General features: G+C 62.8%; 50 protein-coding genes. 24 read left to right on the top strand and 26 right to left on the bottom strand.

What is annotated here, in order from left to right; all coding sequences use genetic code 11:
* Window positions 1–211 precede the first annotated feature (211 nt).
* Window positions 212–1462 carry an MFS transporter gene (locus Tam10B_RS04060; protein ID WP_158214128.1) on the bottom strand — a complete coding sequence of 417 codons (1251 nt, stop codon included), beginning with the start codon at window positions 1460–1462 and terminating at the stop codon, window positions 212–214.
* Between the two features lie 375 nt (window positions 1463–1837).
* On the opposite strand from Tam10B_RS04060, the gene Tam10B_RS04065 reads away from it, so the two are divergent.
* The 6 genes from Tam10B_RS04065 to Tam10B_RS04090 all read left to right on the top strand — a co-directional run bounded on the left by Tam10B_RS04065 (window position 1838) and on the right by Tam10B_RS04090 (window position 10085).
* Entirely contained in the window at window positions 1838–2635 is a 798-nt protein-coding gene (locus tag Tam10B_RS04065) for a 3-ketoacyl-ACP reductase (RefSeq protein ID WP_093959987.1), read from the top strand.
* 67 nt (window positions 2636–2702) lie between these two features.
* The gene (locus tag Tam10B_RS04070) at window positions 2703–4763 is read left to right on the top strand and encodes an FAD-dependent oxidoreductase (protein WP_093959988.1); all 2061 of its coding nucleotides are present in this window, start codon (window positions 2703–2705) and stop codon (window positions 4761–4763) included.
* 136 nt (window positions 4764–4899) lie between these two features.
* On the top strand, window positions 4900–6054 hold the full coding sequence (locus Tam10B_RS04075; protein WP_093959989.1) for a Gfo/Idh/MocA family protein: 1155 nt from the start codon (window positions 4900–4902) through the stop codon (window positions 6052–6054).
* Between the two features lie 50 nt (window positions 6055–6104).
* Window positions 6105–6947, top strand: a complete 843-nt coding sequence (locus tag Tam10B_RS04080; RefSeq protein ID WP_198947520.1) for a sugar phosphate isomerase/epimerase family protein — start codon at window positions 6105–6107, stop codon at window positions 6945–6947.
* A 291-nt stretch (window positions 6948–7238) separates the two neighbouring features.
* The gene (locus Tam10B_RS04085; protein WP_093959991.1) at window positions 7239–7682 is read left to right on the top strand and encodes a Fur family transcriptional regulator; all 444 of its coding nucleotides are present in this window, start codon (window positions 7239–7241) and stop codon (window positions 7680–7682) included.
* A 1470-nt stretch (window positions 7683–9152) separates the two neighbouring features.
* The gene (locus Tam10B_RS04090; RefSeq protein WP_408606627.1) at window positions 9153–10085 is read left to right on the top strand and encodes a metal ABC transporter solute-binding protein, Zn/Mn family; all 933 of its coding nucleotides are present in this window, start codon (window positions 9153–9155) and stop codon (window positions 10083–10085) included.
* A gap of 438 nt (window positions 10086–10523) precedes the next feature.
* Here the strand turns inward: Tam10B_RS04090 and Tam10B_RS04095 are convergent, their stop codons facing one another.
* From Tam10B_RS04095 to Tam10B_RS04120, 4 genes are all read right to left on the bottom strand, one after another.
* The gene (locus Tam10B_RS04095; protein ID WP_093959992.1) at window positions 10524–11666 is read right to left on the bottom strand and encodes a toxic anion resistance protein; all 1143 of its coding nucleotides are present in this window, start codon (window positions 11664–11666) and stop codon (window positions 10524–10526) included.
* Window positions 11667–11825: 159 nt separating this feature from the next.
* Complete coding sequence (locus Tam10B_RS13490; protein WP_233133576.1) at window positions 11826–12926, bottom strand: hypothetical protein; 1101 nt, start codon at window positions 12924–12926, stop codon at window positions 11826–11828.
* Window positions 12923–13651 carry a 5-bromo-4-chloroindolyl phosphate hydrolysis family protein gene (locus Tam10B_RS12885; RefSeq protein WP_143248534.1) on the bottom strand — a complete coding sequence of 243 codons (729 nt, stop codon included), beginning with the start codon at window positions 13649–13651 and terminating at the stop codon, window positions 12923–12925. The genes Tam10B_RS13490 and Tam10B_RS12885 overlap by 4 nt, the downstream gene beginning before the upstream one ends.
* Entirely contained in the window at window positions 13651–15357 is a 1707-nt protein-coding gene (locus Tam10B_RS04120) for a vWA domain-containing protein (protein ID WP_233133577.1), read from the bottom strand. Before Tam10B_RS04120 ends, Tam10B_RS12885 begins: the two co-directional genes overlap by 1 nt.
* A 253-nt stretch (window positions 15358–15610) precedes the next feature.
* Between Tam10B_RS04120 and Tam10B_RS04125 the strand changes: the two genes are divergently transcribed.
* The 3 genes from Tam10B_RS04125 to Tam10B_RS04135 all read left to right on the top strand — a co-directional run bounded on the left by Tam10B_RS04125 (window position 15611) and on the right by Tam10B_RS04135 (window position 18427).
* Complete coding sequence (locus tag Tam10B_RS04125) at window positions 15611–16969, top strand: MATE family efflux transporter (RefSeq protein WP_093959994.1); 1359 nt, start codon at window positions 15611–15613, stop codon at window positions 16967–16969.
* Window positions 16970–17162: 193 nt separating this feature from the next.
* On the top strand, window positions 17163–17645 hold the full coding sequence (locus Tam10B_RS04130; protein WP_093959995.1) for a MerR family transcriptional regulator: 483 nt from the start codon (window positions 17163–17165) through the stop codon (window positions 17643–17645).
* 293 nt (window positions 17646–17938) lie between these two features.
* Window positions 17939–18427, top strand: coding sequence for a flavodoxin (locus tag Tam10B_RS04135; protein ID WP_093959996.1), 489 nt, complete (start codon window positions 17939–17941; stop codon window positions 18425–18427).
* Window positions 18428–18617: 190 nt separating this feature from the next.
* Here the strand turns inward: Tam10B_RS04135 and Tam10B_RS13495 are convergent, their stop codons facing one another.
* Entirely contained in the window at window positions 18618–19331 is a 714-nt protein-coding gene (locus Tam10B_RS13495; protein ID WP_143248535.1) for an NADPH-dependent F420 reductase, read from the bottom strand.
* Window positions 19332–19429: 98 nt separating this feature from the next.
* On the opposite strand from Tam10B_RS13495, the gene Tam10B_RS04145 reads away from it, so the two are divergent.
* On the top strand, window positions 19430–19969 hold the full coding sequence (locus Tam10B_RS04145; protein WP_093959998.1) for a PadR family transcriptional regulator: 540 nt from the start codon (window positions 19430–19432) through the stop codon (window positions 19967–19969).
* A gap of 88 nt (window positions 19970–20057) precedes the next feature.
* On the opposite strand, the gene Tam10B_RS04150 is transcribed toward Tam10B_RS04145, so the two are convergent.
* Window positions 20058–20696, bottom strand: coding sequence for an NAD(P)-dependent oxidoreductase (locus tag Tam10B_RS04150; RefSeq protein WP_093959999.1), 639 nt, complete (start codon window positions 20694–20696; stop codon window positions 20058–20060).
* 159 nt (window positions 20697–20855) lie between these two features.
* Here Tam10B_RS04150 and Tam10B_RS04155 point away from each other — a divergent pair, with 159 nt between their 5' ends.
* Window positions 20856–21194 (top strand): winged helix-turn-helix transcriptional regulator, encoded by a 339-nt coding sequence (locus tag Tam10B_RS04155; protein WP_332881255.1) that lies wholly within the window; start codon window positions 20856–20858, stop codon window positions 21192–21194.
* 45 nt (window positions 21195–21239) lie between these two features.
* Here the strand turns inward: Tam10B_RS04155 and Tam10B_RS04160 are convergent, their stop codons facing one another.
* Window positions 21240–22145 (bottom strand): LysR family transcriptional regulator, encoded by a 906-nt coding sequence (locus Tam10B_RS04160; protein ID WP_093960000.1) that lies wholly within the window; start codon window positions 22143–22145, stop codon window positions 21240–21242.
* Window positions 22146–22383: 238 nt separating this feature from the next.
* Between Tam10B_RS04160 and Tam10B_RS04165 the strand changes: the two genes are divergently transcribed.
* Together Tam10B_RS04165 and Tam10B_RS04170 are read left to right on the top strand one after the other, a co-directional pair.
* Window positions 22384–23814 carry an MFS transporter gene (locus tag Tam10B_RS04165; protein ID WP_233133578.1) on the top strand — a complete coding sequence of 477 codons (1431 nt, stop codon included), beginning with the start codon at window positions 22384–22386 and terminating at the stop codon, window positions 23812–23814.
* Window positions 23815–23869: 55 nt separating this feature from the next.
* On the top strand, window positions 23870–24673 hold the full coding sequence (locus Tam10B_RS04170) for a methyltransferase domain-containing protein (RefSeq protein WP_093960001.1): 804 nt from the start codon (window positions 23870–23872) through the stop codon (window positions 24671–24673).
* Between the two features lie 68 nt (window positions 24674–24741).
* Here the strand turns inward: Tam10B_RS04170 and Tam10B_RS04175 are convergent, their stop codons facing one another.
* The gene (locus tag Tam10B_RS04175; RefSeq protein WP_093960002.1) at window positions 24742–25392 is read right to left on the bottom strand and encodes a TetR/AcrR family transcriptional regulator; all 651 of its coding nucleotides are present in this window, start codon (window positions 25390–25392) and stop codon (window positions 24742–24744) included.
* Between the two features lie 121 nt (window positions 25393–25513).
* On the opposite strand from Tam10B_RS04175, the gene Tam10B_RS04180 reads away from it, so the two are divergent.
* Window positions 25514–26446 carry an SDR family NAD(P)-dependent oxidoreductase gene (locus tag Tam10B_RS04180; RefSeq protein ID WP_093960003.1) on the top strand — a complete coding sequence of 311 codons (933 nt, stop codon included), beginning with the start codon at window positions 25514–25516 and terminating at the stop codon, window positions 26444–26446.
* A gap of 484 nt (window positions 26447–26930) precedes the next feature.
* Here Tam10B_RS04180 and Tam10B_RS04185 read toward each other — a convergent pair whose 3' ends face one another.
* The 4 genes from Tam10B_RS04185 to Tam10B_RS04200 all read right to left on the bottom strand — a co-directional run bounded on the left by Tam10B_RS04185 (window position 26931) and on the right by Tam10B_RS04200 (window position 29287).
* On the bottom strand, window positions 26931–27452 hold the full coding sequence (locus tag Tam10B_RS04185; protein WP_093960004.1) for an NAD(P)H-dependent oxidoreductase: 522 nt from the start codon (window positions 27450–27452) through the stop codon (window positions 26931–26933).
* A 34-nt stretch (window positions 27453–27486) separates the two neighbouring features.
* Complete coding sequence (locus Tam10B_RS04190) at window positions 27487–27909, bottom strand: pyridoxamine 5'-phosphate oxidase family protein (RefSeq protein ID WP_093960005.1); 423 nt, start codon at window positions 27907–27909, stop codon at window positions 27487–27489.
* 91 nt (window positions 27910–28000) lie between these two features.
* Window positions 28001–28720 (bottom strand): SDR family NAD(P)-dependent oxidoreductase, encoded by a 720-nt coding sequence (locus tag Tam10B_RS04195; RefSeq protein ID WP_198947521.1) that lies wholly within the window; start codon window positions 28718–28720, stop codon window positions 28001–28003.
* 51 nt (window positions 28721–28771) lie between these two features.
* Entirely contained in the window at window positions 28772–29287 is a 516-nt protein-coding gene (locus Tam10B_RS04200; protein WP_158214129.1) for a flavodoxin family protein, read from the bottom strand.
* 157 nt (window positions 29288–29444) lie between these two features.
* Here Tam10B_RS04200 and Tam10B_RS04205 point away from each other — a divergent pair, with 157 nt between their 5' ends.
* Window positions 29445–29807, top strand: a complete 363-nt coding sequence (locus tag Tam10B_RS04205; RefSeq protein ID WP_093960008.1) for a winged helix-turn-helix transcriptional regulator — start codon at window positions 29445–29447, stop codon at window positions 29805–29807.
* Between the two features lie 75 nt (window positions 29808–29882).
* On the opposite strand, the gene Tam10B_RS04210 is transcribed toward Tam10B_RS04205, so the two are convergent.
* Entirely contained in the window at window positions 29883–30416 is a 534-nt protein-coding gene (locus Tam10B_RS04210) for a DUF3592 domain-containing protein (protein WP_093960009.1), read from the bottom strand.
* A gap of 52 nt (window positions 30417–30468) precedes the next feature.
* Window positions 30469–31140, bottom strand: a complete 672-nt coding sequence (locus Tam10B_RS04215; protein WP_158214130.1) for a TetR/AcrR family transcriptional regulator — start codon at window positions 31138–31140, stop codon at window positions 30469–30471.
* Window positions 31141–31314: 174 nt separating this feature from the next.
* On the opposite strand from Tam10B_RS04215, the gene Tam10B_RS04220 reads away from it, so the two are divergent.
* From Tam10B_RS04220 to Tam10B_RS04235, 4 genes are all read left to right on the top strand, one after another.
* Window positions 31315–32616, top strand: a complete 1302-nt coding sequence (locus tag Tam10B_RS04220) for an ABC transporter permease (RefSeq protein WP_093960011.1) — start codon at window positions 31315–31317, stop codon at window positions 32614–32616.
* Between the two features lie 541 nt (window positions 32617–33157).
* Entirely contained in the window at window positions 33158–33859 is a 702-nt protein-coding gene (locus tag Tam10B_RS04225; protein ID WP_093960012.1) for an ABC transporter ATP-binding protein, read from the top strand.
* A gap of 13 nt (window positions 33860–33872) precedes the next feature.
* Complete coding sequence (locus Tam10B_RS04230) at window positions 33873–36668, top strand: ABC transporter permease (protein ID WP_093960013.1); 2796 nt, start codon at window positions 33873–33875, stop codon at window positions 36666–36668.
* 39 nt (window positions 36669–36707) lie between these two features.
* Window positions 36708–37067 (top strand): hypothetical protein, encoded by a 360-nt coding sequence (locus Tam10B_RS04235; RefSeq protein WP_093960014.1) that lies wholly within the window; start codon window positions 36708–36710, stop codon window positions 37065–37067.
* A gap of 59 nt (window positions 37068–37126) precedes the next feature.
* On the opposite strand, the gene Tam10B_RS04240 is transcribed toward Tam10B_RS04235, so the two are convergent.
* Window positions 37127–37582, bottom strand: coding sequence for a GNAT family N-acetyltransferase (locus Tam10B_RS04240; protein WP_198947522.1), 456 nt, complete (start codon window positions 37580–37582; stop codon window positions 37127–37129).
* A 63-nt stretch (window positions 37583–37645) separates the two neighbouring features.
* Between Tam10B_RS04240 and Tam10B_RS04245 the strand changes: the two genes are divergently transcribed.
* A complete protein-coding gene (locus Tam10B_RS04245) occupies window positions 37646–38311 on the top strand; it encodes a DedA family protein (RefSeq protein ID WP_093960015.1) in 666 nt (221 codons plus the stop codon).
* 15 nt (window positions 38312–38326) lie between these two features.
* Here the strand turns inward: Tam10B_RS04245 and Tam10B_RS04250 are convergent, their stop codons facing one another.
* Together Tam10B_RS04250 and Tam10B_RS04255 are read right to left on the bottom strand one after the other, a co-directional pair.
* Window positions 38327–39730 carry an MFS transporter gene (locus Tam10B_RS04250; RefSeq protein WP_093960016.1) on the bottom strand — a complete coding sequence of 468 codons (1404 nt, stop codon included), beginning with the start codon at window positions 39728–39730 and terminating at the stop codon, window positions 38327–38329.
* A gap of 70 nt (window positions 39731–39800) precedes the next feature.
* Complete coding sequence (locus tag Tam10B_RS04255) at window positions 39801–41222, bottom strand: MDR family MFS transporter (RefSeq protein WP_093960017.1); 1422 nt, start codon at window positions 41220–41222, stop codon at window positions 39801–39803.
* 621 nt (window positions 41223–41843) lie between these two features.
* Here Tam10B_RS04255 and Tam10B_RS04260 point away from each other — a divergent pair.
* A complete protein-coding gene (locus Tam10B_RS04260) occupies window positions 41844–42962 on the top strand; it encodes an aldose 1-epimerase family protein (protein WP_233133579.1) in 1119 nt (372 codons plus the stop codon).
* Between the two features lie 15 nt (window positions 42963–42977).
* Here Tam10B_RS04260 and Tam10B_RS04265 read toward each other — a convergent pair whose 3' ends face one another.
* The 6 genes from Tam10B_RS04265 to purF form a co-directional block, all read right to left on the bottom strand.
* Window positions 42978–43586: an NAD(P)H-dependent oxidoreductase gene (locus Tam10B_RS04265; RefSeq protein WP_233133580.1), complete on the bottom strand. Its 609-nt coding sequence runs from the start codon at window positions 43584–43586 to the stop codon at window positions 42978–42980.
* Between the two features lie 62 nt (window positions 43587–43648).
* Window positions 43649–44287, bottom strand: a complete 639-nt coding sequence (locus Tam10B_RS04270) for a sugar O-acetyltransferase (RefSeq protein WP_093960019.1) — start codon at window positions 44285–44287, stop codon at window positions 43649–43651.
* A 154-nt stretch (window positions 44288–44441) separates the two neighbouring features.
* The gene (locus Tam10B_RS04275; RefSeq protein WP_093960020.1) at window positions 44442–45305 is read right to left on the bottom strand and encodes a LysR family transcriptional regulator; all 864 of its coding nucleotides are present in this window, start codon (window positions 45303–45305) and stop codon (window positions 44442–44444) included.
* Window positions 45306–45794: 489 nt separating this feature from the next.
* Complete coding sequence (gene purD / locus Tam10B_RS04280; protein ID WP_093960021.1) at window positions 45795–47060, bottom strand: phosphoribosylamine--glycine ligase; 1266 nt, start codon at window positions 47058–47060, stop codon at window positions 45795–45797.
* A gap of 99 nt (window positions 47061–47159) precedes the next feature.
* On the bottom strand, window positions 47160–48194 hold the full coding sequence (purM, locus tag Tam10B_RS04285; RefSeq protein WP_093960022.1) for a phosphoribosylformylglycinamidine cyclo-ligase: 1035 nt from the start codon (window positions 48192–48194) through the stop codon (window positions 47160–47162).
* 205 nt (window positions 48195–48399) lie between these two features.
* A complete protein-coding gene (gene purF / locus Tam10B_RS04290; RefSeq protein WP_093960023.1) occupies window positions 48400–49941 on the bottom strand; it encodes an amidophosphoribosyltransferase in 1542 nt (513 codons plus the stop codon).
* A gap of 279 nt (window positions 49942–50220) precedes the next feature.
* On the opposite strand from purF, the gene Tam10B_RS04295 reads away from it, so the two are divergent.
* From Tam10B_RS04295 to Tam10B_RS04305, 3 genes are all read left to right on the top strand, one after another.
* Window positions 50221–51828: a Y-family DNA polymerase gene (locus tag Tam10B_RS04295; protein ID WP_093960024.1), complete on the top strand. Its 1608-nt coding sequence runs from the start codon at window positions 50221–50223 to the stop codon at window positions 51826–51828.
* Window positions 51829–51858: 30 nt separating this feature from the next.
* On the top strand, window positions 51859–52041 hold the full coding sequence (locus Tam10B_RS04300; protein WP_093960025.1) for a hypothetical protein: 183 nt from the start codon (window positions 51859–51861) through the stop codon (window positions 52039–52041).
* A gap of 275 nt (window positions 52042–52316) precedes the next feature.
* Window positions 52317–53561, top strand: a complete 1245-nt coding sequence (locus Tam10B_RS04305; protein ID WP_093960026.1) for a pyridoxal phosphate-dependent aminotransferase — start codon at window positions 52317–52319, stop codon at window positions 53559–53561.
* Window positions 53562–53927: 366 nt separating this feature from the next.
* Here the strand turns inward: Tam10B_RS04305 and Tam10B_RS04310 are convergent, their stop codons facing one another.
* Window positions 53928–54905 carry an aldo/keto reductase family protein gene (locus tag Tam10B_RS04310; protein WP_093960027.1) on the bottom strand — a complete coding sequence of 326 codons (978 nt, stop codon included), beginning with the start codon at window positions 54903–54905 and terminating at the stop codon, window positions 53928–53930.
* A gap of 972 nt (window positions 54906–55877) precedes the next feature.
* A complete protein-coding gene (locus Tam10B_RS04315) occupies window positions 55878–57140 on the bottom strand; it encodes a serpin family protein (RefSeq protein WP_093960028.1) in 1263 nt (420 codons plus the stop codon).
* Window positions 57141–57671: the final 531 nt, after the last annotated feature.

Raw genomic sequence — 57671 nt, forward strand, 5'->3', positions numbered from 1 at the left:
CGGAATGGCGGTTCACAAATACGAGATACCCGATTCGACGTACGGGTTTTCAACGGTGCTTCCCGGGTATCGCGCATTTGTGAACCGCTTCCCGGAAGAGTTCGCACGAGGTGCGAGGATATAGCGGTCGGATCGGAGAAAGAGAGGTGACCGATCCGACCGGTTAGGGGAGGGGAGTTAGTCCTCCCAGTCCGGTGAATGCCGGACGGATTTACTTGACGCCCTTGATGCCGAAGACGGACACCGCGGCGATGGACAGCACGATGAAGCCCATCGGGAACAGGCCCATGTAGCCGAAGATGCCGATCACGGCCGCCGCCAGAAGCGGGGCGAGCATCTGGCCGATGGTGCCGGCCACGTTGAGGAAGGCCAGATCCTTGGCCGCGGTCTTCGGGTTGGGCAGCACGGAGGTCATCAGCGCCTGGTCGAGGGCCACGAAGATGCCGCCGCCGAGGCCGGAGAGCGCCACGTAGATCGTGTACATGAGCGGCGTGGGCACGAAGAACGGCAGCCAGCAGGGCACGCCCACCAGGAACACGGCGATGGCAACCGGCACCTTGATGGTCTTCATCTTGTCGGCCAGCGGGCCGGAGATCACGGCGGCGACGATGGCCATGACCAGGCTCAGCGCGGCCATGAGGCTCATCCACTTGGCGGCCGCCTCGGCCGGGGTGTGCATGTAGTCGGTGAGCGTGTACAGACGGTAGGTGCCGATGCCGCCGGGCATCATGTACATGAGTCGGGCGAGCGCGGCGAACCAGTAGTCGCGACCGGCGTGTGCCGGCGGAAGGAAGCTTTCCTTGGCGGCGGCCAGCGAGAACTTCTCGCGCGGCATGTCCTTGTTGGACTTCTCCTGGCAGATCACGACGGCGAGGATCAGGGCGATATCGGCCACGATGAGCAGGATGAACACACCGGTCGACACGTTGGTGATGTACAGGGAGGCAAGCGACTGCGCGCCGTTGAGGCCGATCTGGGTGGCCACGCCGAACATGGAGCTGGCGGTGCCGCGGTGCTTCGGGGCGATCAGGTCGGGCATCCACGCCATGCCGGCGGCCATGACGGCGTTGTACCACACCACATACACGTACCATGCGCCGAGCGCGACGGTGGCGTTGGACGAAGTGGCGAAGATGATCAGGCAGATCGTGGCGAGAATGCCGCCGCCGACGATCCACGGGGTACGGCGACCGAAGCGGGAACGGGTCATATCGCACAGCGCGCCGCAGATGAATCCGGCGAACACGGAGATGAGCAGCGTGATGCTGGTGGCGCTCGCCACCATGGAGACCTTTTGGTCGGGGGCGATCATCTCGATCTTGGCGGGCAGCAGCACGGCGCTGATGCCGAAGAACGGGGCGTAGAAGCCGATGGTCGCGAAGAACTGGGCGATCGACGGGCGCCAGGGGAAGTTGGGCTGTTGCGCGTCGGTGACTGCCGCGTTGTTGACATTGATGTTCATCGTGCTCCTTTGCAGGGGATTGAGTATGAGAAGAAACGTACCAATGGAGATGACATGGTTGCCTGACACCTGAGTCAGGTAACTAGTTACATCGCTGGAAAATACGATAACACGCAATGAAATGAACATGGTTCGGCACTCGATCGGCACGGATCGGCAGTTCGGCGTGTCGCGTTCCGGGGCGAACCGAAGGCAAACCGTTGCAACAACTGGGAAGGCGGGTGGTACGCGCGGTCGTTTGGGGGACTGCCGAGTAGTGTCCGAACGACGGTTTTCGCCGGCGTGTCGCGAGTGATTTTTGAGGTCGATTTGAAACCGGTTTCAAAATGGTGTATGGTTCAAAACGACAGCAAGAAAACCGTTAAGGAGATTGCGATGACGCACAAAGTTGCTCTTGTTACTGGTGGTAAGCAGGGAATCGGTTTCGGAATTGCCAAGCGCCTGATTGCCGACGGCTTCGCCGTGTCCATCCTCGATGTCTCGGACGAGCCCGTCGACGCGCTCGCCGAACTGCGCGCCGAGGCCGGCGACGACTCCCTAGTCCGTTACGTGAAGGGTTCCGTCGACAACCTCGACGACCACAAGCGCTACCTCGACGACGCCGTGAACGCGTGGGGCCGTCTGGACGTGCTCGTCAACAACGCCGGCGTGGCCCCCCGCGAGCGCAAGGACCTGCTCGAGGCTACCCCCGAAAGCTTCGACCGCGTGCTGAACATCAACCTGCGCGGACCCTACTTCCTCACCCAGGCCTTCGCCAACCGCGTCATCGAACTGCGCGGACCGCTCGACAAGCTGCCCGAGCCCCCGGAGCAGCCGGTGGCCACCATCATCAACATGGCCTCCACCTCCGCCGAGACCGTCTCGCTCAACCGCGGCGAGTACTGCATCTCCAAAGCCGGCGTGCACATGGCCACCTCGCTGTGGGCCGTGCGTCTCGCCCCCGAAGGCATCGTGGTCTACGAGGTCCGCCCGGGCATCATCGCCACGAGCATGACCTCCACCGTGCACGACAAGTACAACACGTTCTTCGCCAACGGCGGCGCCCCGATCGGCCGCTGGGGCAAGCCCGCCGACGTGGCCGGCGCCGTGGCGATCCTCGCCTCCGGCAACACCCCGTACTCCACCGGCGACATCATCAACGTTGACGGCGGTATGCACATTCCGGTGCTCTGATCGGCAACCCCGCGCATATCTATCAATACCCATCTCGCAAACGACAATCGTAAATAAAGGCGACATCATGAACGAAACCACACTGGTGATCGGAGGACACAAAGTCCCCGTCGTCACCCGTCAGGCCATCGTGGTCGGCACCGGCTCGGCCGGATACTGCGCCGCCGAACGCCTGTACGACCTCGGCGTCAAGGACGTGGCGCTCGTGGCCGACCACATCAACGGCGGCACCTCGCGCAACGCGGGCTCCGACAAGCAGACCTACTACAAGCTGACCCTGTCGGGAGGCGACCCCGATTCCGTGCGCGAGATGGCGCAGACCCTGTTCGAAGGCGGCGCCGTCGACGGCGACACCGCGCTCGTGGAGGCCGCCGTCTCCGCCCAGGGCTTCCTGCACCTGTGCGAGCTCGGCGTGCCGTTCCCGCGCAACAAGTATGGCGAGTACATCGGCTACAAGACCGATCACGACCCCCGCCGCCGTGCCACCTCCGTGGGTCCGTACACGTCCAAGGCCATGGTCGAGCACCTGCAGGCCTCGGTCGAATCCAAGGGCATTCCGACGTACGACCGCTGCCGTGTGGTCGACATCCTCACCGCCGAGAAGGACGGCGAGCGCCGCGTGATCGGCCTGCTCGTCCTGCGCACCGACGTGGAGGAGGGCTCCGACGAGTCCCGCTTCCTCGTGTTCCGCACTCCGAACATCGTGTACGCGACCGGCGGCCCTGCCGGCATCTATGGCAACCGCGTGTACCCGAACGGCCAGTGGGGTGCCTCCGGCGCCGCCTACCGTGCGGGTGTGGATGGCAAGAACCTCACCGAATGGCAGTTCGGTCTGGCCTCCACCAACCCGAAGTGGAACGTGTCCGGCACCTACATGCAGGTACTGCCGCGCTTCGTTTCCACCGCCCAGGACGGCTCCGGCGAGCGCGAGTTCCTCACCGAAGCGATCCCGGACTACGGCCGTCAGCTCTCCCTGATCTTCCTCAAGGGCTACCAGTGGCCGTTCGACATCCGCAAGGCGCGCGACGGCAGCTCGCTCATCGACCTGCTCGTCTACCGCGAGACCGTGCTGCGCGGCCGCAAGGTGTACCTGGACTTCCGCTCCAACCCCATGCAGCCCGAGCTCGACGCATCCAAGCTCGACAAGGAGGCGTACGACTACCTTGAGCAGGCCGGCGCCCTCACCGGCACGCCGATCGAGCGTCTGTGCCACATGAACGAGCCCGCCTACCAGTTCTACCTGGAGAAGAACCCCGGCGTGGACCTGGAGAAGGAGATGCTGCGCATCGACCTGTGCGCCCAGCACAACAACGGCGGTCTGGTCATCGACCCGTGGTGGCGTTCCAACGTGGAAGGCCTGTTCCCGGCCGGCGAGGTCGACGGCGTGCACGGCGTATACCGTCCGGGCGGCTCCGCGCTGAACGCCGGACAGGTGGCCGCCACCCGCGCCGCCACCTACATCTCGGCCCGTCGCGCCGAAACTCCGGTGCTCGACGACTACGAGTTCGCCGCAGCGGCCGAGGCCCGCGTCAAGGAGACGTTCGATCTGCTCGACTCCGCCACCGCCCGCGCCGAACAATCCGGCGCCGAGAACGTGCACGACTACCTGAAGAACGTGCAGAACCTCATGAGCGCCAAGGCCGGCCCCGTCCGCCAGAAGGACAAGGTCGAGGCCGCATTCTGTCAGGTGGGCCAGTGGCTCGACGAATACGAGACCACCGTGAGCGCCAAGCTCGGCTCCCGCCGCAGCGTCGACCGCATCTTCCTGGTGCGCGACATCCTCACCACCGCCTACGTGTACCTGGGCGCCATGGCCGAGTATGCCGAGCACGCGGGCAACACGTCGCGCGGATCCGTGCTGTACACCAACCCCGACGGCGACCTGCCGGTCAAGGGCTACGGCGACGACGCGAACACGCCGCTCGACATGGAGGACATCTTCCGCTTCAAGCTCGACGACGGAGCGTTCAACAGCGAAGTGCAGGAGACCGCGTTCCGCCAGGACGGCGAAGGCAAGGCCGCCGGCAGCGTGAACTGCAGCTGGCGCCCGGTGCACCAGATCCCCGAGGATGACGACTTCTTCGAGAACGTCTGGCGCTCCTACCGCGAGACCGGCAACATCGACTGATTTGTCGGCCACCTCATCCGTCACGCGATGCGTGACACCTTCCCCTCAAGGGGAAGGAAAGCCCTACAGGCATCAAAACTCAACTGACAAACAAATCAATCAAACAAACACACACAATCCCGAAAGGAACACCATCATGGCAGACAAGACTCTGGGCGTGATTCTCAATGGCGCGACCGGCCGCATGGGTTACCGCCAGCATCTGGTCCGTTCTATCCTCCCCATCATCGAGCAGGGCGGCGTCGAACTGTCCGACGGCTCCCGCGTGCAGCTCGACCCGATCCTGGTCGGCCGCCACGAGGAGAAGCTCAAGGAGGTCTCCGAGAAGCACGGCGGTCTGAAGTACACCACCGATCTCGACTCTGTCCTCGCCGACGACAAGTACCCGCTGTACGCCGACTTTCTCGTCACCTCCGCTCGCGTTGCCGCCATCGAGAAGGCCATCAAGGCCGGCAAGAAGGCCGTGTACACCGAGAAGCCGATCGCCGAGACCCTCGACGACGCCGTCGAACTCGTCAAGCTTGGCAAGGAGAACAACGTGGTCTCCGGCGTGGTGCACGACAAGCTGTTCCTGCCCGGCTTCCTCAAGCTGCGTCGTCTGATCGACTCCGGCTTCTTCGGCCGCATCCTCTCCGTGCACGGCGAGTTCGGCTACTGGGTGTTCGAAGGCGACTGGCACAAGTCCCAGCGCCCCAGCTGGAACTACAAGAAGGAGCAGGGCGGCGGCATGATCTCCGACATGTTCCCGCACTGGAACTACATCATCGAGAACCTGTTCGGCCGCATCACCGACGTGTACGCCGACGCGAAGACCGAGATCCCCGACCGCTGGGACGAGCAGGGCAACCACTATGACGCCACCGCCGAGGACGCCGCCTACGCCGTGTTCAACACCGTCAACGGCATCACCGTGCAGATGAACTCCTCCTGGAACACCCGCGTGTTCCGCGACGAGCTCGTCGAGTTCCAGGTGGACGGCACGCTCGGCTCCGCCGTGATCGGCCTGTTCACCGCCAAGATCCAGGCCCGTCCGGCCACGCCGCTGGCCTTCTGGAACCCGGACGTTCCGGATCCGCACAACTACTGGGACAACTGGCAGGAGATCGCCACCGACGAGCAGTTCGAGAACGGCTTCAAGGCCCAGTGGGAGGAGTACATCCGCGCCCTCGTCGAGCACAAGCCCTACCCGTACGACTTCGAATCCGGCGCCCGCGGCGTGCGCCTGGCCTCGCTCGGCTACGAAAGCGCCAAGGAAGGCCGCAAGATCGAAGTTCCCGAGAACCTGATCTGATCGATCCGGGCTGATTCAAGTCGGCTGATCTAGCTGAAAGAAGCATTATCATGACGAATCCGATTCTTTCGATGAATCAGGCCACCATCAAGTACGCCGATCTCGCCACCGCGCTGCGCGTGTGCTCCGAGGCCGACTACCAGAGCATCGGCCTGTGGCGCGAACCCGTCGAGGAGGTCGGCCTCGACACCGCCGTCAAGATGGTGAAGGACTCCGGCCTGCGCGTATCCACCATGTGCCGTGGCGGCTTCTTCACCATGGAGGAGGGCCCGGCCCGTCGTGCCTCCATCGACGACAACCGCAAGCTCATCGAAGAGACCGCGGCGCTCGACTGCCACGTGCTCGTGCTCGTGGTCGGCGGTCTGCCGGAAGGCTCCAAGGACCTGACCGGCGCCCGTCTGCGCATCGGCGAGGCGCTCTCCGAACTCGAGAAGGACGCACTTGACGCCGGCGTGACGCTGGCCATCGAACCGCTGCACCCGATGTACTGCACCGACCGCGCATGCGTGTCCACGCTCGGCCAGGCGCTCGACATCGCCGCGCCGTTCAACCCGAAGGCCGTGGGCGTGACCGTCGACACCTTCCACATCTTCTGGGACCCGCAGGTGCAGGAGTCCATCGCCCGCGCAGGTCGTGAGGGCCGCATCGCCACCTATCAGGTGTGCGACTGGAAGACCCCGCTCGAAGCCGACCCGCTGCTCAGCCGTCACTACATGGGCGAGGGCGTGATCGACTTCAAGCCGCTCACCGAGGCCGTGTGGAACACCGGTTGGCGTGGCGACATCGAATGCGAGCTGTTCAACCAGAAGATCTGGGACACCGACCCCGCCGTCGTGGCGAAGAAGGTGTCCGACGCCTTCGACAAGGAAGTGTCCCCCTACTGGCCGCTCTGATCCTTAGCATCCCGCCTTTCCTGCCCCTTGAGGGGAAGGTGGCCGTCGAAGACGGACGGATGAGGTGATCGTGCTCACGGATGCCATACGCCACAGTGCCATGTCGTACGACATCCGCAACGTGCCCGTCGCCTATCCATGTATCCAACGTATTCTGTGATCGGTTATCAGGCCTTCGTTCCGAATCATCCTCGGGACGAAGGCCTTTCCTTGTCACGCCGGCGCTCCCGGCCGGACGTGGCCTATGATGGAACGCGGAATATTTCGGGGCAATGATCAACGGGAGTATGCATGGTCGAGCATCAGACGAGGCGAACGGTTCAGAAGGAGACGGTTCGCAAGGCACTGCGACAGACCGACGACTTTGTCTCCGCGCAGAATCTGCATCGTCGACTGCAGGACTCCGGCTCCAAGATCGGTCTGGCCACCGTGTACCGTCAGCTCAACGCCATGGCCGCGGCGGGGGAGGCCGACACCATTCGCATGGGCGGCGAGCAGCTGTTCCGCGACTGTGGCGAGGACGCCACGCGGCATCACCATCATCTGGTGTGCGAGCGCTGCGGCAAGACCATCGACATCGAGCCGCCGAGCGAGGCATGGTTCCGCAAGGTGGCGCGCGACAACGGCTTCACCGTGAGCCACCACATTCTTGAGATCTTCGGTATCTGCGCCGAGTGCGCCGCCGAATCCGAGCCGGGGAGTGAGTGTACGGGCGTGGATCCGGCGACGGTCTGATCGGCCGTCCGGACCGGTTGTCTGGGTCGGCGGTCTGGGTTGGTTGCTTGGGTTGGTCGTCTGGGTCGGCGGTCTGGGTCAAACGTCTGGACGGCCGGTCGAGTTGAATGGTTCGAGTTGAATGGTTCGCTGGCTGCATTGATCGTCCGAATCCGGCGGAACGATTTCGTCTGGGTTCGTATTCGCCTGCATTGTGAGCAGTTGTTCGCAAGGGGCTTTCGTTCTTTGTGCGCGAACTGACCGAAATCACCGACAAACTGTTCATCGGCCTGTCTGCCTTCGCTCTTTGCGTGCGGACTGACCCACGGTTGGCGCCTGCTCCGACGTGTTCATTTGCTCGTGGTCTGTGGACTGTTCTTGCTTGATGTTTGTTCGGTCGGGGATTGAACGCGTTGGCGGGGCGCGTGGTTCAGGTGCTTGGAACATTCGGGTGCGGTGCTCGAGTTGGTCCGCGCATCAAATCATCGTTCGGGAAACTTGGGAGTCGGAATGCGACGGCGCGAAAACTTGGGAGTCGAAACGAGACATTGTGAGCGTGCACAATCGTCGCAGGCGTTTCGTTTCGACTCCCAAATTCGTTATGACTCCCAAATTGGGCAAGAATGCGTACGCATCGTGGGCAGATGGTCACAATGCGAGAATATCCGCTCTTTGGGGCGCCAAAGTCCCGTTTTTTGCCTGATTTTCGGGAATTTGACGCCCCAAAGAGCCGAATTCGGGTATTTGACGCCCCAAAATGCCTCGGGATCGGGGTATTCGTGTCCGTCGCGCTCGCATCGTGGTCGGCTGCGTCCGAAAAGCGAGAGAATCGGCGATTCGCAGCGTCAAAAGGAAGCCTCGGTAGGGCTGCGACGGGTGTTTCGTGCTGTGAATTGCGGATTTCGGGTATTTCGCGCTGTGAAAACAGCGTGCGGCGGCGTGGTTTTGTTTGTGCGGGGGGGCTGTGTGTCGGTGTGAGGCGTGCGCCGACGTGCGGCTGATGCTGGGATATGCGATGAGTGACGCGCGATGAGCGGTGCGTGGTGAAATGGCGCGTGATGAGTGACGTGCGATGAGCGGTGCGTGATGAGCGGTGCGTGATGAGTGGCGTGCGATGAGTGTCGCACGATGAGTGGTGTGCGATAAGCGGTGTGTGATGGGTGGTGGGTGGTGTGCGGTGAGTGACATGCGATGAGTGACACGCGATGAGTGACATGCGATGGGTGACGCGCGATGAATGGCGTGCGATGAGCGTCGCGTGATGAGTGGCGTGCGATGAGCGGCGCGTGATGGGCGGCGTGCGCGGAGCGGTGCGTGATGAGCGTTGCGCTTTGGACGACGCGCGTTGGATGGCGCAGTGCGGTGCTTTCGACACGCTGATGATAATGAATCTCATTAAGGCGTGTATACTGGGCATCACAGTTATTGATAACGGATATCAATATGGATTGATCCGATTGATTCCAACAACGGTAGATGATGAGGAATGCAATGATGATGGAGAAGATGCGTGCAAAGTCCAATGGACTGAAGCGAGTGGTGGCCGGCGTCGCCGCGCTGGTGATGATCGGCGGGCTCGCCGCCTGTGGCAATGCCGGTTCGGATTCCGGCGACGCGTCCGCGAACGCCGACGGCACGATCGAAGTGGTCGCCAGCATCAACCAGTGGGGATCGGTGGCGCGCGATCTCGGCGGCGACAAGGTGGACGTCAAGTCCATCATGACCGCCACCAACGTGGAGGCGCACGACTACGAGCCCACGTCCTCCGACATCGCCGCGTTCTCCAAGGCACAGGTGGCCGTGATCAACGGCGCCGACTACGACTCCTGGGCGTCCAAGGCCGCCGACTCCACCAAGGCCACCGTGGTGGATGCCGCCGAAACCGCGGGAAAGAAGGACGGCGACAACCCGCACGTCTGGTTCTCGCACGACGTGCGTGAGAAGACCGCCGATGCCATCACCGCGGCCTATGTGAAGGCCCTGCCCGACCAGAAGGAGTACTTCGAGCAGCAGCACGAGGCCTGGGAGGAGAAGGAGCAGGCGGTCGAGGACAAGATCGACGCTGCCAAGGCTACGACCGAGGGCGTGCCGTATGCGGCCAGCGAATCCGTGGCCTGGTACCTCGCCGACGATCTGGGCATGACCGACGCCACCACCGACGGCTACAAGAACGCCAGCGCCAACGAGAGCGAGCCGTCGCCCGCCGACATCAAGGCGTTCGTGGATGCACTCGAATCCGGTTCGATCAAGACGTTCGTGCTCAACACCCAGGAGGAGGACTCCACCACCAAGCAGCTGATCGCCGCCGCCAAGAAGGGCTCCGTGCCCACGGTCGAGCTCACCGAGCAGATGCCCAAGGAATACGACGACCTCACCGACTGGATGGGGGCGCTGGTCGACGACTTCGCCGCCGCCGTCAAGTAGTGACGGACGCGCCGCACCCTTTCCTTCCCCTCGAGGGGAAGGTGGCCGTCGCAGACGGACGGATGAGGTGAGCTACGGGTGACGGACGCGTGAGTCAAGAGTCATCGTCAAGGACGATGTCGTTTTGCCGGCGACTGCGTCGCGTCACCTCATCAGTCAACCTTCGGTTGACAGCTTCCCCTCAAGGGGAAGCCTGAATAGTACAAGACGCACCAACCTTCGGTTGACAGCTTCCCCTCGAGGGGAAGCCTGACTGACATAAGACGCACCCCATCGGTCAGCCTTCGGCCGGCAGCTCTCCTCTCCCTCAAGGGGAAGCCTGACTGGTCTCACCCCTTTCCTTCCCCTTGAGGGGAAGGTGGCCGTCGCAGACGGACGGATGAGGTGATCTCGCCGATGAGACCCCCCATCCGTCTGCCGCGTTCAGAGCCGTGTCGACTACCGGCCCAGGGACTGGGCGTTCTCGATGAGCGCGTTCTTCAGGTCGCCTTCGAGCTGGCGCATCTTCACTTCGGCGGCCTCGCGGTTGGCCTTGCCCTCGCGCTGGATCTGCACGGTCTCGCGCAGCGTGGAGATCAGCTCGGAATTGACCTTCTCCAGCGTTTCGATGTCCACCACGGAACGCTGGTTCGCCCTCTCCGCCTCCACGGCGCTCTGGTGCAGTGCACGGGCGTTGGCCTGAATGAGCCGGTTGGTCACGTCGTCGGTCTTCTTCTGCAGTTCGAGGGCCTGACGCTGGTTCTCCAGACCGAGTGCGATCACCATCTGGCTCTTCCACACCGGAATCGTGGTGGAGATCGTCGTATCGATCTTGTCGCACACCATCTGATCGGCGTTCTGGATGATCTTGATCTGCGGCGCGGTCTGCAGGCAGATCACGCTCACGCGATCCAGATCGTCGAGTCGCTTGGCGAACCGTTCCAGCTTCGCCTTGAAATCGGAGAGAATCTGCGCCTGCATCGGGTCCTGCGACGCCTTAGCCTGCTCCTCAAGCTTGGGCAGCTGGTTCGTGTTGAAGTCGTCGAGCGCCTTCTTTCCGGCGAGCACGGTGATCTTGAGATCGCGGTACTGCTCGGCGTTGCGGTCGTACATGGTGTTGAACATGCTGATATCGCTCGTCAGCTGGCTTTGCGCCCGCTCGAGCTGACTGACGATGTCGTCGATCTGAGACGATACCTTCTCGTAACGGCGGCGCAGCTTGGCGATGCTCACGGCCACGGTGCCGAGAATCGGGATCTTCTTCACGCCGCTGAGCTCGGCCTCATCCACGGTGACGAGCAGTCCCTGCAGCAGTTCGCCGGCCTGTCCGGCGTCCTTGGAACGGGTGTGGGACAGGATGTCGTCGGCGAAGCTCGAGGTGGCGCGCTGCACGTCCTTGCCGTATGAGGATTCGATGCCCGAACGCGTCAGGTCAAGCGATTCGGCCAGCTGAACCACCCGGGCCTGATCGGCCGGGCTTAGTTTGGCGATCTGCTGGTCGGGGGTGACGGCCACGTCCTTGTCGGCTGTGACGGGTGTCGTCAGATCAGAGCTGGAGGTCGCGTTCGAACCGGCGAGGTCGCTGAGTGAGATTTCCTTCATGATTGGTTGAGCCTTTCTATTCTGGTTAACGTTTTAGGGGATTGGGTGCGTGGCTCCCCTCAGTCGCAGCCCCTCGGGGGAGGGGAGCCGGAGGATCGGGACGGAACCACAAGACCGGGTCCCCAGTCCTCTGAAGAGGGGCGCCGGAATCCGGTCTTGCTATCCCTGCTGCTTCTGCAGGATGGCGATGATGGCCTGCATGGCGTCGTTGCTCGGCAGTTCGGTCACCGACGTCACCTGATCCACCGTGCCCGGCACGCCGAAGCGCTTGATGCCGTCAGTGCCGCTGAAGTTCGCGGACCGGAATCCGTGCTGCTGCCATGCCAGCTTCTGCACATCGTCGCTCTTCAGCAGATTGAGCAGCTTATGGCCCTTGTCATCGAGCGGGATCAGCATGTGCGTGCTCCACACGGTGGGAGTGGGGTAGACGATCACGATGTCGTCTTTCACCTGCTTCCACGCGTCGGGCTGGTTGACGGCCAGATCAAGCACCTGGTTCTCGTAGCCGATCATCATGGGCTTGGAGCCCACGCCAAGGGTGAGGAACTGGTTGAAGCTGTCCTCCGAGCTGGAGTCCATCCAGCCGGACTTGCCGAAGATCGCCTGGATGGTGGCGCTGTCGCGCTGCACCGAATCGGGGGTCGCCGGCTGCCCTCCGTTGAGCACGTCTGCGACGAGCGCCGCGTACTCGTTGCCGGAGTTCGACTTCACCGGATCGGTGGAGTCGATGCGGAACTGTCCGTATCCGTCTTTCCACCCCACATCGGCCCAGCTTTTGTCGTTCGTCATCGCGTCCACGGCCTTGGCCATGTCGATGTGGTAGACGCCGTTCTCCTGACTCATCAGGCCGCTTGCCACGAGCGAGTCGGCCACCTGCTTGTGCGTGTAGATCACGATCGGGCTGTTGAATACGATGTCGGCGCCGGACGTGTCGATCTTCTGCGCCTTACCGTATTCCACCGCCACCTTGGAGGAGGGGAACAGATAGCTCATGCCGTTGCGGTCGGCGGTCATCATATCCAGCGATCCGGCCTTGCGATAGTCGACGTCAAGGCCGTTCTTCTTCGCCAGGTCAAGGAACTTCTGATCCTCGAACAGGCTGATCTTCTCGCCGCCGAGATACCCGCTGATCGTTTCGGTCTTGACCGGCGTGGGCGTGTTTTTCTGCTGCCATCCGCGGAACGCTATCGCGCCGCAGATGACCAGTACCACGACCAGCAGCGCGGCAAGGCCTATGATCTTCGATTTGCCGATTTTCACCGATTCCCTCCCGTGCTTTGCGGCCCCATGTTCTGCGGCGTCTGCGTTTCTTGCGCGCCCGGCGTTCCTGAAGCACTCGACGTTCCCGGAGCGCCCGACGTTCCCGGAGCACTCGGCGACGCCGTGTATCCGTCCATGCTCGCCAGACGAACGATCGCGTCGGAATCGGCGGACAGGGCGAGCGTTTTGGCCTCCACCGCGCGCGACAGCTCTCCGGCCGCCGTCTGCTCAAGCACCTGCAGCGCCTCGATGGTCTCCGTGCGCGCCTTGCCGATCTGATCCGTGGCGCCCGACTGCTCCACCTCCACGTAGCCGCGCAGCAGCTTCTCGGTCTGCACGCCGTACACGTTCACGTAGTGGCGCAGCGTGTCGTACGACTGCGGGTTGGATTCCACGAACTGCACGAGCGCGCGCGTGGCCACGGCGAAGTCGTCGACCTCCTTGCCCACGAGCTGATCACGCACCTGGGAGCGCAGCTTGCCGATGGCGCTCAGATTCGCATTGGCGGCGTCGATGGCCTCCACTGCCTTCTGCCCGTTGGGGATGGCGGAGGCGAGCACCTGGCCGAGCTTGCGTTCGGGCTGGGTGAGGAAGCCCACGCCCACATAGCCGGCCACGGCCAGAATCAGGGCGACCACGGTTCCGGGGATGCCGCCGCCGCAGATCCAGAATCCCAGTAGCGCGAGCGCCAGGCCCGCGACGAAGCTGGCGATGACGCTGAGCATCAGTTGTATCCCTTCACCTGACGGAACACGGTGGCCAGATCCTCGGTGCGGCCGTCGAACACCTTGGCGTTCGACAGGCTCGCCAGTTCGTTGAGCTGGCTGGGATCGGCCTCGCCGAACATGATCGGGAAGATCGGCACCTCATGGCCGTTGGCCTTGTAGTCGGCGGTGAATGCGTCCTTGTTGCCGGTCTGCGACTGGCCGTCGGTCATGAGCACGATCGCCGTGGTGTACTTGGAGAAGTCGTCGGGCATGTTGTTCTTCAATGCGGCCTCGAGTCCCGCGTAGATGTCGGTGCCGCCGTTCGGCCGGGTGTCGGATCCCGTGTTCAGGATGGCGCTCGTGTCGGTGCCGGTGGTCTTGGTGGGGTCAAATGCCTTGGAGGAGAACGGGATGAGCACGTTCACGTCGTCGTTGCCGGGCTCGATGTGGGCCTGCTTGGCCTGATCCGGGTCGAGTGCGGCGTTGAGCCCGCGCACCACGCCGTCCTTGCCCTGACCTTCCATGGAGCCGGAGTAGTCCACCACCCATACGGTCCAGCTGGGCTTTCTGAGGATGGTCTGGTAGACGCTCAGCGACGAGGTGATCACGTCGGCCGAGGGCATGGGGATGGTCTTGAGCGCGGACGACGTGGCGTTGATGCCCCATTCGGAGCGGAACGAGTCCTTCACCTTGGCGTTGTCGGCGTAGGTGAGCACGCCGCCGAGTCCGGTGCGGCGACCGGATTCCTCGAACAGCAGCTTGGCGCTCTTGGACTGCAGCGCCTTGCTGAATTCGCCGAATGCCTTGTCGGTCTTCTGCCCGCGGTCCACGTAGCCGAGCGGCGAGTCGGACACGGCGATGCCGTCGGCGGGGTAGATCGCCACCAGCGGATCCTTGCCGTCCTTCGTCAGCTGTTTGTTGGCCTGGATGACCAGGGACTCGTAGTTGACCATCGCGTCGAACCGGTCGGGGTTGGCCACGACCATGTCCTTGAGCCAGTCGGACGAGCCGGACGAACGGTCCACGCCCGACAGCAGCGTCTTGACCGAGTTCTGCACGTCGGACTTGTTGAGATCGTCCTGCGTGAGCGCCTGACCGGTCTTGGCGATGGCCGTCAGGAATGCCAGATAGGCGGACGCGCCCGAGTTGGACTGCGTGGCGCTGGTCATCGAGAACTTCAGCTGTCCGGACTGCACGGCGTCGATGATGTCGGTGGTGGCCACCGACTTGGTGGTGCCGTCGTCGTTCGCCCAGCCGAGCTGCTGGGCCTTCTTCTTCGCGATGCCGAACACGATCGGCGTGGTGGACGTGCTCTGCGCGTTCTTGACGATGTGCTTGGTGTCGCCCATCGAGATCCACATGCTCGACGCCGGCCAGACGGCATCGTAGTCGCCGCCGCCGTTCTCGAGCGTGTTCATGATGTCGAGCGAACCCATGTAGTCAAGCGTGACGGCCACCTTGGAGTCGTCCACGGCCTTCTGGATGGCGCCCGCCACCTCACGGTTCTCGGAGCCCGACGCGATCTTCAGCGTGGCGGTGGGGGAGCCGGACTTCGGCTTGAACTCCTGGGTCTTGACGTCGCCCGACGTCGGTGTGGTGGAATACGAGCCGTCCGACACGTTGCCAGAACCGCCGTTCGCGTTGTCGTTTCCGCCCGCGCACCCGGCCAGCATCATGGCCGTCGCCAGCACCGTCGCCACCACCGCGACCGTACGTTTTCTCAATGCCTGTGTTATCGATGCGGTTCGTGGTCCGAGCATCCTGTCTCCCCTGTCGAGGCCTTCCCAACGTCTGTTTGGCGGAAAGGCACATATCCTTATGATCATTGTCGATCGGGAACATTGCCATAGGAGGGTATGAAGTTAAACGCATGGTGAACTCTGCATGTATTCCGCATATCGTGCGGGTAGTTTGCGTATTTTCCATGTTCCGAACGGGAAACCTCCCGATTCCGACGGGCGAGTACAGTACCGTCCCGTGGTTCGCATGCATACGATCAAACGAGCGAGTGCCGACGCCAAATACCGACAGATGACCTCCAGCCCGATCAGGCCGCTAATCCTTAGACTGTGCCTGCCCGCGGTGATCTCCAACCTGGTCACCACCGCATACAATCTGACCGACACGTTCTTCATCGGCCAGCTCGGCACATCCCAGTCCGGCGCCATCGGCATCGCGTTTTCGATCATGACCGTATTGCAGGCGATCGGATTCTTCTTCGGCAACGGTGCGGGCAATTCCATGAGTCGCGAACTGGGCAAGCGCAACGACGATCGTGCGGCCCGACTGCTGGCCGTTGGCTTCACCGGATCCGTGCTGTGTGGCCTGACCGTGGCGGTCGTCGGACTCGTCACGCTGCATCCGCTGGTCATGATGCTCGGCTCGACCGCCACGATCGCACCGTACGCCGTGCAGTATCTGACGCCGATCCTCATGGCGGCGCCCTGCGTGTGCGGATCGTTCTCGCTCAACGGTCTGCTGCGCTATCAGGGGCAGTCGGCGTTCGGCATGATCGGACTGGTGACCGGCGCGCTGCTCAACTTCCTGCTCGCACCGCTGTTCATCTTCGTGCTGCATATGGGTATCTTCGGTGCTGGATTGGCGACCGGCATCTGCCAGACGGTGAGCTTCATCATTCTGACGACGATGAGCCGCCGGTTCGGCGTGATCCGCCTGTCGCTGCGCAACTGCCGGCCGGACGTGCTGCTGCTGCGCGAGATCGCGGGAGGCGGCCTGCCGTCGCTGATCCGTCAGAGCGCCGGATCGATCGCCACCACCTGCGTGAACATCGCCGCCAACCCGTTCGGCGACGCGGCCATCGCGGGCATGGCCATCGTGATGCGCATCATGCTCGGCGCCAATTCGATCATCATCGGCCTGGGACAGGGGTTCCAGCCCGTCTGCGGATACAACTACGGTGCCGGCAAGTACGACCGTGTGCGGCAGGCCTACTGGTTTTGCGTGAAGCTCGCCACCGGTGTACTTGTGGTGCTTGCCCTGCTGATCTGGTCGTTCGCCCCTCAGCTGGTCGAGATCTTCCGCTCGGACCCGGCCGTGGTGGCGGTGGGTGTGGCCGCGCTGCACTTCCAATGCATCACGGTGGTGACCAACGGCGTGAACATGATGGGCAACATGATGAGCCAGACGCTCGGCAAGACCGGCATCGCCTCGTTCCTCGCCGTATGCCGAACCGGACTGTTTCTGGCGCCGGCCGTGCTGATCCTGCCGCACTTCCTTGGCGTGCTGGGCGTGGAGATGGCACAGTCCGTGTCCGACGTCCTCACCTTTCTGGTCACCATTCCCATCCAGCGTCGCATCCTCAGATCCCTGTACTGATGAATTACGTGCTTCCTCCGCGGGAGGGAGCTGTCGCGCGAACGTGCAAATGTGGTAGGAGAGGATAGCCCACCCGCCATACCCGATCCGCATACCTTCGCATGGCGTAAACGTATTGGCCATTTCCTCCGACCCGTGATTGAGTGATCTCGATGAACACGAATGGAAGACCGACTCGGAAAGGATCGATGATATGAGCGCTACGACCACATGGCACACCATCCGAGAGGCGTCGCTGATCTCGGGACTGCCGGAATCCACGCTGCGCTACTACGAGCAGGTGGGCATCATTCCGACGATCGCGCGCGATCCGAGCTCCGGGCACCGCGCATATTCCGACGCCGATCTCGAACGGCTGACCACGATCTCGTGCCTGTCGTCCACCGGCATGCCGCTCGATGCCATGCGTGAGTATCTTGCCAACGCCGCCGAAGGGGCCGAGGGCGCCCGTCGGCAGATGGAACTGCTTGACGCGCAGGCGTTGCGACTTGCCGCCAAGGCCGAGGTCATCCGCATGCAGCAGGCGTACGTGTCGTTCAAGACGCTCTACTGGCGCGCCGTCGCTGAAGGACGAGAGGGAGACGCCCGGCGTCTGCTGGAGGAGAACTCCGACATCGTGGACAAGGTCAAGCATCTGCAGGTGGAGGGCAAGGTGGCGGGCGGCGTCGGCCGCTGATTGTGCCCATTGCAGGGGCGGAATATCGGTTTTCCGCGGTCGCTGGCATCGGGATGCCGAGTTTTGTGGTTTTGAAAGGCCGAATACCGGTTTGAGGGCCGGTGATGACGGTCGCGTGGAGTGATTTTGGGTCGATCTGGGCAAGGAAAAACCACAAAACTCGATACCCGGTTCAGGCGGACCCCATTGTCGGGCGTTTTCGGGCGGATCGTGCGAAAACGCTGACGGCGTAGTCGTTGACTTCAAGCGCTCGAGGTCTATAGGACTGGAATCGTATAGGAAAGGAGCCTCATATGGGCAAGTCAGGCAAGCGAATTCTGGTCACGTATTTTTCGGCGACAGGCACCACACGGGCGGTGGCCGCGCGACTGGCCACGGCGGCCGACGCCGATATCAAGGAGATCGTACCGGCACAGCCGTACACTGCCGCAGACATCGACTGGCGTGATCCGTCCAGCCGTTCGAGCATGGAGAAGCGCGACCGGTCGATCCGTCCGGCGCTCGACCACCCGATCGACGTGACGCCGTACGACGTGGTGTTCGTGGGATACCCGCTGTGGTGGGAGACCGCGCCGCGCGTGGTGCGCACGTTCCTGGAAAGTCAGGATTGGAAGGGCAAGACCATCGTGACGTTCGCCACATCCGGCTCGAGCGTGCGCGGCGCCGACGGCGTGCAGCTGCACGATTCCGCGCCCGACGCCGAATGGGAGAAGGGCCGTCGCCTCGCCGCGAACGTGAGCGAGCGCGAACTGGCCAAGTGGGTCGACGAACTGGGACTGTGACCGCGTCACCGTCCTTGTTCCTTACCGTCCCCTGAAACACAGAAACCCCGAAATCCGTTCTCTGGAGCGCCGATCACCCGTTTCGTGTCGATTTCGGGTGTCTGGCGCTGCAAAGAGCGGATTTCGGGGTTTCTGGCGCTATCGGCGCGCTCCTATTGCGCGAGTCGAGCGGGCTCGGTGCCGGGCCGGGTTACTTCACGATCTTGAAGCCGCCGGTCCACGGGGTCTGCTCGGTCACGCCGAGGATGATCTGCAGGGCGCCGTAGCCCTCGAGGTACTGCGCGCGCTTGAGCGGGCCGGCGTCCACGGTCTTGAGACCGGCGGCCTCGATGAACGCGGCCACGGACTTCTTGGCGGCATCGTCGTCGGAGGCCAGCTGCACCACGGTGGGGGCGCCGTCGTTGACGCCGAGGGCCAAGGTGGCGGCGAATGTGGTGTTGAAGCCCTTGACGATCGTTGACTGCGGCAGCTTGCCGGCCAGGTACTCGGCGGCGGACTTGGCGCCTTCCGGCAGGGCCAGGTCGAAGGTGGTGAAGTCGATCGGGTTGGCCACGTCTACCACGGTCTTGCCGGCGAGCTGGTCGGCGTAGGCGGCGATGACCTCGGCGTAGGCGGGGAATGGCAGGGCGAGCACGACGATGCTGCCGGTGATCTCGGCCGCGCCGAACTTCGCGCCGGTCACGCCTTCGGCGGCCGCGGCGGCCTTGTCGGGGTTGCGGTCGATGACCTGCACGTTCGCGCCGGCCTTGACGGCGATGCCCGCCACGGCGGATCCGATGTTGCCTGCGCCGAAGATGGTGATGTTGGTCATGGTTGCGTTCCTTTCAAGTGGTTGCCGTCGGTGAGCACCGCCGGCGGTTTTTGGGTTCGGGTTGTGATTGATCAAGTTATCTCGCTTCGACATATCTCTTTTCGAGGTATCTCGCGGCGTTGGTTATGACTATATACCTCGAATAGAGATATGTCTAAACGTGGCGTGTCGAAACGAGGTATGCTAGAGGTATGAGCCTGATAGAAATGATGATTCTGGGGTTTCTCTCGGAGAAATCCATGTGCGGATACGAGCTGCGCAAGAAGATGGAGCAGCTGCAGGGATACGCGCGCAAATTCAGTGACGGCGCGATCTATCCCGCCACGACCCGTCTGGTGAACGCCGGACTGATCTCGGAGCGCTCCGAGCCCCGAGACGGACGCCAGCGCCGCGTGTTCACACTGCTGGACGCCGGCCGCGAGAAGCTGATCGAGGAGCTGAAAGGGGCGAGCGGCTTCTATATCACCGACTTCGCCAAGTGGACCGTCGTGCTCACGTTCCTGAGCGTCGTGCCGGACAAGGACGACCGTGACGCGGTGCTGCGCCGCCGCTACGATCTGCTCGCTGGGCAGGATATCCACTTCTTCTACTGCGACGCCGGCAACCCGCTGTCGCTCGATCAGATCGACGACCCGTACCGTCGGGGCATCATCAGGGTGCACGACGCCGAGATCGCCGCCGAGATCGCATGGCTGCGCGGCGAACTTGGTCTGGAGTCGGACGGCAAATAAAAAATCCGCGATTCACAGCGTCTTTGCCCCGCCATAGGGGTCGGAGAACTTCCGAATGACGCTGTGAATCGCGGATTTTGTCATGGGCCTACCAGCGCACGGAGATGCGCTCGCCGATGTGTGCGTCGGCGTCGGCCGCGGTCGCCTCGTCGACGATGGCGGTGGCGTAGTCGGCGTAGCTGATGACGCTATTGCCCTCATCGTCCGTGGTCAGCTCCTCGCCGGCCAGCACGTAGCGGCCGGTGCGCTCGCCATCGGGCAGAAACTCGGCGGCGGGGGACACGAACGTCCAGCGCACGTCGTCACGCTTGCGGATCACATCGAGCGCCGCGCCCTGGGCCTTCGACAGCGGCACATACTCGGCCGGGAATTCCGGGGTGTCGAACAGCTGCAGCGTGTGCTCCGGATTCACGTACAGGCTTCCCGCGCCGCCGACCGCGATCAGTCGGGTGTCGGTCCCGGCAAGCGCGTCCGCCAGATGGGCGATCGACTTGGAATGCTGGTCCAGCGTGTCCGGCGTCCATGCGCCGAACGCGTCGACGACCACGTCGAATCCGGCGAGATCGGCCGCGGTCAGATCGAACAGATCCTTGACGATGGCGTGCGGTGCGACGGTCCGGTTCTCGCCGCGCACGACGGCGGTCACATCGAGGCCGCGATCGACGGCCTCCTTGACGATGAGACGGCCGGACTTGCCGTTGGCTGCGATGACTGCGATCTTCGTCATGGTGTGCTCCTTGCATGTGTGGTGTTCCTTGGCGACTCTTGTGCAGCCGCCGATGTGATAGTACGATATTGGAGTACATTCAAAAACGGAAGAAGGCACCTGAAAGTTCCATAGTTACCAAAAAGGAACCATTGTGCAATTCCAACGATCTGACGAGGTATGAACATGGTCGATATCACTGCGCTCCCGGCGTGTCCCGTGGAGACGACGCTGACGTTGATCTCCGATAAGTGGAAGATCCTCATCGTGCGCGACCTGCTCGACGGCACCAAGCGCTTCAGCGAACTGCGGCGGTCCATCGGGCACATCTCGCAGAAGGTGCTCACCGCGAACTTGCGGCAGATGGAGACCGACGGTCTGGTGAGCCGCAAGGTGTACGCCGAGGTGCCCCCGCGCGTGGAATACTCGCTGACCGACACTGGCCGTAGTCTGCAGACGGTGATCGACGCCCTGTGGGATTGGGGAGAGCGGTACAAGGAGCGTGTGGGCGTCGCCTGAATCCCGTTGCCGAGCGATCGCTTGTCGTCGTTCGAGCATCCACGGCTACTGGCCGTTCTCGCCCGCCAGTTCGGCCACGGCCGCAACGAAATCACGGACGATCGGCGTCGGATGCTGTGCGTACAGCAGTCCGTACGGTACGGTGATGTCCCAGTCCATCGGAATCAGTCGGATGGACGGATGGAAGTTGTGCCAGATGCTCTTCGCCAGCAGCAGGTCGCCGGACTGCGCGCATTCGTTGAACACGTCGAACTCGTACCGCTGCAGATCCACGAGTTCGACACCGGGATTGGCCGCAAGCCGTGCCCGAGCATCGTCCAGCGCGTCGCCCCCGCCGATCGGCGGCAAGTGCACGCGCTGGCCGGACAGGTCATCCACGGTCAGCCGCGCCCGATTCGCCAGCCGGTTCGTCAACGGCACGCCCATGCACAGCTGGTATTCGGCCAGCTGCACCGCTCTGCACGGGTGGTTCCAATTGGTGCGGGAGAATCCCGTGACCACCACGTCCACGGTGCCGCCCAGATGATCGAGCTCGTACAGGAATCCGTCCGGCGCGTCCGACAACGGCACAAGCTCAAGGCGGATCGGGGGATTGTGCGCGGCCATGGCCGGGGCGAGCCGCGACCACAGGTCCAGCAACGCCGTGGCAGGGCGCAGCAGGGAGACGCCGAGGCGGATGCTGGCATTGGCGCCCGTCATCCTTTGCGCCCGACGCAGCGCATGCTTCGACTCCTCGATGATGTCGTAGGCGTCGGCGACCAGCGACACTCCGACCGGAGTGAGCGTCACGCCGGCGCGGCCGCGCTTGAACAGCGTGAGATGATGCTCCTGCTCGAATCCGTTGACCTGCTTGATGAGCGCCGGCGTGGAGATGTGCAGATGCGCCGCCGCCCGACCGAAGCTGCCGAGCTCGGCCGCGGCGAGGATCGCATCGAGGCGTCTGTCGTACATATGAACTCCCGTGTTGATGGATGGATTGCGGGTGGGCTCCCCTCAGTCAGCTGCGCTGACAGCTCCCCTCAGCGAGGGGAGCCAAGGCTTGTATTGTAAACCTATGGTTTATGGATTATGAACCATAAGCATTTATGAACCGTTATTTTTCAACTGTTCTTGAGAATATCATGGCTACTGCAATAACCGGATGAATATACAAATCGCTGTAATCCAAGTCAGAGAACACAGGAGATATATGACGGATTCCATCAGAACGACGGCCATGAACGTGCCGCATGCGCCGAATGCAACGAACGCCACGCGATCGCACGACGACACCGCATCCCACGGCGATCGTCTCTCCTCCAACCTCACCACGTTCGCGGCGGCGGTCGCATCGTTCCTCGCCGGCATGGACGTGCTCATCGTCAACGTGGCGCTGCCCACCATCGCCGCGGAACTCGGCGGCGACATGGCCGTGCAGCAGTGGGTCGTCGACGGCTACACGCTGCTGTTCGCCGCGCTGCTGCTCCTCGCCGGCAGCCTGACCGACCGGTTCGGCGCCAAACGACTGTTCCTCGCCGGCGCCACACTGTTCGGCGCGGCCTCGCTGTTCTGCTCGTTCGCCTGGTCCATGGCCGCGCTCGTGGCCGGCCGATGCCTGCTCGGCGTGGCATCCGCGCTGATCCTGCCCGCGTCGATGGCGCTCATCAACGAGGCCAATCCGAACCCGCGACGACGCTCGTGGGCGCTGGCCCTGTGGGGTGCGGGCGGCGCATCCGCATCGGCGGTCGGCCCGCTGCTCGGCGGACTACTCACACCGATCCACTGGAGTCTCGTGTTCGCCATCAACGTGCCGTTCTGCCTCATGATCCTGGCCGTCGCGCACTGGATCAAGCCATCGCCGAATCGTGCCATCCGCTTCGACTGGCTCGGCCAGGCGTTGTCATTGATCGGCCTGACCGCGCTTGTCGCCGGCATCATCGAAGTCGGCTCGATCGGATTTGCGGCACCCGTCACGCTCGCGCTGCTGGCGGCCGGCCTGATTGCGCTCGTCGCGTTCCTGCTCTCGCAGAAGAAGGTCGCCGCGCCGATGATGCCACTGAACCTATTCCGCGTGCGCGGCATGCAGGTGGCGTTGCAGATCGGATTCATCATGATCTTCAACTGGTACGGCATGGTGTTCATCTGCACGATGTTCCTGCAGAACGAACTGCACATGAGCCCGTTCGCCGCCGGACTCGTGTTCGTGCCGTCCGCGTTCGTCACGATCATCGGCAACCTTGCCGGCGGGCAGATCATCAACGCGCGCGGCTCCAAATTCTCGATCACATTGGGCCTTGCGATCATGATCGTCGGCTTCCTGATCGAATTCCTCACACCCGCGCCGATCCCCGTCTGGGTGATCGCCACCGGGCTCAGCATCGTCGGATTCGGCGCAGCCATCACCACGCCGTCCGCCGCCGGCGTGGTGCTCAAAAGCGTGGACTCCGCGCAGGCCGGCATCGCCTCGGCCATGTTCAACACGTTCCGTCAGGTCGGCGGCGCGATCGGCGTGGCCGTATTCGGCGTGATCGCCACGTTCCTGCCCAGCCTCACACTCGCCCTGCGCAGCGTGTTCATCGCCTCCGCGATCCTGCTCGCCTACGTGCTGGTGTTCGAGCTGCTTCGCTGGCGGGATTGCTGACCAATATGCGACCCTATGACCGAATTGTGACCAACGTGGTCATAGGGTGAATCGCATGACGCAAACCGTGCAATGGGATTCGGAACAGTATCTGCGATTCAGGAACGAGCGCACGCAGCCGTCGCGTGATCTGGCGATGCAGCTGCCGACGGACGATGGCACGGTCCGCCGCGTGCTCGACATCGGCTGCGGGCCTGGCAACAGCACCGCCGTACTGCGCGAACGCTATCCGCAGGCGAGGATCCTCGGCGTCGACAGCTCCCCGGAGATGATCGACGCCGCGCGCAAGGCCCACCCCGACATCGACTTCACGCTGTGCGACGTGTCGAAACCCGGAGATCTCGCCGCATTGCCGCATGACTTCGATATCGTGTTCTCCAACGCGTGCATTCAATGGGTGCCGGACCATCCGCGGCTCATTCCCGCGCTGCTCGGTCTCCTGCGCCATGGCGGCATGCTCGCCGTGCAGACGCCGATGAACTACGAGGAGCCGATCCACCGCATCATCGCCGACGTTGTGCATTCGCCGAAATACGCCGACCGGCTTCCGCAGCAGCGTGAGTTCTTCAACCTCACCCCACCCGAATACTGGGAGCTGCTGCACGGCAGCGAGCTGACGGAGACCTTCCGCATCTGGAAGATCACGTACATGCACAACCTGCCCTCGCACGCGGCCATCATGGACTGGTATCGCGGCACCGGACTGCGACCGTACCTGCAGGCGCTCGCGGACGACGGCGAACGCGCCGCCTTCGAAAACGAGGTCTTCCGCCGCGTGCGCGACGCCTATCCGACGCAGTCCGACGGCAGCATCATCTTCCCCTTCCCGCGATTCTTCTTCACCGCCGTACGCGGGTAGCGGGGTATTGCCCGGCGGCGGGGACGAGGCGCGGCTCAGCCGAGCGCGCTTGACGCGTTGCGGGTCGGTCAGGTCGCCTGGCAGCCGGTGTGGTAGCGGCCGGCGGTGGCGACGCCGTGAAGCATGAGATCGGTCATGATGTCGGCGAGCTCGTCGTCCGATGCGTCCATGTCGTGCAGCACCCACTGGTTGATCACTTCGCAGATCGCGCCAGCCCAATAGGCGGCGGCGTACCGCGGTCCGACCTCATGACGGGAGGCGCTGCCGTTCATGCTCGCGCACATCCGTTCGCGTAGTCGGTCGGCCTGCCCGGCCCGCAGAATCAGCCGGTACTGCGGGGCGATGCGACGCACGCCGGCCAGCATGGTCAGCCATGCCTCGCGGGTCTGCGTCATCGGATCGTATTGAAGCAGACTGCGGTTGATCTCCGCGAAGATGGTGGCCAGAAACCCGTCGAGAATCGCCTCCTTCGAGGCATAGTTGCGGTAGTAGGCGTTGCGGGAGACGCCTGCCCGTCGCGCGATGTCGGTAACAGTGATGGAGACGAACGGTTTCGTCTCCATCAGTTGAATAAGCGCCCCTTCAATGCATTCGCGCACAAAGGCGTTGGCTTCCTCGTTGTTGCGATGCAGTGTGGCCAGTCGACGGTCGTCGGGGCGCATGCCGGATCGGACTTCGGCATGCCCGCCGGATGGGTGGGAATGGTTGCTCGTTGCCATGTCACAGTTCCTCGCGTTCTGTCATCGCCGAGCCGTAACGGCTTGCGGCGGCTGTTCGCCGATGATTATCGTCAGTGATGTCACATCTGTACCACCATAATCGGGAAAGCGAACAACAGCCATGAACGACGCCCGTCGCAGCAAGATCATCCTCATCACCGGCGCATCCAGCGGCATCGGCAAACGAACCGCGCTCGCGCTTGCGGCGCAGGGGCACGTCATCATCATGCATGGTCGAAACCCGCACAAGACGCGGGAGGCCCGCGACTGGGTCGTCGACCGGACCGGCAACCACAACGTGCACGCCCGTATCGCCGATCTGTCGCTGATGAGTGAAGTCGCGCGGTTCGCCGATGACATCGCCGCGACCTTCGACCATCTTGACGTACTCGTCAACAATGCCGGCGGACAGTTCGGCTCCGTTCGCGAGACCACGGCGGAAGGTCATGAGAAGACGTTCGCCATCAACACGCTCGCGCCGTTCCTCCTGACGAACCTGCTGCTGCCGCTGCTGGAGCGCAGCCCGTCCGCGCGCATCGTCACCGTCGCCAGCGAATCCTACCGTCAGGGCGGGCGTCCGATCTTCGATGATATCGAATTGGAGCGCAACTATTCGATGCCGCGCGCCTACGGTCTTTCGAAGCTGTATGTCTGGTGGCTCATGCGGCAGTTCGATGCGCGGCTCAAAGCGGCCGGTGTGCGCAACGTCACGGTGAACACAGTGGAACCGGGATCCGCGGTGACCTCGCTGCAGCGGGAATCGATCCGCAAGTCGCCGTGGATGCTGCCGTTGCTCATCCTATGGCTGCCGTTCGTCCGCAGCGCCGCCCATGGCGCGCGCACCAGCGTGCTTATGGCGGCCGACTCATCCGTGGAAGGAGTGAGCGGCGAGTTCTGGGGGCATGAGCGTCGCAAGCGCATCAACGCCAAATGGCTGTCGGAAGAAGGCGAACATCGTATCTGGGACTATTGCGCGCGTGCCTGCGCGCCGTATCTGGGCGGAGCGTCCATGCTGACCGGCCGGAGTGGGGGAGAAAATGGGGTTGCGGACTGAATTCCGGACCGTGACGCGGCGGTTGGGCCGATGTTCTTCGGCGGATTGGACCAAATCGGTCGTTTTGACGTGTCTAACTCCGTGTTCTGTGCGGATTTTGAGGTCCCGTCAACACCAATCCTCGAGTTCTGTGCGCCGTACAAGCAAAACCCGAAGTATGGCGCTTGGAATTTCAACGGTCATACTTCGTTCATGCCGATTTCTCCGCACAGAACTCGAGGATTGGTGTCTGCGAACTGGCGGAATCCGCACAGAACTCGCGGATTGCCGTTGATGCGAATCTATAGCGGGCTGTTTCCGAGGTTGCAAGTGAGAGGTGGGGGAGTCGGATGAGCGCCGAGCGACCAAGTCGCTTATCAACATCGATGCGATTCCGAGCGTGGTCCGAAACGGTGCCTGATGTCTATGGGGAGGACAGCCCCTCATCGTAAAAGGGGCCGCCCTCCCATGAATCCTGTATGAATGCGGATGCGTCTCGCGCCGACTACTTGGCGAGGAACGCCTGGTAGTTCTTCGCGGACTCGGCCAGCGCCTCGTCGGTGATGCCGAAGGCGCTGTAGGTGACGAACGGCTTGATCCACGTGGCACCCACGTAGTTGGACGTGGCCTCGAACGGCACGAGGATCTGGTCGATGGTGAACTTGTTGGCGCCGTCCGTCTGGTAGGCCTCCTCCGGGGATCCGGCGGAGACGGCGACGCCGAACTCCGTGCCCTCGAACGCGTGGCCGTCGCTGCCGTACGCCCAGCCGTGCTGGAGCACCTCATCCTCCCAGGTCTTCAGCAGCGCGGGGGAGGAGAGCCAGTACAGCGGGAACTGGAACACCACGCGGTCGGCGGCCTCGACGGCGGCCTGCTCGGCCTTGACGTCGATCTTGCCGTCCGGGTACAGCGCGTACTCGTCGCGCACGGTCACGTCCGGCATCTCCTCGGCCGCGGCTGCCAGCGCGGCGTTGACGCGGGACTGACCCTTGAGGTCGGGATGGAATACGAGAACCAAAGTCTTCATGATTGTCTCCTTGATGTGGCTTGCGTCTCTTATGCTAGGCCGCCTGACGGATGGTCTGTTTGAGGATGTTGCCATCCGGGCCGAACGAGTAGACGTCGGCCTCGGCGTCGTCCAGCACGAACACCTCGAAGTCGCCGCCGAGGGGAGCGAAGGTGCGCAGCAGCATGGGATTGTCGGCGGCGCACCTTGCACGGGACTCCTCGGAGGTGATGAACCGTGCCGTGCCGTGCAGACGGATCCAGTCGAACTGGCCGTTCATCGCGCACACCTCGACATGGGGATTCGCCTGCAGCTGCGCATAGGTCGGCTTGGAATGATGCGTGGTGAAGGCCGGCTTGCCGTCATAGTCCATGACGAATCCCTGCGGCCGGGTCTTGGGACTGTCGCCGTCCACCGTGGAAAGGTAGAAGACGCCGGCGCCGCGCAGGGCTTCGATGACATCGTTGAGGGTGTTCATGATCGGTTGCTCCTTGGTGTTGGATGTGAGGCTCGATTGGGTGCGGTACGTGCGGTGATCGTGTGTAGCGGTCGTGCGCGGTGATCGGGGCTCACCACGGCAGCGGCTGGCCGTCGCGGAAGAATCCGCCGGTCGGACCGTCGTCGGGCAGCATCGCGGCCCAGGTCACGCTTTTCGCGCTCACCTCGACCGGGCGGCCGAACATGCCCGAGCCGAACGTGTCGGTGATATCCGGGCACACCGCGTTGACGAGGATGTGGTCCTTGGCCAGCTCCTTCGCGGTCTTGATGGTCAGACCGTTCAACGCCAGCTTGGAGATGCCGTAGCCGGAGGCCGGAATGCCCATCGCGCCGTGCAGGAACCCGTACTGAGGGTCGCCGTAGGAGCCGGCGCCGCTGGACACGTTGACGATGCGGCCGTGCTTGGATTTGCGCAGCAGCGGGATGAACTTCTGCGTGACGTTCCACGTGCCGATCACGTTCGTGTCGAGCACCGCGCGCATCTCGGTAAGGTCCTGTTCCTCGACGGACGCGCCCGCGCGCATCGACGCCGCGTTGTTGACGAGCACGTCGAGCCGGCCGAATCGACGGTCGATCTCCGCTGCCGCGGCGGCGACGCTGGCTTCGTCGGTCGTGTCCATCACCACATGGTCGGCGGTGATGCCGGCGTCAACGAGCTCCTGTGCGAGTTGCGCGGTCTCCGGCCGGCGTGCGGCGAGGATCACATGGTATCCGGCCTCGCCCAGCTGGCGGGCGGTCTCGTAGCCCAGGCCGCCCTTGCGGCCCGAGCCGGTGATCAGTGCAATCTGCATGATGTGCGTCCTTTCCGTGTGACGAATCTACTTCGGTATTGCCCGGGTTGCTCAGAACGAGCGGCCGAGCTCGCGCGCCTTGTCCAGATACGGCGTGGCGGCCACCTGACCGGGGGCGAAGACGCCGGCGGCCAGCACCGAGCCGCGGATCTTCCATTCGAGGCTCTCACCGAAGCACATCTCGTAGTAGGAGAGCACGTTCTTGGCAAGCACCTCCTCGGGGCTGGCGCCGGCGACCAGCAGTGCGGACTCCTTGCCGGCCAGATCGTCGTGCGCGTCGAACGGCATACGGTCCATCATCGCCTTGATCTGTGCGGAGAACTGCATCCAGTAGGTCGGCGTGGCGATCACGATGCCGTCGGCCGCCTTCATGGCGTCCATCACCTGAGTCATGTCGTCCTCCGGCTGATCCGGGCTGGTGTACGGCGCGATGCTCATGTCGGCGATCGAAAGTTTCGCCGCGGTGTTGCCGGCCGCCTCGACGCCCTCGATGAACGCGTCGGCGAGCATGTCGGCGTTGCCTCCCTTGGTCGGGCTGCCCTGAATGACGAGGATGTGCTTGCTCATGATTGCTCCTTTGATCGTTCCCAGTGCGGGGCCGAATCGTTGCGATTCGTAATAGTCGTTTTCTTGAACCATGTCTAGAATACATAAGTACATATACTTTTCAACCTAGGTATAGAAAACTGATTTTTGAGATACGACGATGTTAGGATGGGAAGACATGAGCGAAAACGTTGGAATCACCGCGCCGACCTGCGCCATCGGCTATGCGTTCAAGGCGATCGAAGGCAAATGGAAACTGCCCGTCATGTACGTTCTGAGCGAACACGGCACGGCGCGATACAACGAGATCAAACGCGAACTCGGCATCACCAACATGATGCTCACCAACACGCTGCGCGATCTCGAGGAATTCGGGCTCGTCGACCGCGTCCAATACAACGAGGTGCCGCCGCGCGTCGAATACTCGCTCACCGACAACGGCTACGCGATCATCCCCGCCCTCAAGGAATTCGAAAAATGGGGCCAGCTGCTACTCGATGCCAAGCCCACGGCGGAGGACGGCGAAAACGAAAGCGACTGACGCTTGGCCGGCCGCTCGTCCTTGGATGTGACGCCGTAAGCGTCGAAACGATGCCCCGACGGTGGCCGCCGGTCGCTAGGCGAGCAGTACGAACGCCATGGGGATGGTGGCCAGCAGAATCGCTGCGCCGAACGCCGTGAAGATGATGCCCACGGGCGGCGTGTAGTTCGGCACCCGTTGCGCGAACGCGTGCGCCGGATTTGCCGGATCGTAGTACACGGGCATTGTGCTGCCCTGCGGCCACAGCTGCTGTGCCATGGTCCGGTAGTTTGTGACCATGCCGGAGCGCATGTGCAGCACGTCCCTGTCCGACACATAGGCCCCGGAATCCACGTAGGGGTTCAGCGGCGTGATCTTGGAGGTGGTGACATACCCGCGGAACCGACGGTTGACCTTGTAGCCCCGCCCGTCCACCTGATAGCCGATCACGGGGTAGAACTGGTCCCCGCCGGGGAAGCGGTAGTCGATCACCCAGCCGGTGGTCACGGCCGTGCAGCGACGCGCCTTGCCGCGTTGGACGGCGATGACGGCGATGCCGACGATGAGCAGAGCCAGTCCGGGAAGCCCGAGGGTGGCGAGCAGCAGGATTGTGATCTGTGTGTGCGTCATTGCGGTTCCGTTGCCTTCATTCGCGTGGGTATATGCGGTATATGGGTTAAATCTACTCCGCCGGATCCGATTCCTCCAGATGGTTCGGCTGATTCGGGGCCTCGGTCCGTCCCGCATTCGATTCCGACTGGGCGTCGGTGATGCCGGGCAGGGAGTTGATGAGGTGCGAGACCGTTTCCGGCAGATGGGTGCGGGCGATCCATTGGGCTCCTTCGGCATTGAATAATGCGTTGGCGTTGGCCAGCACGCCGAGAATGCCATTGGATGCGAAGTCGACGATGAGCTGCTGGCCTGGGTTGAGCCGTTGGCTATCCAGCCCGATCAGGTCCATCCAGATGTCGACGATGAAGTTCTGCAGCTGCTTGGTCAGACCGGTCGAGCCGTGTGATCCGGTGATGAGCGAGATCTTGTGCACGCTGTGCTGGTATTGCGGAACGTTGATGAAGTGGCTGTACTCGTGATGCAGATCGATGTCGTCCGGCTTGCGGATCAGCCGGGTGATGAATGCGATCAGTCCCTCGTCCTGATAAATCGAAGCGATGGCGTCGTCGGCCAGTTCGACGATGTTCGTGTAGTGGTAGTAGAACGCCGTGCGGTTGAGTCCGCTGGTTCGGGTGACGTCGCTGACGGTGATCCTGTCGTATGGCTTTTCCTCCAACAGTTTCCAGAACGCGTTCTGCATCTTTACGGTTGCCGGTTGCTCGACAGCTTTCGGTCGTGCCATGATTCGTCTCCTTCCGGCCGTGCGCTTGGCCTTGTTGATAACTCGACAGTGTGTCAAATGTTGGGGATTTTTATTCGACACCCTGATGAATAAACTCATTGTACGCATAGGCCGGATCCGTGCGATGCGAGGATCGCGACATGCTTCACAACAGGTACGGGAAAAGAGGAAATCATGCGTACGCACATGCAGCGATATGCGAAATACGTCACTCCGCTGGCGGCCATCGCCCTTGTGTCATGCTTTATGGCATTGATGTTCTATCCGATGATGAACGCCAATATGAAGGAACTGCCGGTGGCCATTTTGTCCCTCGACGAGGGTGCGCAGACCGTGCGGGGCGATATGAACGTCGGCGACATGATGGTCGACAAGCTCACCGAATCCGCGAAATCGTCCGACTCCGACGAGCCGGCGTCGATCAAGTGGGTCAAGGTCTCCACGCAGAAGGAGCTTGACGAGGGGTTTGATAACCGTGACTACTATGCGGCCATCGTGGTGCCGAAGGACTTCACCGCCAAGCAGGTGGCGGTCAAGCAGGCCGCGGTTAAGCAGAACATCGAATCGGCCACCGCGCTGGCGCAGGTCATGACGCAAGCGCAGGCGCAGGCTGCCCAGCAAGGACTGACCGGTGAGGCTGCGCAGCAGTTCGTTCAGGCCTCTCTTCAGAAGGCCGCGGCGGAGCAGGCTCAGTCCGCAGGTGCTTCGGGGTCGTCATCTGCCGCTGTCGAAACCGGCGCGACCGTGAAGCTTGTCATTGACAATGCCAAGAGTCCGCTGATCACCAATCTGCTTAAGCAGAGCGTGCCCGCCATGCTCGAAAAGACCGGCGCCACGGTGAAGGTTACGGTGTTCAATAAAGGTGATGTAACGGCCGACAGCAGCCTGCCCACCGCCACGATGATGGGGCAGAACGTACTCATCATGCCTGTCTACATGATGTCGATGCTCGTGTCGTTCCTGGTCGTAGGTGCGTTCGCGCGCAAGAACTATGACGATCGGACTCAGCGTTGGGCGACGTTCGGTGAGGAGCTTGCGGTGGCGGCCGTCTGGGCATTCTGTGTGGCGCTTGGTGCCGATTGCATCTTCGCCATGCTTGGATCCGGGTGGCTGCCTGGTGGCATGCTTGGATTCCTGTGGTTCGCAAGCTTCGCGCTGATGACCCTGTTCCTTGGTCTGATGAATGTCAACAAGTTCTTCGGGCTCGGCTGCGGCGTACTTGGCTTGGGACTGGGGATGGCCAGTGGCTTGCTGCCGTACGAACTGCTGCCCGAGTTCTGGCAGAACTGGGTGTACGGCTGGGTGCCGCAGCATTTCATCGGCGATGGCGTGCGTGACGTGCTCTACCGTGGCGACGGCTGGTGGAACGTTGGCTCCGAGCCGTTGCTGATCATCCTGTGCGTCGGTCTGGTGATCTTCGTGTGCGCTGGTCTGCTGCCGCTTGGGCGTCACAGGGCGGAGGTCTCCGACGAATGATGACTTGATGCGGACGGGATAAGAGTCCGAGCACATTCTTGTTCAATTGGGCCATTCCGAGCTTTTCGGAATGGCCTTTTGTGTGCATCGTGGGCTATCCGCCGGAATGGAGGTCCTTGGCGGGGGTTGCGGATACCTAACCGGCGATACGGAGGTCCTTTGATTTGAAGAGCGTCGCAATATGGGGCTAACGCCGGATAGCTTTATTGAAAAACATGCCTGTTGTTGTTTGTGTTGTCTGCGGGTCTACTTTTGAGAGGACCTCTTTTTCGGGGGTTAGGCCTGTGCGGGGAGGCGAAAGGACCTCCATTCCGGTAGATAGTCCGTTTGAAGACGATGGGTGGCTGGCTGGCGTGGTTTCGATTCAGGAAAAACTCCACAGGTTCAGCCATATTGTGGATTTTATTAAACACTGTGTCGAATAAAATGACTGTCGGTACCGAACGAGCCGGCGCATGGTGCGCGAAACGGCAGACAAGAGCAGACAAAAAACGGGCGCACCTACTATTACGACCCGCAGCACTAACGAAGGGAATTCATCATGGCATTCCTGCAATTCCACGACGTGGTACGGCAATACGGCAGCGGCGAATCCGCCGTCAAGGCCCTCGACCACGCGACATTCGACATCGAACAGGGCGAACTCGCCATCATCCTCGGAGCCTCCGGCGCCGGCAAATCCACGGCGCTCAACATCCTCGGCGGTATGGATCGCGCCACCTCCGGCAGCGTGATCCTCGACGGCGTGGACATCACCAAGGCGTCCGAGGCACAGCTCACCGACTACCGGCGCTTCGACGTCGGCTTCGTGTTCCAGTTCTACAACCTCGTGCCCAACCTCACCGCCCTGGAAAACGTGGAGCTTGCCTCCCAGATCTGCCCCAACGCGCTCGACGCCCGCGAAACCCTCGACAAGGTGGGACTGGGCGAACGCCTCGCCAACTTCCCCGCACAATTGTCCGGCGGCGAGCAGCAGCGCGTCTCCATCGCCCGCGCGCTCGCCAAGGACCCCAAGCTCCTATTGTGCGATGAGCCGACTGGCGCACTCGACTACAACACCGGCAAGGAGGTGCTCCAGCTCCTGCAGGACTCCTGCCGCCAGCGCGGCATCACCGTGGCGCTCGTTACCCACAACTCCGCGCTCGCGCCCATGGGTGACCGCCTGATCCGCTTCCGCTCCGGCAAGGTCACCGAGATCACGGCGAACCCGAACCCCACGCCCATCGCCGACATCGAATGGTAGGGAAGGGGCGATCATGACAACGACATCAACGACAGTAGCGACAGCGTCCCCAACATCGTCAACATCGCCGGGTCGCCGGTCCCGCCGCTCTACACAACGCCGCACGGCCCTGTGGAAGGACGCCTGGCGCGCCATCGCCAACAACGGCAAACGATTCGCCGCCATCGTGGTGATCTGCGCGGTCGGCGTGATGATGCTCTGCGGGCTCAACGCCGTGGGTCGCGACATCCGCGGCGGCCTCGACGACTTCTTCGATGCCACCCACATGCACGACATCAGCATCGTCTCCACGCTCGGCCTCGACGATGACGACATCACCGCACTGCGCAACGTGGACGGCGTTGACAAGGCCGCCGGCGTGCGTTCCCAGAGCGTGACCACCAAAGTGGACGGCAAACAGGCGTCCGCCACCGTGACCGCGCTCAACGATCAGCGACTCGACCAGCCATACCTGTCTGAAGGCCGGCTGCCGGGCGCCGATCACGAGATCGCCGTCACCCGTCAGTACCTCGATGACAGCGGCAAGTCGATCGGCGATACGCTCACGTTCAAGCCTGACGGTGCCGGCACCGCCGCGACCACATCGACGGCCTCGACATCGTCGGACGGCAACGGCGATGCGAACGATTCCGGCACCTTCGCCGACGGCAAATACACGATCGTCGGCGTGACGGTCGATCCCAACGACATCGTCAACCCGTCCGGCCCGCTCGCCCTCGTCTCCGGAATGAAGACCGTCTACCCGATGTTCGTCGACGCCGCGTCGCTCAGCGCATCCGGCGCCGAAAGCCCCTACACGTCCGCCGTCATCACCGTGTCCGACGCGGCCGCGCTCAACACCTACGACAGCGACTACCTGACCAAGGTCGATGACGTGCGGGGGAATATCGAACACATCCAATCCACTCAGGAACGTCATCGCACCGACACGGTGAAGGCCGCCGCCATCGACACCGCGCTCACCCAGCTCGATGATCAGCGGCAGACCATCGCCGCCATGCCCGACGGCAACCCTATGAAGACCGCCGCCGAACAGAAGCTCAACGACGCCGAACAGCAGATCCGCAGCAAGATCAACGACTCCATCCCGAACGCCACATGGATCCTGCGCGACCGCAGCGCCATCACCAGCTACGAGGACGTCAAGACCCAGAGCGCCATGATCACCCGCCTCGGCACGATGTTCCCCGCCCTGTTCCTCATCATCGCGCTGCTCGTGAGCCTCACTGCTATCACGCGCATGGTGGAGGAGGACCGCCAACTCATCGGCACCTACAAGGCGCTCGGCTACACGCGCGGCGAAACCATGCTCAAATACCTGGTCTATTCGCTCGTCGCCTGCCTCGCCGGCGGCGTGATCGGCGACCTGCTGGGACTGGCCGGACTGCCGTTCGTGTTCACCCGGCGCATGCTGTCGCGCCTCTACGTGCTGCCCGAATATCCGCTGCTCGTCAACTGGGCGCTTGCCGTGGGTGGTGTGCTGCTGTTCGTGATCGTGATCACCGGCAGCGCCATGGTCGCGTGTGGCGGCTCGCTGCGCCTCGACCCGGCCGAGCTCATGCGTCCCAAGGCCCCCAAGGCCGGCCGCACGATCTTCCTGCAGCGCATCGGATTCGTGTGGAACCACCTGTCGTTCCTCGGCAAGGTGACCGCCCGCAACCTGTTCCGGTACAAGAGCCGCGCGCTCATGGTGATCGTCGGCGTGGTGGGCTGCACCGCGCTCATGACCGCCGGATTCGGCATGGGCAACTCCGCGCTCACGCTGATGCCCCGCCAGTACGGCGAGATCTCCACGTACGACATCATGACCGTGACCAAGCCCGCCGACCACGACGACGCGCAGAAGTCGCTCGACGACAATGACAGCGTGACGTCCACACTGCCGCTGCAGGTGGGGTCGGTCACGCTGTCCGCGGCGCAGGACGACGCCGGCTCCGATTCGTCGCAGTCCGATTCCGCACAGTCCGGTTCGGATTCCAAACTGACCGCACAACTCATGGTCATACCGGACGGCGAATCGATCGGCGACTACATCGACCTGCACACCGTCGACGGCACGCCGATCACGCTGAACAAAACCGGCGTGGTGGTGACCGCCAACGCGGCCAAGACGTTCGGCCTGTCGTCCGGCGGCAGGATCGCCCTGACCGACGCCATGGCCAACACCGCCGACATGACGGTGATCGACGTGGCACAGTACTACACCGGCAACGTCGTGATCATGACGCAGACCGCATACGAGAAGGCGTTCGACACTGACATCGCGGTGAACGCCGACCTGATCCAGGCCAAAGGCGACAGTGACGCGAAGATCGCGCTCGCCGACGATCTGTCCGGGCAGGACCAGTATCTGTCGGTGGTCAGCGCGGCCAAGCAGCAGCGCGACTTCTCCAAGAGCTTCGCCATCTTCTTCGTGATGATCGGATTCATCGTGGTCATGGCCGCCATCCTCGCGGTGGTGGTGCTCTACACGCTCGCCTCCACGAACATCTCCGAGCGCGAGCGCGAACTCGCCACCATCAAGGTGCTTGGCTTCCGCAGACGCGAGGTGCATGGCTACGTGAACAAGGAGATGATGCTGCTCAGCCTGATCGGCATCGTGATCGGTCTGCCGTGCGGGCGCGCGCTGCTCGGATTCCTGGTGAGCAAACTCGACCTGCCGGGCATGAACATTGTGCCCAACGTGCAATGGTTCTGCTATGCGGCCGCCGCGGCGCTGGCGTTCCTGTTCACCGTGCTGGTGAGCCGCGCCACCAACCGCTCCCTCGACCGCATCGACATGGTCGGCGCCCTCAAGAGCCCCGAGTGACCGGCTTGCTCCTTATGACCGGAATAATTCGAATATCGTGTGATCGGTCGTCTGGATGACGAGGCCGTGGCCGATGGCTTCCAGAAGCCGGCGCATGAACTTGGCTATGCGTTCGACCAGGAGGCGTTGTCTCGTCTGATCGAATTGTCGAACGGATATCCGTATTTCATTCAGGCATACGGCAAGGCGACATGGAACGCCTCGGACTCCAATCCGATTGCCGTTGACGCCGTGAAACGAGGCGAGCCGGTTGTCCGTGCCGAACTGGATCAGGGGCTGTACGTATCCCGTTGGCAGCGGGCCACTCCCTTGGGACGCGAGTACCTTGCCGCAATGGCTGCGATCGGCGAGACATGTACGTCGTCGCAGGTCGCCAAGCATATGAATCGTATGTCATGACGATGCTTGGTATCACCGAATCGTCCGGTGGCCGTCGCTTGTGGGTGTCCGCGGCCGTGTTATCGCGCTGCATCGGCGCGCCAGATCATGCCGATGTGGGGGATGCCGTCCTCCAGGAACTCGTCGGACACCTGCACGAAGCCGAGCCGCTCGTACATACCGTGCGCATGGGTCTGTGCCTCGATGTGCACGACCGACGCGTTCATGCGGTCTCGCGCCACGGCAAGCCCCTCCTCGACGATGCGCGTGCCCAGACCCCGTCCGCGGCGCAGGGACAGCACGCGGCCGATCGACACCTCGTCGAACGTCACGCCGGCGTCGATCACACGGCAGTACGCTGCAATGCCGGCATCGTCATGCAGGAACACATGCCAGCAGCGGCGATCGGCGTCGTCGACCTCCTGGTACGCACACTCCTGCTCGACCACGAACACGGCCACGCGCACCCGGTAGATCTCATACAACTCGGCCGCGGTCAGGTCCTCGAATCGCTTGATCGTCAAAGTCAGTGCCATGCGCATCAGTATACGGGGGCCGAATGAGTTTCCCGGTCAGGGGGTATTTCGTATGGTGAAAGGATGACGTTACCTGTTACTTCCTGCCCGGTCGATTCGGGTGGTTTCATCGGCGCCATCTCCCAGTGGCTGGTCGGTCTGATGAGCACGTTGGGCGGCTTCGGCGCCGGATTCGCCGTGTTCCTTGAGAACCTGTTCCCTCCGATTCCCAGCGAGGTGATCCTGCCGTTGGCCGGACTCACCGCGGCCCAGGGACATATGGGTCTGGCCGAGGCGATCATCGGCGCCACCTGCGGTTCGGTCGCCGGCGCGCTTGCGTTGTACGGCATCGCTCGGGCCGTGGGCGCGGATCGCATCCGCCGCCTGTTCGACCGCATGCCGCTGACCGACGCCTCCGACATCGACAAGGCGAACGAATGGTTCGCCCGCTACGGTTCCATCTCGATCCTGGTCGGCCGCGTGATCCCCGTGGTCCGCAGTCTGATCTCCATCCCCGCGGGCATTGCCAAGACCAGTCCGCTGCGATTCACGCTGTTGACCGCGATCGGCTCGTCCGTGTGGAACACGTTCCTGGTGATGGCCGGCTATCTGCTCGGCGGTCAGTGGTGTGGCATCCTCACGATCCTCGACCGTCTCGAATACGTGGTGATCGTGGCCGCCGTCGTGTTCGTCGTCTGGTATGTGGCCCGCAAGCTACGCACCCGCCGCGGAAGGCATGCGCGCAAGTAGCGTGTAATTCGACGACTATTTTCCGCTGCCGGTCGTGTGCTTGCGGCAGAAGACGATGGCCATGACCAGACCGACCACGGTGAGACCAACCATGGCGAGGAACGCGATGCTCGCGCCGCGCGGGTTATCGCCGCACGCCACCATGACCGCCACGAAGACGGCCGAGCCAAGCGCGCCGGCGATGGTGCGCAGCGAGGTGAGCAGGGCGCTGGCGTCACTGGCATACTGGCGTTCCACCGAGGCCAGACCCCATGTGGCGGCCGGCATCATCACCATGGAGACGCCGAGCGAGCGCACCGCGGACACCACGGCGATCCACCATACCGGCGTGGACTCGGTGAGGAACCCGAACGGCAGCATGGTCACGGCCAGCAGCGTCATGCCGCCGATGGCCAGCGGATGGATGCCGAACCGGTCGAAGACTCGCCCGGTGATCGGACTCGTCAGCGCCATGACCAGCGAGCCGGGCAGCATGGCGAGCGCGGAGACGGTGACCGATGCCCCGGCCATGCGCTGCATGTAGATCGGCAGGATCGTGGAGCCGGCGATCAGCACCGCGTAGAGGAACATGCTGAGCAATACCGCCACGGTGAAGTCGCGCGTGGCGAAGATGCGCAGTTCGAGGAACGGTCGGTCGATGTGGAATTGGCGTACGGCGAACACGGCAAGGCACACCACGCCCAGGGCGAGCGCGCCCGCCACGTCGAGGCCGAGGAACGGTTTGACACCGAGGTTGCTGGAGCCGAGCTGAAGCCCCACGAATCCGAACGCGCACAGGATGAACGACAGGATGTCGAGATGCGCGTCGGCGGTGGTCTCCAGCACGTTGCGCATGACCGGCAGGGCGAACAACAGCACGATCACGGAGATGCCGCCGGACACCCAGAAGATCGACTGCCAGCCCCAATGGTCGACCATGATGCCGGAGATGGTGGGCGCGATCACGGGTGCGGCGCTCACGGCCAGCCCGTAGGTGCCCATGGCCGCGCCCACGCCGGTGCGCGCGTACAGGGCGAGGATGATGACCTGCGTCATGGACAGCGAGATGCCCGAGCCGAGCGCCTGGATCACGCGGGCGATCATGAGCATGGCGAAGTTGGTGGAGACGGCCGCGGTCAGCAGTCCCGCGGCGAACATGGCGAGGCCGACGAGGAACAGCGGCTTGGTGGGGAAGCGCTTCATCATGAACGCGGTGGCGGGGATGATCACGCCCATGGCGAGCGAGAATCCGCTGGTCAGCCAGTTGCCCAGCACGGCGGAGATGTCGAGCCCGGTCATGATCGCGGGCAGCGCTGTGGTGAGCGACGTCTGTGCGAACGCGCCGGCGATGCACGCGGCGAGCAGCACCGAGAAGATCATCGTGCGCTGACGGTCGGTGATCTCGGGCCCCTGTTGCGTGGCGTTTGCCGCGGTCGTCATGATTTCGTTTTCTCCTCTCCAGCCGTGGAACTTTGCTTGCCTCTGATGCTGTTGATGCCGATGACGGCGGTCAGGCGTTCGTCTTCGGCCGTTCCCGAACAAGGAACGACAGCACGAACGCGACCAGCGCCACGCCCGTGGATACGACGAACACCATATCCACGCCGTGCGCGAGCCCGGCCTGCGCGGATTCCGCCTGTGAGGCCGGTAGCGTGTTCATGGTCATGATCGTGAAGTACAGGGCGATGCCGATGGCGGCCATCGTCTGGCGCAGCGTGTTGTTCATGGCCGTGCCGTGGGGGATGAGCGGGCCGGTCAGCTGGTTGAGCGCGGTGGTGGTCAGCGGCATCAGACAGAACGCCACGCCCGTCATCATCAGCGTGAAGAACACCGCCGGATACCATGCCGGCGTGTCCGCGCCCATGCGTGACAGTGCGAATGCCGAGGCGGCGACCAACGCGATCGCGGGCGGTGCGAGCCTGTGGATGCCGAAGCGGTCGAACAGCTTGCCGGCGATCGGATTGAACACGCCCTCGGCCACGCCGCCGCCCATGAGCAGCAGACCGGACTGCAGCGCGGTCATGCCGAGCGAGTTCTGGATGTACATGGGCAGGATGTTCATCGTCGTGATGAACGTGACGAACACCAGCACCACCACGATCATCGACAGGCTGAACATCGGGCGGGAGAACACGCGGAAGTTGAGCATCGGCTGCTTGAGTCGCAGCTGCCGACCGATGAACACGCACAACGCCACGGCGCCCACGATGAGCGACCCCAGTGTCTCGCGCGCGGTCCAGCCCTCCTGTCCGGCCAGACTGAAGCCGAGCAGCAGGCCGCCGAAGCCCAGCGTGGACAGTACGACCGAGGGGATGTCGATGCTCGGGTCGGTCTGCCGGGTCACATTCCGTACCGTGGGGATGGCGGCGGCGAGCACGGCCACGGCGATCACGATCAGCGGCACGAACAGGAACCGCCACGGCAGGAAGTCGATGATCAGACCGGACAGCGTGGGGCCGAGCGCCGGGGCGAACGCGATCACCAGGCCGAACCAGCCCATCGCCGTGCCGCGCTTCTCCGGCGGGAACGTGAGGAACAGCACGGTTTGCAGCAGCGGCATGAGGATGCCCGCGCCGCACGCCTGCAGTACGCGGCCGGCGAGCAGCACCCAGAAGCCGGGCGCCGCCGTGCACACGATCGTGCCGAACAGGAACATGCCCACTGCGTAGAAGAACAGCTGCCGCGTGGTGAACTTCTGGATCAGGAATGCGGTGATCGGGATCATGATGCCGTTGGTGAGCATGAATCCGGTGCTCAGCCACTGGGCGGTGTTGCTGGTGATGTCGAACTCGCGCATCAGGTGCGGCAGGGCCGACGTCATCAGCGTCTGATTGAGGATGGCGGTGAACGAGCCGACCATCATGATGATGATCGGCAGGATCGGATGCTTCCCGGCTTGTTCGGGAGTTTTCGATCGTTTGGTTTCGGGCATGGCTGGCATAGGGCACCTCGCAGATATCTCATGATCGGAATCCAGCCGATTTCGGTCGTCGTGTGGTGCCTCCGCGATTCGTCGTTCCCGCGGGCCGGTGCGATGCCGGGCGAATGCGGGTGGCACGGCGAATGAATCCTGACGCTGATGGTCAGACACGGATGGATGACGTAGCCCCCGCGAGGATTCCCCGTATAAAATCCGCGTATCAGTCTATCGGCGCCGCGGACAAGCGCTCGGGGACGGATAACGCCCCTTCCTTAGGTGATTTCCCGTTGCGGCAGACATCTATCTCCTCTTCCCTAGGTCCTTGCGTAAGTAGATGCCCAACGCGGTCGAGGGGAATGCCGTCGTTTCGTAGTTGTTTGCGGTACTTTTCGGGCTGGAACTATCTAATTGTGCCGGCATCTACTTTGGGAAGTACCTAAGGAGCGGGAGATAGACCGTTGTCGTCGAGCGTAAGTACCTAGCGAACGAGAGATAGGTTGCGGTGATGCCGCTGTCCAATCGACGATGGATAATGAAACCGATTTCATAACTCGGGGGTCAGACTGCAGGCATGGAAGCCACGCGGATTCGTGATCACTCCCGTAAGGACGTAAGTGCCACCGGAAGGAAGGTATGAATATGTCAACCAACAGCAATGCGAACGGCAGCATCGGCGGCAAGCCCACCCGCACCGACATGCTCGCCCACATGGGCAGCGTCCAGCAGGCCGCCTACGTGCGCCCGATCGAATACCAGGAGGGCCGGGCCCACGGCCTGCGCGCTATCGAGGTGAAGAACGGACCGCTGCGCTTCATGTCCATGGCAGACCGCGCGCTGGACGTGGCGCAGATCGAATACCGCGGCGAGAACCTCACGTTCCTGTCCAAGCCCGGTCTCAACGGCCGCAACCAGTTCGATACCAACGGTTTGGAGGCGCAGCGTTCGATCATGGGTGGTCTGTTCTTCACCTGCGGGTTCGAGAACATCTGCGCGCCGTACGTCACGCCCGAGGGCGGCGACTACCCGGCCGGCAGCTATCCGATGCACGGCCGCATCCGCACAACGCCCGCCGAGCACGTCTGCTCCGACGCCTATTGGAACGAGGACGGCGACTACGTGCTGGAGCTGAGCGGCGAGATGCGTGAGGCCGAACTGTTCGGCGAGAACATGGTGCTTCGCCGCCGCATCACCAGCGTCTATGGCACGCCGTCCATCACGGTCGAGGACGAGGTGACCAACGAGTCCTTCCGCAACGAGCCGCTGATGTGGATGTACCACTGCAACTTCGGCTGGCCGCTGCTCGACGACGGCGCCCGGGTGATCATCCCGAGCCGCAGGGCCACGCCGCGCGACGAGACCACCGCCGCCGACACCACCCCGTGGAGCGAGATCGGCGCGCCCGAGGCCAACAAGCCGGAAAGCGTGTACCTGCACGATCTGGCCGCCGACGCCAACGGCCGCAGCTTCGCCGCCGTGGTGAACCGTGGTCTCGGTCTCGGCGTCGTCATCGACTTCGCCGCCAAGGACTTCCCGTACTTCATGGAATGGAAGTCGATGGGCTCCGGCGACTACGTGGTCGGCCTCGAACCGTCGAACTCCAGCGTGCACGGCCGCGGCTGGCACGAGAAGCGCGGCGACCTGCACATGATCGCGCCGCAGACCAGCGAGCGCAAGACCGTCACCTTCACGGTGATCGAGGGCGGTGAGGCCATCGACGCGCTCATCGCCCGCCGCGACGCCCTGCTCGCGTAGCGCTTCGACGTTCTTCTACTTGGCGAGCCACTGCGCGTAGTTCGCGGCGGCCTCGTCGATCTGCGCGTCGGTCTGCTCGGGCGTGCAGCCGTACACGGCGAACGGCTCGCCCCAACTGCCCTCCACGTATTCGGCGGTGATGCGCATGGGGTTGAGCACCTCGTCAATGGTGGCGCGGAACTTGCCCTCGGGCGTGTACTCGTCGGCCGTGCTGCCGCAGCTCACCGCGCAGCGGAACTCCTTGCCCACGAGCTTGTCGCCGCCGGGGCCATACGCCCAGCCGAAGGCGAGCACATCGTCCTCCCACTGCTTGAGCAGCGCGGGGGAGGAGTACCAGTACATGGGGAACTGCCAGACGATGCGGTCCGCCTTGAGTAGCGCGGCCTGCTCGGTGGCCACGTCGATCGCCGCGGCGCCCGGATGCGAACCGGCCGCCGGGTACGCCGCATACTCGTCCACCACGGTCACATTGCCCACCGCGCGCGCGGCCGCGGCCAGCGCCTTGTTGACGCGCGACGCGCCCTCGAGATCCGGATGAAACACCAGCACCAGCGTCTTCACGGGCGCGGTGAGGGACGGACTTTCGTTCGACGTGGCTGCCTCGCTTGCTGTGTTTTCGGCCATATCTGCTCCTTTGCCGGTAATCGGTCGTTATACCGTCTCCACCATACCGCCGTTCGTCGCCATTACGCTGAATGCGTCGGAATCGAATCCGCCACATTGCCGATGACCCGAGCCGGATTGCCGGCCACGATCGCGTTCTCCGGCACGTCATGCGTGACGATCGCGCCGGCGCCGATGATCGCGTTGTCGCCCACCGTCACGCCCTGCAATACGATCGCGCCCGCGCCGATCCACACGCGCTCGCCGATCGTGATGGGCCGGGAGATGGTGGTGGGGCGGTTGTACGGGTTGCGGTCGTGGTTGGTGGTGATGAGCTGCACGTTCGGTCCGATGAACGTGCCGTCGCCGATGGTGATGCCGCCGCGGTCCATCATCACGCATCCCCAGTTGACGAATACGTTGCGCCCGACGGTGATGTTGTGGCCGAAGTCCGTGTGGAACGGCGGGTTTATGCGGAACGTCGGGTCGACCGGATGGCCGACGATCCGCTCGAACATGTCGTGCGTCTCCTCCGGCGTGTGATAACCGGCGTTGAGTTCGGCGCACAGCCGCATGGATTCGCGGATGATGCTGCTGATCGCGGCGTATTCGGGGTCGAACGGCGACACGGGTATGCCGCTGCGATCCCGTTCGAGGATGCTTGGGATATCGGGGCTGTCTGGGGTGTCTGGATTTTCGGGTCTGCCGGGACTGTTCGTCATGATCGTTCCTTTTCGAAGGCGGTTCTCCGTGCAATTGTGGCACTGGGGTTTGCTGAGCTGACTTCATTGAACCGCTCACGAAAAGCAATATCCAATAGGTATTATTCATGCCGACTCATGCCCATAAAGCATGATGCCTTTACCGGTGTGCTCCCTACGAATTCACGAACCGTTCGAACTCCGTCGCCGCGGGGGAGCGCGCCCCCTGTTTTTTCCATACGAACACGGTGCCGCATGTCAGCGTCGGACTCAGTGGGATCATGCGCACGTCGGGGTAGGTGTTGCCGAGGTCGTAGCACATGAACAGGCCCATGCCGTTGGCCGTCATGTTCGCGCCGTTGCTGGGCAGGTTGCAGTATCCGGCGATGGTAAGCCGTTCGGCGCGTTCGGTGCCGAACCAGTTGACGAGCACCTTGCGTACGGATTCCCGTGCGGGCAGGATCAGCGGCGTGCCGGTGAGATCGTCGGGTGTGACCGCGTCGTGGGAGGCCAGCGGATGGTGTTCGGGGACGAGCACGCCCCAATGGTCGGGGACGTCCAGACGACGGTATTCGTATTGGCTGACGTCGATGGGTTCGGTGAGCAGACCGAAGTCCATGAGTCCCTGCTCGATCTGGTCCTGGATGACGTCGGATGTGGTGCTGGTCACCTGGAAGCGGACGTTCGGATGGAGTTTGCGGAAGGCGGTCATGCGCTGCGAGAGGAATGTCATGGCTCGGACCTCGCCGCAGCCGATCACGATTTCGCCGCTGATCTCGTTTTCGGTCTGCTTGAGTTCGATTTCGGTTTTGTCGGCCAGTGAGACGATGGTCTGCGCCCGTTCGCGCAGCAGTCGTCCCTCGTCGGTGAGGGTGATGGTGTGGGGGCCACGATGGAAGAGCGTGACGCCGAGCTCCTCCTCGAGCTGCTTGAGCTGACGGGAAAGGGTGGGCTGGGAGATGCGCAGCAGCTGGGCAGCCCAGGTGATGTTGCCTTCCTCGGCCACCGCCAGAAAATACCGCAGCACCCGCAGTTCCATATTGCCTCTTTCCATTACGTTTTGGCGCGAGAATCCACCGATACAGATCCCTTCTGGTTCCCCTCTCCGAGGGGAGCTGTCGGCGATAGCCGACTGAGGGGAGGCGCGAGCAGATGCTTTTTGGCCAAGACTCCCCTCAGTCTGCCGTTGGCAGACAGCTCGTCCTGCAAGTATGGACGGGCTACGCCCGCAGTTTGCTGGCTCGCCTGTCGGCTCGCCCAAGGCCTGAAAATACCGCCGGCATTTTCAGATCGGCCTTGGCCTCAAAGAGGGGAGCCAACGAAAGTGCCTGAAGTGAGATAACGCGTGCGGCTTCAAGGCGCAGCGGATGAAGGCGTACGATGGTACGTCGAATCCGCTGCAACGCAGAAGACTCTCCGTTATCTTTCCTTCCTGAAGTGACGTAATGCATGCGTCGTCAAGGCGCGGCAGGCGAAGGCGTACAGCGGTACGTCGAGTCTGCCGTAACGCCGACGTCGCTCCATTACGTCACTTCAGGGCTTTGGCACCGATGTCGTGGCGATAAAACAGCCCCGGCGTTTCGAGCGAGTCGATGATCGCGTACACCTTGTCCTGTGCTGCCTGAAGGGTGTCGGCGGTGGTTTCGACGAGGAGGACGCGGCCGGAGTTGGCGACGAGGTGATCGCCGTCACGCTGGACGCCGGCGTAGTAGACGTGGGAGTCGGGGTCGACGGGGATGGAGGGGACGTGGGCGCCCTTGATGACATTGACGGGGTAGCCGTCGGAGGCGAGGACGACGCCGAGGGTGGCGCGCTGGTCGTCCCAAGTGAAGACGGGGGAGTCGCCGTTGAGGAGGGCCCAGATGCCGGCGCCGAGGTCGGAGGTGAGCTTGGGGAGGACGACTTCGGTTTCGGGGTCGCCGAAGCGGGCGTTGAATTCGATGACCTTGGGGCCGTCGGCGGTGGCGATGAGGCCGGCGTAGAGGATGCCGTTGAAGGGGGTGCCTTCGTCGACCATGGCGGCGGTGACGGGCTTGACGATGGTTTCGATGGCCTGGTCGATGACGCTCTGGGCGATCTGGGGGACGGGGCTGTAGGCGCCCATGCCGCCGGTGTTGGGGCCTTCGTCGTTGTCGTAGGCGCGCTTGTGGTCCTGGGAGATGGGCATGGCCCAGAATTCCTTGCCGCGCACGAAGCTCATGAGGGAGAATTCCTGGCCTTCGAGGAATTCCTCGATGACGACGGATGCGCCGGCGGCGCCGAAGCGGTGGTCGACGAAGATGTCTTCGAGGGCCTTGTAGGCGTCGTCCTCGGTCATGGCGACGGTGACGCCCTTGCCGGCGGCGAGTCCGTCGGCCTTGACGACGATGGGGGCGCCCTTGGCTTCGACGTAGGCGCGAGCGTCGGCGAGGTTGTCGAAGGTGGCGTAGGCGGCGGTGGGAACGTTGTGGCGTTCCATGAGCTCCTTGGCGAAGGTCTTGGAGCCTTCGATCTGGGCGGCGACCTTGTTGGGGCCGAATGCCTTGATACCGGCGGCTTCGAAGTCGTCGACGAGGCCTTCGATCAGCGGGACCTCGGGGCCGACGAACGCCCAGTCGATGCCGTTCTGCTTGGCGTATTCGATGAGTTCGGCATGGTTGGATTCGTCGATCTGGACGAGCTTGATGCCGTCGGATTCCATGCCGGGGTTGCCGGGGGCGCAGTGCACTTCGCTGACGGTGTCGCCCTTGAGGAGGGTGTGGGAGATGGTGTGTTCGCGGGCGCCGGAGCCGATGACGAGGACTTTCTGACCCATGGTCCTTGTGTTCCTTTCAGATTCAGTGTGGGATCGATCGGTGCGATCGGTGGAAAGCCCCCGCGGTTGGGCGGGGGCTGATGGTCGAAGAGGGTGAACTTAGTGCAGTTCGATCTGCGTGCCGTCGGCGGGCTTGATGGAGCCGATGACGTAGGCGGGCTCGTCGTGCTCCTTGAGGATGGCGAGCGCTTCGTCGGCGCGGTCCTTGGCCACGGCGAGCACCATGCCGATGCCCATGTTGAAGATGTTGTACATCTCCATGTGGTCGATTTCGCCGGCCTTTTCGAGCACGTCGAAGATGGGGAGGACGGGCCAGGTGCCGAGCTGGATGCTGGCGGCGAGGCCGTCGGGGATCATGCGCGGGATGTTTTCGATGAAGCCGCCGCCGGTGATGTGGGCGACGCCCTTGATGACGCCGGCCGCGAAGAGCGGCTTGAGGGTCTTCACGTAGATCTTGGTGGGGGTGAGCAGCACGTCGCCGAGCTTGGCGTCGCCGAGTTCGGGCAGCTGGGTGTCCACGGTGTAGCCGGCCTGTTCGAACAGGGCTTTGCGCACGAGGGAGAAGCCGTTGGAGTGCACGCCAGAGCTGGGCAGGCCGATGAGCACGTCGCCGTCGGCGATGGTGGAGCCGTCGATGATGTCGGACTTTTCGACGACGCCGACGGTGAAGCCGGCGAGATCGTATTCGTCTTCGTCGTACATGCCGGGCATTTCGGCGGTTTCGCCGCCGATCAGGCCGGCTTCGGCCTGCACGCAGCCGTCGGCCACGCCGGCTACGACCTGCTCGAGCAGAGCCGGGTCGTTCTTGCCGCAGGCGATGTAGTCGAGGAAGAAGAGGGGCTGTCCGCCCTGGGCGGCGATGTCGTTGACGCACATGGCCACGCAGTCCACGCCGATGGTGTTGTGCTTGTTGGCCATCTTGGCGACGACGAGCTTGGTGCCGACGCCGTCGGTGCCGGAGATCAGGACCGGCTCCTTGTAGCCGAGGGAGGCGAGGTCGAACAGGCCGCCGAATCCGCCGATGCCGCCGACGACTCCGGGGCGGTTGGTACGGGCGACGTGCGACTTGATGCGCTTGACGACCTCGTAGCCGGCCTCGACGCTGACTCCAGCATTCTCATACGCTTGGGGCATGATGCACCTTTCTGGGTGATATCGATGGGGTATCGATGTGATCTGATGGTTCGTGAAAATCCGTTGATTGTGACTGATGCACCGACGAACTGATGCGGTCGGTGCGGTCGATGACGATCGGTCGTGCCCATGGGCGTGACGTGCGTCGGGCGTGACGTGCGTTCGGAACGTCGTCGCATCCGCGGACACGACCGATCGTCATCGACTATTCGTTGTCATTGTCGGTGGTCGTGTCGCCGTCCGTCTCCGCGACCTGGCAGGAGTACTCGTTGCCGATGTACTTGCTCTTGTATAGCGCGAACTCGGGCAGTCGCACGCGATCCTCGGCGGTGAGCGACTTGAGGAAGTCCTGCTCGTAGTCGTCGAGCGCGGTGGGGTAGTCGCCGTTGAAGTAGGCGACGCACAGGCCGCCGTACGGGGCCTCGGTGTTCAGGCCGATGCTTTCGACGAGTCCGTCGAGGGAGAGGAAGGCGAGCGAGTCGGCGCCGATGTATTCGCGGATCTCCTCGACGCTCTTCTTGCCGGCGATCAGCTCCTTGGTGGTGGAGATGTCGATGCCGTAGAAGCACGGGTACTTGAGCGGCGGCGAGCTGATGCGCATGTGCACTTCGGCGGCGCCGGCCTCGCGCAGCAGCTGGACGATGCGCTTGGACGTGGTGCCGCGCACGATGGAATCGTCGATCACGACGACGCGCTTGCCCTTGACCACGCCGCGCACGGCGGACAGCTTCATGCGCACGCCCTGCTCGCGCAGCTCCTGCGTGGGCTGGATGAACGTGCGGGCCACGTACTGGTTCTTGATCAGACCCATCTCGTTGGGCAGACCACTGGCCTCCGCGTAGCCGGATGCGGCGGACAGGGAGGAGTTCGGCACGCCGATGACCATGTCGGCCTCGACGGGGGATTCCTGGGCGAGGCGGGCACCCATGCGCTTGCGGGCGGAGTGCACGTTCACGCCGTAGATGTCGGAGTCGGGGCGGGCGAAGTAGATGAACTCCATGGAGCAGATCGCCAGCTGGGTCTTGTTGGTGTACTGCACGATCTTGTAGCCGTGGTCGTTGACCACCACGATCTCGCCGGGGCGGATGTTGCGCACGAGCTCGGCGCCCACCACGTCGAGCGCGCAGGTCTCGGAGGCGAGCACGTAGGCGCCGTTCTTCATGCGGCCGAGGCTGAGCGGACGGAAGCCGTTCGGGTCGAGCGCGCCGATCATGGCGTCCTCGGTCATGATCAGGTAGGCGAAACCACCGTGCACCGTGTTGAGGGACTCCTTGAGCTTGTCCATGAACGTGCGCTGGTTGGAGCGACGGATCAGGTGCATGAGCACTTCGGTGTCGGAGTTGGAGTGGAAGATCGCGCCCTCGTCCTCGAGATTGCGGCGCAGGGTGCGGCAGTTGGTGAGGTTGCCGTTGTGGCACAGGGCCATGTCTCCGTCGTGGAAGCGGAAGATGAACGGCTGGATGTTGTCGGTGGACCCGGAGCCGGCGGTGGCGTAACGCACGTGGCCGATGGCCCGGTTACCCTTGAGGCGGGCGATCTCGCGTTCGTCGCCGAACACCTGGGTGAGCAGGCCGAGTCCGCGGTGGCCGATCAGGTGACCGTTGTCGTTGGAAACGATGCCGGCACCCTCCTGGCCTCGATGTTGCAGGGCGTGGAGCCCGAAGTAGGTGAGGCGAGATGCATCGGGGTGTCCCCAGACGCCAAAGACGCCGCATTCTTCATGAATTTCTTCCAGTTCGGCGGACAAGCAACCGCTCCTTCCGTAGAAAAGTCAAGGGATTCGTCGCTTCCCAAACTCTACCAACCAAGGGCTACAACAGTTCACTTCCGCGTCGCCGCCCATACACCATATCCCCGCCCCCGCACGCAAAAGGTCCGCATGTCGGACCTACAACATCCGTGTCGGACTTTCTGGCTTCAACTCTCTGGCTCCCCTCCCCGAGGGGAGCTGTCGGCAACGCCGACTGAGGGGAGCGCCACCTCGACCCCGCCATCCCCGCATATTTCTCCCGATATAATCGAACATATGTTTGAGCAACGGAATGCTGGGCGCACCTACATCGCGATCGATCTCAAGTCGTTCTATGCGTCGGTGGAGTGCGTGTCACGGGGACTGGATCCGCTGACCACGAATCTGGTGGTGGCGGACGTGTCGCGTACCGAGAAGACGATCTGTCTGGCGGTGTCGCCGTCGCTCAAGGCATACGGGTTGCCCGGTCGTGCTCGACTGTTCGAGGTCGTGCAGAAGATGCGCGAGGTCAACGCCGATCGTCGTCTGCATGCGCCCGGCCGACATTTGATCGGCGAATCAACAAACGCGAACGAACTCGCCACGAATCCGAATCTCGCTGCCGGCTACATCGCCGCCAAGCCGCGTATGGCGCACTATCTCGAATGTAGCGCGAACATCTACGGCATCTATCTCAAATACGCCGCAGCCGAAGACATCCATGTTTATTCGATTGACGAAGTCTTCATCGACGCCACCCGCTATCTGCGCGCCGCCGGCATGAACGCGCACGCGCTGGCCCGCATCATCGTGCGCGACATCCTTAATCAGACCGGCATCACTGCCACCGCCGGTATCGGCACCAACCTGTATCTCGCCAAGGTCGCCATGGACATCGTCGCCAAACACATGCCCGCCGACCGCGACGGCGTACGCGTGGCAGAACTCGACGAACACTCATATCGCCGGCTGCTGTGGAACCACACACCGCTCACCGACTTCTGGCGAGTCGGCCGCGGATACGCAAAGAAACTCCAGGCGCACGGGCTCAACACCATGGGCGACATCGCACGCTGCTCGCTTGGCCGCGCCTCCGACTACTACAACGAGGACCTGCTCTACCGACTGTTCGGCGTGAACGCGGAACTGCTCATCGACCACGCGTGGGGATGGGAGCCGTGCACCATCGCCGACATCCAGGCATACAAACCCGCCGACACGAGCATCAGCTCCGGGCAGGTGCTGCAGCAGCCGTATGATCACGCGCACGCACGACTCGTGGTCAAGGAGATGACCGACCTGCTCGTACTCGAAATGGTGTCCAAGCGAATGGAGACCGACCGCGTGACTCTGGCGATCGGATACGACGCGAGTAATGTGCGCGACGCAGCCGACGGTCACGGTCCGGCAAAAAGCCCCGGTCCGACCAAAACCGACTGGTACGGACGCACGGTCCCCAAACCGGTGCACGGGTCGGCCGACCTCGGCGACTACACATCGTCCACGCGGCGAATCCTCGACGCCATGACCGGCATATACGACCGGATCGTGGACCCAGCGCTGAGCGTGCGACGCATCACCGTCGTCGTAGAACGACTGCACGAGATCGGCACGCCAATGCCCAAAGGGCATCGATACGAGCAGCCCGACCTGTTCTCGGATGGCGGAAACACAAGTGAATCGGGCCAGACGACCGAAGTCGTTGCGGGAGGCGCGGTCGCTGGGACAAGTGCGGCATCGCATGCGGCCGACCGTGCCAGCGAACAACGCGAACACGATATCCAGCAATCCCTGATCGACATCAAACGCAAATTCGGCAAGAACGCCATACTCAAGGGCATGAACCTCGAGGAAGGCGCCACCGGCCGGCTGCGCAACAGCCAGATCGGCGGCCACGCGGCGTAACGCATACAAGGAGATAGAAGGAGGAAAGTTATGGCATTGAACGAAACCCACCGCTACGACGACATCATCGACCTGCCGCACCACCAATCAACCCGCCATCCGCACATGCCCATGCACAATCGCGCCGCCCAGTTCATGCCCTTCGCCGCGCTCACCGGCTACGAAGACGCGCTCGCCGCCGTAGCCGAGCGCTTGCGAACCCAGGATGACTGATTCCGTCGCACACAACCGGAAGGGAACCGTTGAGTGCGGCAAATCGGGACAACTGCAGCGTTGCAATTTCAAGGAAAACGCCGCCTCTGCATCGTGCACTCTACGAAAGCCATTCCGAAGAGTGCGTCGGAAAGAGGCATCCCGGCGGTTTTGCACCGCCAATAATCTCGCTCTATAGCAACGCCGATGCGAAATCGCCGCAAAATCGGTATATTCAAGCGCGGTTTGGCCGGAACCATGGAATTCGTCGCCGGCGGCAAGGGAAGGAATCTGCAATGTCCGCTTCGGAAGCTGAATCGCAATCCGCGCGCCAGTCACGCCAGTCAGGTCAATGCCCGGTGCCGTTCGCACCCATCGCCGAATCGATCCCGCCCAACGTGTTCGCCGTCACCGACCAGAAGGTTGCGCGGGCCGTGGCCGCCGGCGTGGACGTGATCGACCTCGCCAAAGGCAATCCCGACGCCTACCCGGTCGCATTCATCCGCGACGCCGCCAAACAGGCCATCGACGATCCGGCCAACGCGCGCTACACGCCATTCGATGGAAAACCTACATTCCTCAAGGCGGCCGCCGACTGGTACCGACGCGTGCACGGCGTCGAACTCGACTGGACCACCCAACTGTTCGCCGTGGAAGGCGCGGTCGACGGTCTCGCCGGACTCTACGCGATCCTCATCGACCGGGGCGACGCGGTCTCGTTCGTCGACCCATACTATCCGTCGTACCACTGCATGGCCGTGATGCACGGCGCCGAGGAAGTGCTGCTGCCCGCGCTCGCCGACCGCGATTTCCTGCCTGATCTGGACGCGGTGCCGGCGGAGACCTGGGATCGGGTCAAGATGCTCGTGCTCAACTATCCGAACAACCCCACCGGCGCACAGGCTCCGCTGTCGTTCCTGCGGCGAGCGGTCGAACTGGCGCACGAGCACCGGTTCGTGATCGTGCACGACTATGCGTACTCCGGTCTAGGCGTGGGGGTGAACGGTGATGTGAACGCGCCGGACGCCCAGCAGCACAGTATTCTCGAGGTGCCGGGTGCGAATGATGTGGCCGTGGAGGTGTGCTCGCTGTCGAAGATGTACGCGATGGCCGGCTGGCGCGCCGGATTCGTGGCGGGCAACGAGGCCGTGGTCGCGCGGCTCAAGCTGTACCACTATCAGATGGGATCCATGATCACCGGCAACATTCAGGATGCCGGCGTGGTCGCGCTGGAATCCGATCAGTCGTGCGTGGCGGAGCTTGCGCAACGGTATGCCGCCCGTCGCCGCATCGTGGCCGAAGGACTGCGCGCGGCCGGACTCAACGTGTTCGATTCCGCCGGCGGCATCTACGTGTGGGCGCGCGTGCCGGGCAGCTGGACGGGGGAGAGCCTGGCCGATCATCTGCTCGACCAGGCCGCCGTCGCCGTGCTGCCCGGAACCTGCTTCGGCAAGGTCGGACGCGACTACATTCGTCTGAGCCTGCTCAAGTCCGAGCCGGAGCTGCGCGAGGCCGTGCGGCGCATTGCCGCCACACTGTAGACGCTCCTGCTTCGACTTGTCCGGATTCGCTTCGACCAGTTTTGACTCGTTTTGGCGATTACGTTCTGTTCCCGAGGTAAAACAAACCGTACTCATGCCGGACGTTTCGATTACGTTCCGTCTTGCATTGATGATGGAACGTAACCGGGGAGGTCGCTTCGGCTACGTTCCATCATGAATCGGGAACGGAACGTAACCGAGATGGCAATTACGGTTACGTTCCACTTGGAAGCGATGATGGAACGTAACCGCAAACGCGGCACCACCACAGACCGCAGCCCGAATGTATTCCACCCCGTTCGGAGTCGTGACGAATCGCGCAGGGCGCATTTTCTCATACACCGGGCGGCAACCGAACGCGAGCCGTCAGCCCACGTGGCGCTCGAAGCGGTGGAATCCGAGAATGCCCTCGATCTCGGCCATTGCGTCGTTGGGGATGACCAGGCCGGATGCCTTGAGGTTGCTCTCCAGCTGGCTCGGCTTGCTCGCGCCGGCGATCACGCAACTGATCTCCGGATGCTGCAGGATCCACGCCAGCGACAGCACCGCCAGACTCACGCCGAGCTCATTGGCCACCTTGCGCAGCTGCTCCACCTTGTCCAGATTCTCGTCGGTGAGCAGATCGTTGATCTGATGATCGGCCTGCCACGTGGCGCGCGACCCGGCCGGCAGCGGCTGACCCTTGCGGTACTTGCCGGTGAGCAGACCCTGCGCGAGCGGCGAGAACGTGGTGATGCCGATGCCGTGGCGGCGGCACGTGCCCATGATCTCGTGCTCGATGTAGCGGTCGATCATGTTGTACTGCGGCTGCACCACGGTGATCGGATACAGGTTGTAGCGGTCGATGATGCGCTGCGCCTCCTCGAGACGCGCGCCGCCCCACTCCTCGGAGACGCCGTAGTAGAGCACCTTGCCCTGCGCCACGAGATCGCTCATCGCGCGCAGCGTCTCGGTCAGATCGGTGGTCTCATCGAAACGGTGGCAGTAGTACAGGTCGATGTAGTCGGTCTGCATGTTCTTCAGCGTCTGATCGATGCTTTCGAAGATGTGCTTGCGGGACAGGCCACGGTCGTTCACGCCGTCCCCGGTGGGGAAGTACACCTTGCTGGAGATGACAAGCTCCTTGCGCGGGTACTGCTTGAGCGTTTCTCCGAGGAATCGCTCGGCGTCGCCGCCCGAGTAGGCGTCGGCGCAGTCGAAGAAGTTGATGCCGGAATCGTAGGCGAGGCGCACGATGTCGCGCGCCGTGTCGATCTCGGCGGAATCGTTGAGCTGCGTCACCCAGCTGCCCAGTGCGATCTCGCTGATCTTGAGTCCGGACTTTCCTACGCTGCGATACTTCACAAATGCTCCTTGGTTGAGCGGAATCCCTTTGTAATCAGTTGCATACCTAGAGTAGGCCTTCAACCGTACTTGAACGCAAATCCACGGATGAGCCGGATGCCCGATGCAACCGGGTCTGGGCTAGGAGCGGTGCTCACTCCGGCGGGCGGGGCTAAGGCAGCCGATGCAACTGAGTTTGGGGTGGGGCCTTTGGGGAAATATGAGCTTTGAGTTCCAGACGTCGGCAAATGCTGCTGGCTATCTCCAAGTTCTGACGTGATTGAAGGGGTTTGCGGACACCAATCTGCAAGTTCTGAAGTTCCCGATCAGGAATCTCGGAGTATGAGCGTTGCAGTTGCAATGACCATACTCCGTTTTCGAGCTCGGAGAACTTCAGAACTTGGAGATAGATGTCTGTAAGGGGCCCAAATCACTTCAGAACTTGAGGATTGCTGTTCTTCGCGAAGTATTCGGGACTTATCGACGGCAATGGGCGAGGGAAGCGACCGATTTGGAACCCGCACGGTGCGTTGCTGCGGTCTAACTTCGAGTTCTGTGCGGATTTTCCGTGGGCTCAGACACCAATCCTCGAGTTCTGTGCGCGGAATTCACCATATCCGAAGTATGACCCTTGATATTTCAGGTCTCATACTTCGCATATTCTTCCGACGCCGCACAGAACTCGAGGATTGATGGTTGCAACACCTCCAAATTCGCACAGAACACGGAGATTGCTCGAATTTCGAGCTTGAAGAGGTTGTAAGCCGAACACAGCATGGTCATTATCACAGCCCGGTCAGCGAGGAACCCCAGTCGACGAAGAGCCTTTAGTCCAAGGCCGCCCGCCAACTGGGGTGATGCGCCAGTGGGAGTACGAGCTGAGGCACAAACACGGGAAGGAGGGCGATACGAGGCTCCTCCCCGTTATCCAACGCGTGCGCCGCATCGTGAACAAGACCGGCAGACGGCTTGCTCACGATACGACGCACATGCCTAGAGCCCGGCCGTATCCGGTGGATCGCGGAGAACTCCAAGAAACAGAGGAGCCGTGCCGTTGTCTCCGGGCAGATTGGCGTAAAGCTCATAAATAAAGGGCCGATCCACGCGCACGGTCACCGTCGTGTCCGGCTTTGGCGGCGGGCCACCTAGATATGAAATGCCGAACATGGTGTATGCGGCGGCCTTGGCGCCTTCCTCGGTGACCTCCATGCGAGTCTCCTGAATGGCTTGGCCGATGTACAGGGGATCGTCGGCCATGGCGGAGAATTCCGCGCGGCCGGGGTCGAATGCGCGTGCGATGCCTAGGGCGTTCAGACGTGTTTGCAATGCGTCGGTATCGAACGTGGCACCGGTGACGAATCGTGGCATGGTCAAGTCCACCTGCCGTCGCCAACTGCGTGTTGCCGGGGTGGCAAAAGCCTCATCAAGTAATGGTGCATTGTCCAAAAGCCGGTCAAGACGGACGGATTCGTCGGGCAGGATAACGCTTACGCCTCCTTGCCGGCCTCTGAACGGAAGGGTGACCTTGGTCCATCCGTCGCCGCGCGTGTATCCGATGGCGGTCGATGTCTGGTGCATCATAGGCGTAAGTGCATCGCCGTGCATGCCATGAAATGTTTCGGGCCGGGTCAGCTCCTTGTCGAACGTACTGTTCCAGCGGCCATTGGAGATCAGTGCGTTCAGCAGCACCAGCACGGATAACGGCTCCACGTCAATGTTCGGCTTGATCATGCCGTTGGTGTGCTCGCTTACCCAATCCGACATGCGACGACCGGTGGTCTGGCCGAACGGCTCGTGGTCGAATACTTCGGCCTCGCATCGTCGAATGCCGGCAAGCCATTCCCGGTGCGGAGTGATTCCGCCGCGAATCCACAGCGAGTCAGCGATCCGATGGACGCCGGTGGCGTTGAGTGCACTGCGGAAGTCTCTCAGATCATCTGCGGTCGCATCCTGGGAACGCAGTGCGGTCTGCAGCTCTCGTCGGGTTTCACCGGACGCGCCTGTGGTGGTCAGAGCCAGTGCCATCCATAGGGAGGTCGGCGAATAGTTGATGTTGCCGTCACCGGCCAGGAATATGGGAGCGGAGGCATGGGCGAATCCGCGGATTGCATCCGTCACGCAATCGGGGGCCAACGGCGGAGGCGCCACGTCCTCGTTCTCATGCTCGTCCCATTCCTCGTCGTCCCAGTCTTCGTCGGCTTCGTCATCCATCCGCGTATCATCGCCGATCACAAATTCCTCTTCGTCGTCCATCATCCTCTATTCCTCCTCGAACAGAACGCCAACGCTACGGCATATGCAACCGCAACGGCGCGTGCATTTCCACAATACCCGAAGCATTCGTATTCAATACCCGATCGAACGCTCCCATCAGATGACGCATCCAGCCAAACTTGGTAGTCGAAACGCGACCTGGTGGTTGATTTGGTAGTCGAAACGCGACGTGGCGGTTGAGTTGGTAGTCGAAGCGTGACGTTTCAGACGCTGTGTGAGGGTTCACGCTGTCCCGTTTGGACTACCAAGTTCGGTTGGTTTCGGTTGGATGCAGTCGGTTTCGATCGGATGCGGTTGGATGCGGCCGGATGCAGTTGGACTACGCCGGACGCCGGGCTGCCGAATACCCGTCGTACCAGTCGGATTCGCAATGAACGGCAAGACGACAGAGGGGACGGAACCGAGATAGGTTCCGTCCCCTCTGGATTAGGAGAAGCGTGCGTGCGGCAGGATCACGTCGATCTCACCGCATATGTCGTATATCGATCGTGCGCGGTCCGACGACCGAATGGC

It is taken from the genome of Bifidobacterium vansinderenii (assembly GCF_002234915.1).
In the GTDB taxonomy this organism is placed as follows: Bacteria; Actinomycetota; Actinomycetes; order Actinomycetales; family Bifidobacteriaceae; genus Galliscardovia; species Galliscardovia vansinderenii.

What these genes read in the sequence shown, in the direction of transcription:
- Tam10B_RS04060 (WP_158214128.1), bottom strand. Translation starts at nt 1,462, where the DNA reads ATGAACATCAATGTCAACAACGCGGCAGTCACCGACGCGCAACAGCCC.
- Tam10B_RS04065 (WP_093959987.1), top strand. Translation starts at nt 1,838, where the DNA reads ATGACGCACAAAGTTGCTCTTGTTACTGGTGGTAAGCAGGGAATCGGT.
- Tam10B_RS04070 (WP_093959988.1), top strand. Translation starts at nt 2,703, where the DNA reads ATGAACGAAACCACACTGGTGATCGGAGGACACAAAGTCCCCGTCGTC.
- Tam10B_RS04075 (WP_093959989.1), top strand. Translation starts at nt 4,900, where the DNA reads ATGGCAGACAAGACTCTGGGCGTGATTCTCAATGGCGCGACCGGCCGC.
- Tam10B_RS04080 (WP_198947520.1), top strand. Translation starts at nt 6,105, where the DNA reads ATGACGAATCCGATTCTTTCGATGAATCAGGCCACCATCAAGTACGCC.
- Tam10B_RS04085 (WP_093959991.1), top strand. Translation starts at nt 7,239, where the DNA reads ATGGTCGAGCATCAGACGAGGCGAACGGTTCAGAAGGAGACGGTTCGC.
- Tam10B_RS04090 (WP_408606627.1), top strand. Translation starts at nt 9,153, where the DNA reads ATGATGATGGAGAAGATGCGTGCAAAGTCCAATGGACTGAAGCGAGTG.
- Tam10B_RS04095 (WP_093959992.1), bottom strand. Translation starts at nt 11,666, where the DNA reads ATGAAGGAAATCTCACTCAGCGACCTCGCCGGTTCGAACGCGACCTCC.
- Tam10B_RS12885 (WP_143248534.1), bottom strand. Translation starts at nt 13,651, where the DNA reads ATGCTCAGCGTCATCGCCAGCTTCGTCGCGGGCCTGGCGCTCGCGCTA.
- Tam10B_RS04130 (WP_093959995.1), top strand. Translation starts at nt 17,163, where the DNA reads ATGAGCGCTACGACCACATGGCACACCATCCGAGAGGCGTCGCTGATC.
- Tam10B_RS04135 (WP_093959996.1), top strand. Translation starts at nt 17,939, where the DNA reads ATGGGCAAGTCAGGCAAGCGAATTCTGGTCACGTATTTTTCGGCGACA.
- Tam10B_RS13495 (WP_143248535.1), bottom strand. Translation starts at nt 19,331, where the DNA reads ATGTCGAAGCGAGATAACTTGATCAATCACAACCCGAACCCAAAAACC.
- Tam10B_RS04145 (WP_093959998.1), top strand. Translation starts at nt 19,430, where the DNA reads ATGAGCCTGATAGAAATGATGATTCTGGGGTTTCTCTCGGAGAAATCC.
- Tam10B_RS04150 (WP_093959999.1), bottom strand. Translation starts at nt 20,696, where the DNA reads ATGACGAAGATCGCAGTCATCGCAGCCAACGGCAAGTCCGGCCGTCTC.
- Tam10B_RS04155 (WP_332881255.1), top strand. Translation starts at nt 20,856, where the DNA reads ATGAACATGGTCGATATCACTGCGCTCCCGGCGTGTCCCGTGGAGACG.
- Tam10B_RS04160 (WP_093960000.1), bottom strand. Translation starts at nt 22,145, where the DNA reads ATGTACGACAGACGCCTCGATGCGATCCTCGCCGCGGCCGAGCTCGGC.
- Tam10B_RS04165 (WP_233133578.1), top strand. Translation starts at nt 22,384, where the DNA reads ATGACGGATTCCATCAGAACGACGGCCATGAACGTGCCGCATGCGCCG.
- Tam10B_RS04170 (WP_093960001.1), top strand. Translation starts at nt 23,870, where the DNA reads ATGACGCAAACCGTGCAATGGGATTCGGAACAGTATCTGCGATTCAGG.
- Tam10B_RS04175 (WP_093960002.1), bottom strand. Translation starts at nt 25,392, where the DNA reads ATGGCAACGAGCAACCATTCCCACCCATCCGGCGGGCATGCCGAAGTC.
- Tam10B_RS04180 (WP_093960003.1), top strand. Translation starts at nt 25,514, where the DNA reads ATGAACGACGCCCGTCGCAGCAAGATCATCCTCATCACCGGCGCATCC.
- Tam10B_RS04185 (WP_093960004.1), bottom strand. Translation starts at nt 27,452, where the DNA reads ATGAAGACTTTGGTTCTCGTATTCCATCCCGACCTCAAGGGTCAGTCC.
- Tam10B_RS04190 (WP_093960005.1), bottom strand. Translation starts at nt 27,909, where the DNA reads ATGAACACCCTCAACGATGTCATCGAAGCCCTGCGCGGCGCCGGCGTC.
- Tam10B_RS04195 (WP_198947521.1), bottom strand. Translation starts at nt 28,720, where the DNA reads ATGCAGATTGCACTGATCACCGGCTCGGGCCGCAAGGGCGGCCTGGGC.
- Tam10B_RS04200 (WP_158214129.1), bottom strand. Translation starts at nt 29,287, where the DNA reads ATGAGCAAGCACATCCTCGTCATTCAGGGCAGCCCGACCAAGGGAGGC.
- Tam10B_RS04205 (WP_093960008.1), top strand. Translation starts at nt 29,445, where the DNA reads ATGAGCGAAAACGTTGGAATCACCGCGCCGACCTGCGCCATCGGCTAT.
- Tam10B_RS04210 (WP_093960009.1), bottom strand. Translation starts at nt 30,416, where the DNA reads ATGACGCACACACAGATCACAATCCTGCTGCTCGCCACCCTCGGGCTT.
- Tam10B_RS04215 (WP_158214130.1), bottom strand. Translation starts at nt 31,140, where the DNA reads ATGGCACGACCGAAAGCTGTCGAGCAACCGGCAACCGTAAAGATGCAG.
- Tam10B_RS04220 (WP_093960011.1), top strand. Translation starts at nt 31,315, where the DNA reads ATGCGTACGCACATGCAGCGATATGCGAAATACGTCACTCCGCTGGCG.
- Tam10B_RS04225 (WP_093960012.1), top strand. Translation starts at nt 33,158, where the DNA reads ATGGCATTCCTGCAATTCCACGACGTGGTACGGCAATACGGCAGCGGC.
- Tam10B_RS04230 (WP_093960013.1), top strand. Translation starts at nt 33,873, where the DNA reads ATGACAACGACATCAACGACAGTAGCGACAGCGTCCCCAACATCGTCA.
- Tam10B_RS04240 (WP_198947522.1), bottom strand. Translation starts at nt 37,582, where the DNA reads ATGGCACTGACTTTGACGATCAAGCGATTCGAGGACCTGACCGCGGCC.
- Tam10B_RS04245 (WP_093960015.1), top strand. Translation starts at nt 37,646, where the DNA reads ATGACGTTACCTGTTACTTCCTGCCCGGTCGATTCGGGTGGTTTCATC.
- Tam10B_RS04250 (WP_093960016.1), bottom strand. Translation starts at nt 39,730, where the DNA reads ATGACGACCGCGGCAAACGCCACGCAACAGGGGCCCGAGATCACCGAC.
- Tam10B_RS04255 (WP_093960017.1), bottom strand. Translation starts at nt 41,222, where the DNA reads ATGCCCGAAACCAAACGATCGAAAACTCCCGAACAAGCCGGGAAGCAT.
- Tam10B_RS04260 (WP_233133579.1), top strand. Translation starts at nt 41,844, where the DNA reads ATGAATATGTCAACCAACAGCAATGCGAACGGCAGCATCGGCGGCAAG.
- Tam10B_RS04265 (WP_233133580.1), bottom strand. Translation starts at nt 43,586, where the DNA reads ATGGCCGAAAACACAGCAAGCGAGGCAGCCACGTCGAACGAAAGTCCG.
- Tam10B_RS04270 (WP_093960019.1), bottom strand. Translation starts at nt 44,287, where the DNA reads ATGACGAACAGTCCCGGCAGACCCGAAAATCCAGACACCCCAGACAGC.
- Tam10B_RS04275 (WP_093960020.1), bottom strand. Translation starts at nt 45,305, where the DNA reads ATGGAACTGCGGGTGCTGCGGTATTTTCTGGCGGTGGCCGAGGAAGGC.
- purD (WP_093960021.1), bottom strand. Translation starts at nt 47,060, where the DNA reads ATGGGTCAGAAAGTCCTCGTCATCGGCTCCGGCGCCCGCGAACACACC.
- purM (WP_093960022.1), bottom strand. Translation starts at nt 48,194, where the DNA reads ATGCCCCAAGCGTATGAGAATGCTGGAGTCAGCGTCGAGGCCGGCTAC.
- Tam10B_RS04295 (WP_093960024.1), top strand. Translation starts at nt 50,221, where the DNA reads ATGTTTGAGCAACGGAATGCTGGGCGCACCTACATCGCGATCGATCTC.
- Tam10B_RS04300 (WP_093960025.1), top strand. Translation starts at nt 51,859, where the DNA reads ATGGCATTGAACGAAACCCACCGCTACGACGACATCATCGACCTGCCG.
- Tam10B_RS04305 (WP_093960026.1), top strand. Translation starts at nt 52,317, where the DNA reads ATGTCCGCTTCGGAAGCTGAATCGCAATCCGCGCGCCAGTCACGCCAG.
- Tam10B_RS04315 (WP_093960028.1), bottom strand. Translation starts at nt 57,140, where the DNA reads ATGATGGACGACGAAGAGGAATTTGTGATCGGCGATGATACGCGGATG.